This window comes from Mesorhizobium amorphae CCNWGS0123, assembly GCF_001686985.1.
Lineage (GTDB): Bacteria > Pseudomonadota > Alphaproteobacteria > Rhizobiales > Rhizobiaceae > Mesorhizobium > Mesorhizobium amorphae.
Map to the genome: position 1 here is coordinate 4175069 of NZ_CP015318.1, position 55417 is coordinate 4230485.

The following is a 55417-nucleotide window of genomic DNA, read 5'->3' on the forward strand; positions in this document are numbered from 1 at the left end:
CGGCAAGGGCGGCAACCGGGACATTGCGCGCGCCCGGCATATGGCCTGAACGGACGCCGGCACGAGGTTCAGGCTCCGTGCCGGCGAAACGGCCGGCGGAGCGCGCGTCGGCGATCTGGCTTTCCCGTTTGTCGACGATGTGGCGCATCTCGGCGAGGCTGACGACGCGGCTTGCATCGAAATCGGCGTGGAAGATGCATGGTGCCATTTTGGTCTGCTCCGCGGTCACCGGGCGACCCTCGGCCTTCCAGCGGTCGAAGCCGCCGCTCAGGATGTAGACCTGGAACACGCCCATGACACGGAATATCCACCAGCCGCGCGGCGCCGAAAAATAGCCGGGGCCGTCATAGACGACGATCGTATCATCGGCCGAAACGCCCATCCCGCCAACATACTGCGCGAAACTCTGCGGCGACGGCAGCGTATGCGGCAGGCCGGACTCCGGATCCGAGATCGCATCCTGGTCGAGGAACCGTGCACCCGGAATATGCCCCGCCTCATATTCGGCGCGCGCGTCGCGCCTCTGCGCCGGCAGGTACCAGGACGCATCGATGATCGTCAGACCCGGCTCCCCGAGGCGCTGCTGCAGCCAGTCCGCGTCGACGATGAAAGGACTGTCTTCGGCCATTCTTTTTCTCCTGCTCGCCTGTGGCGGCAACTGACCTTCAGATCGCCGGCATCGGCCCGAAGCGTATACGGAAGCGCCGGTTCTCGCGGCCTTTCTTTTCGATCTTGCCGATATGGATCTCGCCGACTTCGCCGGTGCTCTTCACATGGGTGCCGCCGCAAGGCTGGCTGTCGATCGAGGCATTCTCGCCGATGCAGACCAGGCGGATCTTGCCGGTGCCGGCGGGCGGCCGCACATTCTTGGATTTCACCAGACCGGGATTGGCCGCCAGTTCCTCGTCGGTGATCAGACGGGTAAAGATCGGATGGTCGGCACGCACCAGTTCCATCAGCCCCGCCGTCACGTCCTCCTTGGTGAAACCGGCATCCGGAATGTCGAAGTCGACGCGGCTGTCGTCCTCGGAAACAGCGGCACCCGTGATCGGGTACGGACAGACAACGGTGAGCAAATGGCAGGCGGCATGCATGCGCATCAGAAGGTGCCGCCGCTCCCAATCGATGGCGAGCTTCAGCCGCTCGCCGACACCAGGAACCACCTGCTCCGGCGACGGTACATGGATGATCTCGTCCTTGGTCTCGCCGGTGATGGTGGCGGCAATGACGATGCGGCTGCCATCGGCGCGCTCCAACGCACCGGTGTCGCCCGGCTGGCCACCCGACGTTGCATAGAAGATCGACCGGTCGAGGATGATGCCGCCGCGCTCGTTGACGGCGACCACTTGAGCCTCAGTCGTCCTCAGATAGGCGTCCTCGCGAAACAGCGCTTTGGTCTTGTGTGCCATCACGCGACCTTTTCGAACGGCACCGATATTTCCGCTTTCACTTCCATCCAGCCCGGCACCGGCAAATTCTTTTCGCGCAGGAACTCGGGGTTGAACAGTTTCGACTGGTAGCGCGTGCCGTAGTCGCAAAGGAGGGTGACGATGGTATGGCCGGGACCCAGTTCGCGCGCCAGCCTGATGGCGCCGGCAATGTTGATGCCGGTCGAGCCGCCGACGCACAGGCCTTCTTCCTGGATCAGGTCGAAGACGATCGGCAACGCTTCCTCATCCGGAATCTGGAACGAAAAATCCGGCGTGAAGCCTTCGAGATTGGCAGTGATGCGCCCCTGGCCGATGCCTTCGGTGATCGAGCTGCCCTCGGACTTCAATTCGCCGCTGGTGTAGAAACTGTAGAGTGCCGCGCCCAGCGGATCGGCGAGCGCGATCTTGACGTCGTTGCTTTTGGCCTTCAGCCCAAGCCCAACGCCGGCCAGCGTCCCGCCGGAACCGACGGCCGACACAAAGCCATCGACCTTGCCGCCGGTCTGCGCCCAGATTTCCTGCGCCGTGGTGCGGATATGGCCGTCACGGTTGGCGACGTTGTCGAACTGGTTGGCCCAGATCGCGCCATTCGGCTCCGAATGCGCCATCTGCTCGGCCAGGCGCCCCGACAGCCTCACGTAATTGTTGGGGTTCTTGTAAGGCACTGCCGGCACCTCGATCAGCTCGCCACCGAGCATTTTGATCGCGTCCTTCTTCTCCTGGCTCTGCGTGTCCGGGATGACGATCACCGTGCGATAGCCGAGCGCCTTGGCGACCAGCGTCAGGCCGATACCGGTGTTGCCGGCCGTTCCCTCGACGATGACGCCGCCCGGCTTCAAAAGCCCGCGCTGTTCGGCGTCGCGGATGATGAACAGGCCGGCCCGGTCCTTGACCGACTGACCCGGATTCATGAATTCGGCCTTGCCCAGGATCTCGCAACCGGTTGCTTCCGACGCCTTGTTGAGACGGATCAGGGGCGTGTTGCCAATCGCTTCGATCACAGAACGATGCATGGAGATTCCTTAATGTAGGTGCGGCGAGACCCTAGAAACCCGAAGCTTCGGTTTCAAGGCAAGAATTTGCCTGGACTAGCGGCATTTCGGACACCGCAATTGCCAGGATGCGTCTCAAAACGGATGTGTTGTCAAAATGTTCATTTCCACATCGCGCGAAAAGCGCTCTTTTCATTCGATTTATCCGCCGCTAGAGCACTAGCGACACATTCACAGGGCGCAGCATGACTCTCTATCGGGCCAACCCGAAGCACGGTGTCGCCTGGATCACCGGCGGCAGCAGCGGCATCGGCCGTGCATTGGCCAAGGACCTCGCGGCGCAAGGCTATGCCGTTGCCGTGACCGCACTGGACTCCGATCCGGTCGACACGCTGCTCGTCGAAACGGCGCAGATGCCAGGCCGCGTCACCTCCTTTCCTTGCGACGTCACCGACGAGCAGCGCATGGCAGCGACGGTCGCGGCAATCGAAAAGGATCTCGGCCCGATCGTGCTGGCCGTATTCAACGCGGGGAACTACATCGCCACCCCTGGCGAAGACCTGATCGTACGGGATTTCCGCCGGTCCTTCGAGGTCAACTATTTCGGCATCCTCAACGGCCTGGTGCCTGTCGTCGAGCACATGCGGGTGCGTTCGCGCGGCCATGTTGTGCTTGTCGGATCGGTGACGGCCTATTCCGGCTGGCCGACCACTGCCGCCTATGGCGGCACCAAGGCGGCCATCAACATCCTGGCCGAGTCGCTGAAGTACGATTTCGACAAGATGAACATTCGCGTCCAGGTGATAAACCCGGGCTTTGTCGACACGCCGCTGACGGAAAAGAACATGCTGCCAATGCCGGGCCTGATGCCTGTCCATCGCGCTTCGCGCCGCATGGCGCGCGGCATCAAGTCCGGCGGCTTCGAAGTCACCTTTCCCTACCACATAAGCTGGCCCCTGAAGCTGCTCGGCCTGCTGCCGCGGCCGGTCGGACGCTGGGTGATCGGCCTGACGACCGCCTGGATAGCCCGGCCGCTCAACTTCGACCGCAAGCCGCCCGGCGAGTAGCGATCGTCGGCGCGGCCGCGTCGTCCACTAGTGGCGACCGCGTCGTCCACAGGTCCCCGTTGCCTGTTTGCACTCGCGCCCATAGGTTGAGAATTATTGCGTGGAGTCTGTTAATGGGGCGGCGGATCGTGCTTGCGGTGTTGGGCCTCGCCGTCGTTCTTGTCATGGCCTTCGTGCTTGGCCCGCGCGTTCCCGTCGACACCACGATCCGCTTCGATCCCAAGGGGATCGGCGACGATCCGCAGGCCTATCTGGCGCGCGAAGAGGCCGCTGTTCCCAATATCCGCGAAGGTCTGGAGAAGGAGATCATCTGGGCCAACCCGATGGTTCGCGCCAGGACAAGGCTGGCGATCGTCTACATCCATGGGTTTTCGGCGTCGAAGGGCGAGGTTCGTCCGCTGCCCGATGACGTGGCAGACCAGCTCGACGCCAACCTCTTCTACACCCGCCTCACCGGCCATGGTCAGGACAGCGCCGCAATGGCGCAGGGCAGCGTCAATGCCTGGATCAACGACTATGAGGAAGCGCTCGCCATCGGCCGGGCGATCGGCGACAAGGTGATCGTCATCGCCACTTCGACCGGCGGCTCGCTGGCGGCCTGGGCGGCGACGCAGCCGGATGCCTCGGACGGCGCCGCCGCGATCGCATTCATCTCGCCCAATTTCGGCGTCAAGGCTTCCGGTGCCGAGATCCTGACCATGCCGTGGGGCAAGCAGATCGCCGAGCTCGTCGGCGGCAAGGAGCGCAGCTTCCCGACGCGCAATGCTCTGCACGAAAAATTCTGGACCTACAAATATCCGATGGCGGCGACACTGCCGATGGAGGCGCTGGTGGAGCTTGCCTATGGCGCGCCAGTCGAGAAGGCAACCATCCCCGCTCTGTTCATCTTTTCGGATTCGGACAAAGTGGTGCGGCCCGACCGCACGCGCGAGATCGCCGGGCGTTGGGGCGCCGCGCATGAACTGGTGCCGGTCGACGACACCGGCGACCAGGACAACCACGTCATTGCCGGCGACGCACTGTCGCCATCGACCACGGCCTTCCTGGCGCAGCGCATCGTCGTCTGGGTCAAGGCGCTCACGGAATAGACACGAAACGAAAAAGGCGACCGAAGCACTGCTCCGGTCGCCCTTGTTTCAGTCAGCGATCAGGCCAGGGGCTCGACCGCGCAGTCGGTTCAGGCAGCGCGGGTAGCCGGCCGCTTGCCGCCGAAACGGCGCTTGTTGTTGCCCTTGAACGGCTTGCGGCCCTCCGGACGCTCGCCTTGCGGCTTGGCCGCGAACGGACGATCGCCGGCCGGCTTGTCGCCGAACCGCTTCTTGCCGAAACCGTTGTTGCCGCCCGGCCGCCGGCCATCGCGACGGCCATTGTGGTCGGCGCGATCCTTGGCCGGCTCGAAGCGCTCGTTCTTTTCAGCAGGATTGCGCTGCGGATCGGGGCTGCCGAGATGGTCGGCAACGATCGGCAGCTTGCTGCGGATGATGCGCTCGACCTGGCGCAGCTTGCTGTTCTCGGACGGATCGCAAAGCGTGATGGCAATGCCGTCCATGCCGTTGCGGCCGGTGCGGCCGATGCGGTGGACATAGCTTTCCGCTTCATCAGGCAGGTCGAAGTTCACCACATGGCTGATGCCGGGCACGTCGATGCCGCGCGCCGCGATATCGGTCGCCACCAGAATGCGCACCGAGCCGTCGCGGAAATCGTTGAGCGCCTTCTGGCGGGCGTTCTGCGACTTGTTGCCATGGATGACGGCGGCCTTGAAGCCATCGCGCTCGAGATCCTTGGTCACCCGGTCGGCGCCATGTTTGGTGCGCGAAAAGATGATGACGGACCTCATCGCCTCGTCGGCGAGCATCTTGGACAGCACCTGCCGCTTCTGCTTGGTGCGGGCAAAGACGACGCCCTGCACGATCTCGGCCGCCGCGGTGCTCTGCGGCGAGACCTCGATGCGAACCGGGTTCTTCAACAGGCCCTTGGCCAGCTCGGCGATTTCATCCGGCATGGTGGCCGAAAACAGCGCCGTCTGGCGATCCGGCGCGGTCGCCTTGGCGATGCGCTTGACGTCGTTGATGAAACCCATGTCGAGCATGCGGTCGCCTTCGTCGAGCACCAGCCATTTGGTGTCGGACAAAATGAGGTCGCCCTCGCGCACCAGGTCGGTCAGACGGCCGGGCGTGGCGATCAGGATGTCGACGCCGGGAGCAACCTTCTTCACCTGGCTGAAGCGGGAGACGCCGCCGAGCACCAGCGCGGTCGAAACATGCGCACCCTTGGCGAGGATCTTGATGGTGTCCTCGATCTGCACGGCAAGTTCGCGGGTCGGCGCCAGAATCAGCGCGCGGGTCGTCTTGGCGCGCCGCTTGGTGCCGAGCGCGATGATCTTCGACAGGATCGGCAGCGCGAAGGCCGCCGTCTTGCCCGAGCCGGTCTGGGCGATGCCGAAAATGTCACGGCCTTCCAGCTGTGGCGGGATTGCCTGGACCTGGATCGGCTTCGGATCGGTGAAGCCCGCCGCATGGGTCGCCTTGAGCAGCGCGCCCGAAATTCCAAGTGCTGCGAAACCCGAGAGTTCCCCAGTGTTGCCGGCCGATGTAGTGTTACCGGCAAAAGTGTTTTCGTTGGTCAAAATAGTCTTCTTTCACGCGGCCTTAGCCGCAAACATCGATGCGGCAGGGCGCAACCTGCCGTCGAAAAAATTGATATGAAACGACAAGGCGGGCGGACGTTTTCGTCCACTCGGCTGCGCTGTCGTGCCCGCAGGCATCATGCCACGGGGCTTTTTCGCCGCTTTGTGATGTACCGGAAAGAGGGGCCGATATACCGGAAAGAGGGAAAACAGACGCAACCAGTCTCATTCGTCGAGAAGGCCGGACAGTGCCGGCCCAAGCGCCTATGCCGCTGCATATGGCTGAGTTCGCCCCGGAATGCAAGGGGTGTCATGTTGCAGCGCAGCAAATCGAGGGTGAAAGCGGCGCTTGCGCTCGCTTGCGGGCATCATTACCACAAATGCAGCTTTCCATTTGGGGACCGGCGATGAAGGACGTGCTGAAGGAACTCGAGCGCCGCCGCGAGATCGCCCGCATGGGCGGCGGCAAGGCGCGCATCGATGCCCAGCACAAGAAGGGCAAGCTCACCGCCCGCGAGCGCATTGATGTCTTCCTCGACGAGGGCTCGTTCGAAGAGTTCGACATGTATGTCGAGCATCGCTCGACCGATTTCGGCATGGAGAAGACCAAGATCGCCGGCGACGGCGTCGTCACCGGCTGGGGCACGGTCAACGGCCGCCCGGTCTATCTCTTCGCCAAGGACTTTACCGTCTTCGGCGGCTCGCTGTCGGAGGCCCACGCCGAGAAGGTGGTCAAGGTGCAGGAGATGGCGCTGCGCAACCGCGCGCCGATCATCGGCCTCTACGACGCCGGCGGCGCCCGCATCCAGGAAGGCGTGGCGGCACTTGGCGGCTATGCCGAGATTTTCCAGCGCAACGTGCTGGCCTCCGGCGTCATCCCGCAGATCTCGCTGATCATGGGTCCTTGCGCCGGCGGCGACGTCTATTCGCCGGCCATGACCGACTTCATCTTCATGGTGCGCGACACCTCCTACATGTTCGTCACCGGACCGGACGTGGTGAAGACCGTCACCAACGAGACGGTGACCGCCGAAAGCCTCGGCGGCGCCAGCGTCCACACGACCAAATCCTCGATCGCCGACGGCGCCTATGACAATGATGTCGAGGCGCTGCTGCAGATGCGCCGGCTGGTCGATCTGCTGCCCGCTTCCAACACGGCAGAGCTTCCCGAGATCGAATGCTACCAGTCGGTGACCGACCACGATCTGTCGCTCGACCGGCTGATCCCCGACAACGCCAACAAGCCTTACGACATCAAGGAACTGATCCTCAAAGTCGCCGACGAGGGCGACTTCTTCGAGATCCAGCAGAGCTTTGCCAAAAACATCGTCACCGGCTTCGGCCGCGTCGAGGGCCGCACGGTCGGCTTCGTCGCCAACCAGCCGATGGTGCTGGCGGGCGTGCTCGATTCCGACGCCAGCCGCAAGGCGGCGCGCTTCGTGCGTTTCTGCGACTGCTTTTCGATCCCGATCGTGACCTTCGTCGATGTTCCGGGCTTCCTGCCGGGTACGGCGCAGGAGTATGGCGGGCTGATCAAGCACGGCGCCAAGCTGTTGTTCGCCTATGCCGAAGCGACCGTGCCGAAGATCACCGTCATCACAAGAAAAGCCTATGGCGGCGCCTATGACGTGATGGCCTCGAAGCATCTGCGCGGCGACATGAACTATGCCTGGCCGACGGCGCAGATCGCTGTGATGGGCGCCAGGGGCGCCGTCGAAATCATCTACCGCAAGGATATCGGCGACTCCGAAAAGATCGCAGCCCATACAAAGGCTTACGAGGACCGCTTCCTGTCGCCCTTCGTCGCCGCCGAGCGCGGCTATGTCGACGAGGTGATCATGCCGCACTCGACCCGCCGCCGCATAGCCCGGGCGCTGCGCATGCTGCGCAACAAGGACATGCAGAACCCCTGGAAGAAGCACGACAACATTCCGCTGTGAGGCGCACCGTCGACGCAGCCTTCTTCCCACCGAACAGGTAATCACCCATTGAGTCCTATCCTTGTCTTCTGCTTGCCGGCGATCGGCGATTTCGTTCGCTGCCATTCGGCCATTCAGGTCATCGCCGAACGGTTTCCCGGCCATCCCATCGATGTCATCACCTCGCCGCTTGCAGCACCCCTCGCGCGACTGATGCCTCACGTCAGGAAGGCCTGGGTGCTGGACAAGCGGCACTTGCAGGCTGGCTTCGGCAAGCGCATGCAGTTGGCCCGCCAGCTTCGCGAGCAGAATTATCGCGCATGCTATCTTCTCTCCAGCAGCACCAAGGCGGCCCTGGTGCCCTGGATGGCGGGCATCCCCGAACGTATCGGCTATCCGCGCGAATTGCAGTTCGGCATCGTCAACCGGCTGCCGGTCGGCTGGCTGAAGAGTTTGGTGGCTTTCGGCCCGCGCAAGACAAGGCTGTTCGAGCAGGTCTGCGCCATCGCCATGCTGGGTGAGAAGCCGGCTGACGGAACGCGGTTGCCGCCGCCGCGAATGGCGGTTTCGCCCGAGGAGTTGTCGGCTTGGCGCGTCCGGCACGGGATCGACGCGGCAAGGCCGGCGCTGGCGCTCTACACGTCGGACTTCGCCAACTTCCGTTCATGGCCGCCGGAGCGTTTCGTCTCGGTCGCCAGGGATCACGCCAGGCGCGGCTGGTCGATATGGATTGTCGGCGGCCCGCGCGAACGCGAGGCCGCGGCCCAGATCCGGGCAGCGCTTCCGGAGGCGCTGGATTTCACATCGACCCCTGACATCACCGACGCCATGTGCCAGATCGCTGCCTCGACCGTCTTCCTCGGCGTCGATGGTGGTATCGCGCATGCGGCCGCTGCTTTGGGTGGGCCGTGCGTGCTCATCTTTGGGTCGAACCGCTCCTACGAAACCGGTCCTGTGAACGACCAGGTCCGGTATGTCGAGCCGCCGATTTCGACGCCAAGCTGGATCGAGCATACGCGAGACATCAGCGAGGAAAGAGTGCTTGAGGCCCTGGCGGACGCTGTGGCGCAAGCGCGCCGTCCGCAAGGCGCCTGACCTGGATATCCGGCGCCCTATTCCTCCTCCGCTGCCCCGAACCCGGCGCCCATTGTGGCGCGCGCCGCACTCGCCCATGGCGTTGCATGGTTGTCGATGCGCATCTGGAAGATGAAATAGGTCGGCGAGCAGAAGCCGATGCCTTTCACCTTGCCGACACCAGGCGTGTCTGACGGCAGCGACTGGCACATATAATCCTCGCGGCAAAAGTGATCGGTCGAGCAGGCCGGACGGTTACCGCGATTGACCGCGCCGCCGAGGCACTGGTCGAAATTGTTGGTCGCCACGCAGGTATCGAACTTTTTCCCGCCGACCAGCCCGCAGATCTCGCTGGGCATCGGCTTGCCCGCCTTGAAGGCGGCAAAGGCACGATCCTTGTCGTCGCAGCCGCGATAGGCGATGCCGGCCGGCACCCCGATCTTCGGCGGGCGGCACGTATAGGCGGTGCGTGAAATATCGGTCGCGAAAGCGGCGAACTGCCCGGTGATTTTGTAACGATCGTTGAAAGGCTGCCTCTCATCGCTGGCGATCGAGCCGGTCAGGCATGGATGGCCGGAAAACATGTCCTTGCTGTCCTTGGGCAGCAGGCATTGCGCCAGCTTGGTGCGCACGCCCGATGCCGTGGCCAGCGGCGTGCAGACGGTGCCGCCGCCGCACTGCCAGGTGGCGCCGAAGCGGGCGGCATCCTCCGGCACCAGGCACGGCATCGCCATCTCGGCCGGCGCGTAGTCGACATTGCCTGGATCCGTCCAAGCGGCCGGCGGCGCGAAGGACAGCGGCCGGAACCGGTTCGGCTCCTTCCCGTCGATCGTCGCGCGCAGCCAAGCCTCGCGACGCGGTATCTCGGCATGCAGGTGTGGCGAGATGCCGACCTCGATGCGGTTGAGCGGCGACGTCGTTCTGTCGTCGAGGCCGATGAAATGGAAGCCGGCGGTGGAGCCCGCCTGATGGCAGCCCTGGCAGGCGCCATTGTCCAGCCGCTCGACCAGCGCCTCCGGCGTGCGCACCAGCTTCAGCCCGGAATAATCGAGCCCTGCGAAATCCGTTGGCTGGAACAATGGCGTAAACGGGTGGTTGGCCTGCCTGGCGCTGCCGAAGGTCGACCACGAGATGACCTTCTTGGCCAGGAATTCATCCGGCATTTCGTAGACGCCGAGATCGACCGCCGCGACGTTGTCGCTGATATAGTCGGCCAACCTTTTCTTGAGCGCGGCGTCTTCCGTCAACCGCGCCGTATCCGGCGTGTTTTCCAGCGGCTTCTCGATGATGGCGGCGCCGTCAAAGTCGAATATCCGCATCAGATAGGCAGCCTGGCCGCCGAACTCGGTCTCCTGGCCGGAGGGAAAGCGCACGATCTGCGCGTTGAGCTCGAGCTGCTTGAAGCTGAGGCCAGCCTTTTCCAGCGGCCCTCCAGCAAACCAACCGGCATCGACGCTCTCGTCGAGTTGCGGCGTCCAGCGCCCTGCAACGCCAACGCAGCCGCCATCGGCATCCGGCGCGACACTGTAGACGGCGTTGAAATTAAATGGCAGGCGCGAGGCCAGCACCTTGCCGTTCTTCTTGAAGCTGTAGGCAAGCCGGTAGATGAACCGCACCTCGCCACAGTTGCTCTCGCCCTGCACATCAGCGAAGTCGCGCCGGTCCAACCGGTTGACGACACCGACCAGCCGGAAGCGCGCCGCGGCCGTCTTCAGCCAACGTATGTCCATGATGCGGCCGACATTGCCGTCGGTCACCTCATAGAGCGTCCGCCCGCCGGCCTTCATTTCCGCGCGCAAGGCGGCGACGTCGCCTGCCACCGTGTCGACGATCGCGTGATAGGCCGGCGCCTCGTCATAGAGGGCCTTCAAATCGTCCTCGCCATCGACGGCGAAAACTCCGGCAAAGCCAAAACCCCTGGCATCGAGGGCGGCGAGAATCGCCGGATCGTCGACCATGGTCACCGGACCCTCGGCGCGCGCCACCTGCGCCATCAAGAGCGCCACAAGAAATCCGGCAATCAGCGCGAAGCGGTGGGTCATCCAGCGATTCCCTTGCGGCTGCCGATCAACGCGCGCAGCACCGGCACCATGGCAAGCGGCAGATCCTCGGCGATCAGCCCGGGTCCGAAGCGGCTACCCGCTTCGGCATGGATCCACACCGCCGCACAGGCAGCCTCGAAAGGCTGCATGCCCTGCGCCAGCAGTCCGGCGATGATGCCCGCCAGCACATCGCCAGACCCAGCGGTGGCGAGCCAGGGCGCACCATTGCTGTTGATCGCCGCCCGGCCATTTGGTGCTGCGATGACCGTGTCGGCGCCCTTGTAGACGACGATCGCATTGGCACGTGCGGCAGCCGCGCGCGCCTTGGCCAGCTTGGACAGGCTGTTGTCCCCCGCGATGTCCGGGAACAACCGGCCGAACTCGCCCTCATGCGGCGTCATCACCAGCGCGGGGGCTTTCGCCTGATGCGCCGCTTCGAACAGCGTATCCGGCTCATCACGAAACGAGGTGATGCCGTCGGCATCGAGCACCAGCCCGTCGATCGAGCCGGCGGCACCTTGCCGTCCGGCCCCGGCGGCACTTTGCCGTCCGGCACCCAGCATCGCCAGGGCAAAATCCCGGGTCTTGTCACCAACTCCGAAACCGGGACCGAGGACGAAGGCCGATGGTCGTCGGTCGCCGATGAAATCGTGCACGTCCTCGACCGTATCGGCCTTGCGCAGCATGATCGAGGTGAGATGCGCGGCGTTGACCTGCATGGCGTTCGCCGGCGACAGCACCGTCACCGCCCCTGCCCCGCTTCTGGCAGCGGCAAGCGCCGACAGCCGCGCGGCACCCGTCGCCGACGGCCCGCCGGAAAAGACACCGGCATGGCCGCGTCTGTATTTGTGGGCATCGACCGCGGGCACGGGAAGCGTGTCCAGCCAAAGCGCCGGCACGTTCTCGAAGGCCTGCGTCTTGAGTTGTGCAATGATCTCGGCCCCGATGCCGATGTCGGCAAGCACGATCTCACCGCACCGCTCGCACCCCGGCAGCAGCAGATGGCCGGGCTTCTTGCGCGCGAAGGTAACGGTGGCGTCGGCATGGAACGCCTGCCCCAGTATGTTGCCGCTTTCGCCGGAAACGCCGGAGGGCAGGTCGACGGCGACAACAGGCAGGTTCAGCGCCGTGACGATTTCGATTGCCCGGGCTGCATCGCCCGACAGTGGCTTGGACAGCCCTGCCCCGTAGAGCGCGTCGACCACGACCGCGTTCTTCTCGGCGCCGAATGCCGACAGCGGCCGGGGCGCGACCGGGCATTCGGCGGCGGCTATGGCCGCATCGCTGCCCGCCCTGGGCGGACCGGACGCCCACAACCGGATATCGACGCCGCTGTCATGCAGCACGCCGGCAACGACATAGCCGTCGCCGCCATTGTTGCCGGGACCGCACAGCACGTGCACAGGTGCCGCGGCCGGATAGCGTGCCAGCACAACCGCGGCCACCGCTTCGCCGGCACGGCGCATAAGGCCGAAACCATCCAGCGGGCCGGCGGCGATCGCCAGCCGGTCGGCTTCGCCCATTTCGGCCGGAGACAGAAGTTCGTTGCTCATGGATTGCCGTCCGCATTTCAATCGAGCATTGTCCAGTTTTCAGTCTGACGCAAACGCCGCGAGGCGGATTGCGAGAGCGAAAGCATCGTTGGAGGAACGAAGCGCCGCGCAATCTGCCCGCAAAATATACGGATTGCCTAAATATTGGGCGGACAAGCGCAACCGTAGTGACTAGGCTTTGGGAGTCCATGCCGCATCCAATGCCGCGAATGACGCGGATGTGCATCCCGGTGCGGCATGGTGTTGAAATCGCGTGATACCGCTTCGTTTCAGCCGAAATTGGCACAGTTCGTGCTTGAAGGAGGCGCAAGCGGGGCTCACAACCCGTCTTTTTGGCAGTGGAGGCCATTTTTTACATGAAAAAGATCGAAGCGATCATCAAGCCGTTCAAGCTAGACGAAGTGAAGGAAGCGCTTCAGGAGGCCGGGCTGCAAGGCATCACCGTTACCGAGGCCAAGGGCTTCGGCCGGCAGAAGGGCCATACCGAACTTTACCGGGGCGCGGAATATGTCGTCGATTTCCTGCCCAAGGTGAAGATCGAGGTTGTGCTTGGCGACGACGCGGTCGAAGGCGCGATCGAAGCCATCCGCAAGGCGGCGCAGACGGGCCGTATCGGCGACGGCAAGATCTTCGTCTCCAACATCGAGGAAGTCGTTCGTATCCGCACCGGTGAAACGGGTATGGACGCCGTCTGAGCTTTCTGATTTCAGTTTCCTCGAACCGTCAGCACACAGGGATGAAATGACATGACGACAGCCAAAGACATCATGAAGCAGATCAAGGACAACGACGTGAAATTCGTCGACCTGCGCTTCACCGATCCGAAGGGCAAGCTGCAGCACGTGACGATGGATGTCGTCGAGGTCGAGGAAGACATGTTCGCCGATGGCGTCATGTTCGACGGATCCTCGATCGCCGGCTGGAAGGCGATCAACGAGTCCGACATGGTGCTGATGCCGGATCCCGACACGGTGCATATGGACCCGTTCTTCGCCCAGTCGACCATGGTCATCCTGTGCGACATCCTCGATCCGGTCTCCGGCGAATCCTACAACCGCGACCCGCGCGGCACCGCCAAGAAGGCCGAGGCCTACATGAAGTCGGAGGGCATCGGCGACACCATCTATGTCGGCCCGGAAGCCGAGTTCTTCGTCTTCGACGACGTCAAGTACAAGGCCGATCCGTACAATACCGGATTCCGGCTGGACTCCACCGAACTGCCGTCCAATGACGACACCGACTACGAGACCGGCAACCTCGGCCACCGCCCGCGCATCAAGGGTGGCTACTTCCCTGTGCCGCCGATCGATTCCGCGCAGGACATGCGCTCGGAAATGCTGACCGTGCTCGCCGAAATGGGCGTGCGCGTCGAAAAGCACCACCATGAGGTCGCCGCCGCCCAGCACGAGCTCGGCATCAAGTTCGACACGCTGGTCCGCAACGCCGACAAGATGCTGATCTACAAATATGTCGTGCACCAGGTCGCCAACGCCTATGGCAAGACGGCCACCTTCATGCCGAAGCCGATCTTCGGCGACAACGGCTCGGGCATGCACGTCCACCAGTCGATCTGGAAAGGCGGCAAGCCGACCTTCGCCGGCAACGAATACGCCGGCCTGTCGGAAAGCTGCCTGTTCTACATCGGCGGCATCATCAAGCACGCCAAGGCCATCAACGCCTTCACCAACCCGCTGACCAATTCCTACAAGCGTCTGGTGCCGGGCTATGAAGCGCCTGTGCTGCTCGCCTATTCGGCGCGCAATCGTTCGGCGTCCTGCCGCATTCCGTTCGGCTCGTCGCCGAAGGCCAAGCGCGTCGAGGTCCGCTTCCCCGATCCGGGCGCGAACCCCTACCTCGCCTTCGCCGCCATGCTGATGGCCGGCCTCGACGGTATCAAGAACAAGATCCATCCGGGACAGCCGATGGACAAGGATCTCTACGACCTGCCGCCGAAGGAACTGAAGAAGATCCCGACCGTCTGCGGCTCGCTGCGCGAAGCCCTGCAGAGCCTCGACAAGGACCGCGGCTTCCTGAAAGCCGGCGGCGTCTTCGACGACGACCAGATCGACAGCTACATCGAGCTGAAGATGGCCGAGGTGATGCGCTTCGAAATGACCCCGCATCCGGTCGAATACGACATGTACTATTCGGTCTGAGCGATCGTCTCAGAGGCAAAGAAAACCCCGGCGGAGACGCCGGGGTTTTTGTTTGGGGCACGCCGAAGTCGGAACGCGTCTGGCTTGTATTTCGTTCATGGGAACAGATCCTCGCCAATCTTGATGCACGATTGACCGCGTGAAGAGCGAGCGTTTCAGCAGAGACAAAGAAAAACCCCGGCGGTTTGAACGCCGGGGTTTTGTATGAGCCCGCGCAGACACTGAAGCCTACGTCGTGACGAATGCTCAAGCCGCAGCAGAAACCTCGCCGCTGGCCGGAACCGAGGCGATCGTCTTCAGGATCTGCGAAGCGATCTGGTAGGGGTCGCCCTGCGAGTTCGGACGGCGGTCTTCCAGATAGCCCTTGTAGCCGTTGTTGATGAACGAGTGCGGCACGCGGATCGAGGCGCCGCGGTCAGCGATGCCGTAGCTGAACTTGTTCCACGGCGCGGTCTCGTGCTTGCCGGTCAGACGCTTGTCGTTGTCCGGGCCGTAGACGGCGATGTGATCCATCAGGTTCTTGTCGAAAGCCGCCATCAGCGCTTCGAAATAGGCCTTGCCGCCGACTTCGCGCATATAGGCAGTCGAGAAGTTGGCGTGCATGCCCGAGCCGTTCCAGTCGGTGTCGCCGAGCGGCTTGCAGTGATACTCGATGTCGATGCCGTATTTCTCGGTCAGGCGCTGCATCAAATAGCGCGCCATCCACATCTGGTCGGCAGCCTTCTTGGAGCCTTTGCCGAAGATCTGGAATTCCCACTGGCCCTTGGCCACTTCGGCGTTGATGCCTTCATGGTTGATGCCGGCGGCGAGACACTGGTCGAGATGCTCCTCGACGATCTGGCGCGCGACCGAGCCGACATTCGAATAGCCGACGCCGGTGTAATAAGGGCCCTGCGGCGCCGGATAGCCGCTCTCCGGGAAGCCGAGCGGACGACCGTCCTTGTAGAAGAAATATTCCTGCTCGAAGCCGAACCAGGCGCCCTCGTCGTCGAGGATGGTGGCGCGCTTGTTGGAGCTGTGCGGCGTCACGCCATCGGGCATCATGACTTCGCACATCACCAGCACGCCATTGGTGCGGGCCGGATCCGGGAACACGGCGACCGGCTTCAGCACGCAGTCGGAGCTGTGGCCTTCGGCCTGCTGCGTCGAGGAACCATCGAAGCCCCACAGCGGCAGCTGCTCGAGCGTCGGGAACTCGGCATAGTCCTTGATCTGGGTCTTGCCGCGAAGATTGGGGACCGGGGTGTATCCATCGAGCCAGATATACTCGAGCTTGTATTTGGTCATTCTAGAGCCTCTCGTTGCTTGACCACCGCACACGGTGTCGATGCATGGCCGGATCGAGCCAGCCTGCCGGACCGTTAAAATGCAAATCGTGTGCCATTCGCGCTCCCGCGGGTGCGGCAAAATGGTCGGGGCATTGCGTTGAATTTACAGAGCCGCCTCAGCAATGCGCCCAGATCGGTCAAAAGCATATCATGCATAAATATTAGGCAAATACTGATCTTTTCGCAGGCATATTGCTTAAATGAATCGCAGAACCTATCTTGGCGAAAAGGTGAATCGGCAAGTTCCTAAAGGAAGAAGGGAGCCGGCAATGGAAATCGTCTCTGCACGCCCATCGGCCAAAATCCTGATGTTCCCAATGGCAGCGCGCATGCCTGCCTCAAATTTAGGCGCAAAGGCCAAGTTCGCGGCAGAGCTTGCCTCGCTGCGCAACACGCATGCCGATTTTGACGGCTGGTACCATGAGGCTGCGATCGAGGAAGAGAACCAGCAGCGCAAGAGCTGATCTTTTCCTGCAAACGCTTTCGCATGAAAAAGCCCGGCGTGATCGCTCACGCCGGGCTTTCTTACAGGCGACTGATCGGCCCTACTGCTTGTCGTGCAGGTTGGTGCCGAGCGTATCCCTGACGAAGATCATGCCGATGATCAGCGACATCGCCGCGATCACCACCGGATACCAGAGGCCGTAGTAGATATCGCCTCGGTAGGCGCTGAGCGCGAACACCGTTGCCGGCAGCAACCCGCCGAACCAGCCATTGCCGATGTGATAGGGCAGCGACATGCCGGTGTAGCGGATGCGGGTCGGGAACATCTCGACCAGGATCGCCGCGATCGGTCCGTAGACCATGGTGACGAAGATGACCAGGATGAACAGGATGCCGATCGTCATCGGCCAGTTCACCGCCGCCGGATCGGCGAACATGGCGAAGGCGCCGCCGCCCGGTATGGTGTAGACGGTGACTTCGGGCGCACCCGCTGCCTCGTCAGCGGTCAGGAGCTTGTCCTTGATCGCCTGGTCGGTCGGAACCGACGCCTTTTCGCCGGCGCGGATTGCGGCGGCATCGAGCTTCAGCTCAGGGTTGGCAGCGACAAAGGCATCGAGCTTCTGGTCCGTTACCTTGGCGGCAGCACGCTTCAGCGGATAGCCGCCGTCCTGCAGCGACATGTTGACGGCTTTGATGAAGGCGGTTTCCTTGGCCTTGGCCTGATCGCCGGCGGCGATCGCATCGTAGGACTCCACCGTCTCGTTGCCGATCTTGACCGACGCGGCGGTTCCCGGTGCTGCAGTTGACACCACGTCATAAGGCACCGAGTTCTTGGTCAGGAACGAGGTGGCGATGTCGCAGGACGTCGTGAATTTTGCCGTGCCGACCGGGTTGAACTGGAACCTGCAGTCGCCAGGGGCGGCAGTCACGGTTGCACGCGTGTTCTGCTGCGCGGTGGCGAGCGCCGGGTTGGCCGCCCAGGTCAGCGCCTTGAACAGCGGGAAGGTGCAGACGATGGCGAGTGCAAGACCCGCCATGATGATCGGCTTGCGGCCGATCTTGTCGGACAGCCATCCGAACACGACGAAGAAGATCGAGCCGACCGCCAGCGCGATCGCGATCATGATATTGACCGACTGCGCGTCGACCTTGAGCACGTTGGTCAAGAAGAACAGCGCGTAGAACTGGCCGTTGTACCAGACCACGGCCTGGCCGGCGGTGAGGCCGAGCAGCGCCAGCAGGGCGATCTTGGCATTCTTCCATTGGCCGAAGGCTTCCGTCAGCGGCGCCTTGGAGCCCTTGCCCTCAGCCTTCATGCGCTGGAAGGTCGGCGACTCAGACAATGAAAGCCGGATCCAGATCGAGATGCCGAGCAGCAGGAAGGATACGAGGAACGGAATACGCCAGCCCCAGGCAGCATAGTTTTCCTTGCTCAATGAACCCTGCACGATCAGAATCACGACCAGCGACAGGAACAGGCCCAGTGTCGCCGTCGTCTGTATCCACGACGTGTAGTAGCCGCGGCGGTTGTCCGGCGCGTGCTCGGCGACATAGGTGGCCGCACCGCCATACTCGCCGCCCAGCGCCAGGCCCTGCAGCATACGCAGGATGATCAGGATCACGGGAGCCGCGATGCCCAAAGTTGCATATCCAGGCAGCAAGCCGACCAGGAAGGTCGACAGACCCATGATCGTCATGGTGACAAGGAAAGTATATTTGCGGCCGACAAGGTCACCGATGCGGCCGAAGAGCAGCGCGCCGAACGGGCGCACCAGGAAACCGGCGGCGAAAGCAAGCAGCGCGAAGATGTTGCGCGTCGCTTCCGGAATGGTTGGACTGAAGAAAGTCGAACCAATGAACACTGCCAGCGAGCCGTAGAGATAAAAATCGTACCATTCGAAAACGGTGCCGAGCGAGGAAGCGAAGATGACCTTCTTTTCCTCTCGCGTCATGCCGCGGCTGGTTTCGCCGGCGGTCGATGCCATTGCCATTGATATGTCCTCCCGTGAGATCCCGTCTGTCTTCGACGCTGCGGGTGATTGGTCGGCGTTCTCCTCGAAAACGCGGACTCAGTGCAGCCATCGACGCAAAAAATGACAGAAAGCACCTCCCAGAGGCAGACCAACCTTGGGATTATGACTTTGGTCTAATGTGCAGTGCAAAAAGAAATCGGGAAACGATCGTCAGCCCTTGAGCGCATCGAGAAGACCGACCGCCGCCATCATGTCACGCTTGCGGGCCGACCGGCGCGCGACAGCTTCGGCATCCTGCCCCCAATGCTCGATCTGCCAGTCCTCGTCGACATGACCGGCAGCCCAGGCCGCCTCGCCGTCGAGCTCGCCGAAATCGACCGCCAGCGCCAGCAGCGCCGAACCCGTCAGCGACGTCATGACATGGATGGCCGCCAGTCGCAGCGGTTCTTTGCGCTGGGCAAGGTGGACGCCCAGCACCGCAATGGTCTCGCGCGGCTGCTCGACGTGGATGATGCCTTCGGCAAGGTTGAAGCGAGCGCCAAGCGCGGTGCGCGCCCAGTCGATGACCGGATCCCAGAGCGCGTTCTGGCGATCGACCAGCCCTTGCGGCGCGTCGGCGCGGTAGCAGAGCAGATCGGACGAGGCAAAGCGCAGAATATCCTCCAGCACCGCCTGCGGGTCGCTGGCGACGCCGTCGATGGCCGTGTTGACGAGACGCATCACCGGCATCGAAACCGGGTCGATGGTCTCGCCCTGTGCGTCGAACTCGCCGGCGACCAGCGCCGCCGCCTTCTCGGTCGGCAGCACCAGCTGCGCCTTGCCGGGCGTGCGCACCGGTTTGCCGTCGAGGTGCACGGCAAAGCCGTCCTCGACCGGCGCGACCGAGACCGCCTTGTAGAAACGCTTCGGCAGCGGCGTCTTCATCTGGATCTGGGCGCGGCGCACCGGGTCCGGATCGGACAGCTGCTTTCCCGCTTCGAGGTCGTTGAGGATATCGCGCATGCCAGAACTTTCTATCCGGGGATTTGCTTGCGCACCGGCCGGTTGACGATGATCAGTCCGGCCGCGATCAGGCCGAGTGCCAGAAAGATACGCACGGTCAGCGGCTCGCTCAAGATCACCGCGCCGCACAGCACGCCGAACACCGGCGACAGGAAGGTGAAGCTCGACAGGCCGGATGCCGGGTAGCGCCTGAGCAGCCAGAACCACAGCACATAGGTGAAGGCGACGACGTAGACAGCCTGGAACAGCAGCGCCAATGTCGGCAAGGCGGCAAAGTCGCGGATCGAGGGTCCGGCGAAAGGCAGGACCAGGACACCGACGACGACGGCACCGGCCAATTGATAGAGCAGCAACTTCTCGGCGCTGGTCTCGGCCAGTTTCGAGCGCTTGATGACGATGCTGGTCAGGGCCCAGAGGATGCCGGCGGCGAGGCTGAGCAGATCACCTGTCAATGTCGAGCCACCGGTTGCACTCATCTTGTCGGAGAACACGGCGGCCAGTCCGCCAAACGCCAGCACAAGGCCGACAAGCTTGCGCCCCGTGACGCGCTCGTCGAGCAGGAAGTGCCCGCCGATCAGCACCCAGAACGGCATGGTGTTGACCAGAAGCGTGTTGCGGGCAACGGTGGTGTGTTCGAGCCCGACATAGAGGCACAGGAACTCGACGCCAAACAGAGAGCCCACCAAGGCCCCCGAGACAAGGGTTTTGTCTGGCGTAAACAGCGCAATACCGCGCCAGCGGCACCAGCCGAATACGCAGAGGCCGCCGATGATCGAGCGTGCGATCGACAGGAAAACCGGATCGTAGCCGGCATAGGAGATCTTGGCGGCGACGTAGTTGAGCCCCCAGGAAAACGTCAGCCCGACCATGATGGCCGCCGCCGCCAGGTCGACCGCGTCGCGACGATCCAATGCGGGCGCAACGGCCAATCTCAGTCCTCCGCGCTGGCGTCGTCGAAGCCGATCAGGTTCCAGCTCTGGCGCATATGCGGCGGCATCGGCGCGGTCACATCGATGACGCCCTTGTCCGGGTGCGGGATGACGATGCGGCGCGCATGCAGATGCAGGCGGTTTTGAATGCCGCCCGGAAAGTCCCAATTGGTATCGGCCTCGAAATATTTGGGGTCGCCAATGATCGGACAGCCGATATGGGCGGCATGAACGCGAAGCTGGTGGGTACGGCCCGTATAAGGCTCCATTTCCAGCCAGGTCATGGTCTGTGCCGCCTGCTCGATGACGCGATAATAGGACACGGCGTGATCGGCGCCCTTTTCGCCATGCGCGGCCACGCGCACGCGGTCGCCGTCCGGCGTCGGCTCCTTGATCAGCCATGTCGAGATCTTGTCCTCGCGCTTCGGCGGGACGCCCTTGACCAGGGCCCAGTATGTCTTCTTGGTCTCGCGCGCCCGGAACGCCTCGGAGAGCTTCATCGCCGCGAGCCTGGTGCGGGCAACGACTAGCACGCCTGACGTGTCGCGGTCGAGCCGGTGCACCAGGCGCGGCTTCTCGCCCTTCTGGTTGCGCCAGGCCTCCAGCATGTCGTCGACATTGCGGGTGACACCCGAGCCACCCTGAACGGCCAGACCCGCCGGCTTGTTGAAGACGAAGACCTTTGGATCCTCGTGGATCAGCATCTTGGCGAGCACGTCGGCGTCGCCCTGGTTGCGGATCGAGTGGCCGGTGAGCGGGCTCTCGCCCTTCTTGTCGACTTCGAGCGGCGGCACGCGGACCATCTGGCCCGGCTCGACACGGGTGTCGGCCTTCACCCGGCCGCCATCGACGCGGACCTGGCCGGAGCGCAACAGCTTCTGCAGATGGCCGAAACCGAGACCCGGGAAATGGGTCTTGAACCAGCGATCGAGCCGCATGCCAGCCTCGCCGGCCTCCACTGTGATCTGCTCTACGCCTGCCATTTTCGCCTATCCGTGTTTCTCGCGCATGACCCCGAAAATCGATTCCGATTTTCGGAAAGGATCGTGCGCAAGATCAAGGTTTTTACAGTCCTTTGCGCGTCCAACAGGATGCGCGGCGCTGTAGGCCGCGGCAATAGCACTATGAAACGGTTCTTGCGAGCCAAAGACCCAGAAACAGGGCAAAGATCGCGCCAATGACGCTGACAAGCGCGTATCCGAAAGCCGGCAGCGCCTCGCCCCGCCCCCACAGCGTCGCGAAATCGAGCGAAAAAGCCGAAAACGTGGTGAAGCCGCCCAGGATGCCGGTGGCAATGAAGAGCCGAAGCTCGTTCGATCCGCCGCGCCGCGCCATGATGGCAATGAAAACGCCCATGCCAAATGAGCCGACGACGTTGATCGCCATCGTGCCCCAGGGAAAATTCGGGCCGGCAATGCGCAATGCGGCGAAATTCACCAAATGGCGGATACCGGACCCAATGGCGCCGCCCACGGCAACGAGGAGGAGATCAATCATCGCCGGTCTACCGTCCTTGATCGCTATTTCAGTTCGCGCCGACCTTCTTCGGCTTGCTGGAGCCGATCATCTTCCAGTTCTTGTAGAACATGGAATTGACCCGCTCGACACTGACCGAGACGATGGCAAGCAGCGCCGAAATCAGGCGCGGAAACGGCGACGGACGGATGATGTCCATGAACACGCAGTAGCGGCGCCCGTCATATTCGTTGACCGAACGGTGCAGCAACGTGTCGTCGAAAATGTACAGCGGATTGTCGTGCCAATAGTTCTTGACGTTGTTGCACTCGACGAAAACCTCGGCCTTCACCGGGAGAAGGTTGTAGAGGATGCGCAGGCTGAGGCGCAGCGGCCCGAAATGCCAGGAGGTCGATTCCTTGCCCCTGAAAACCGATACGGCGATCGTCTTGATGTATTTGAAATCCTTGTTGAATTCGGCAACGTTGTCGATCTTGTGCTTGCCGTACCACTGGTAGACATACATGCCCCGGCGGCCGGTGCCGAAATTGGCGTCGATATCGGCGATGATCTCATCCTTGCGCGCCTTGAAGACGTCGAGAACCTCGTTGACCTCGCGCTGATAGTCCGGCGGAAACTGCTCCAGCTTCCAGACGCCCGGGTTCCTGTAGCAAAGCAGGTCGACCAGCAGATTGAAGGGCGACAGCAGCCAGGTGAAGATTCCGTTGCCGAGGAAATAGCCGCGAAACAGCGACAGGTTCTTGTTGGCGTTGCGCAGCACGTCGATCAGGCCGCAGACGATCCAGATCGTGGTCAGGATCGGAATGAAGTAGAAACCGATTGCAAGCAGCGGCACCGCTATGACCAGCTGGCGGAGGGATTTGCGAAGGGATTTTGTCATTTCTTGCTCGCGCCAGGCGCGATTCCTGTTCCGAGTGACTGTCGCCAAGCATCTTGACAGCGACCACCCCCGAGGTCGTGCGCCTTGATAAGGTCTTTTGTTCCCCGGCACAATGCCATCGCATATTGTCCGTATGGCCGACGGCTGCTGCCAGCAAAAAATATTTGGAGTTTGCCGCACCACTTCAGATCAATGGACGGCAGCGCGCGCCAAGCCTACCTTTCCCGTTCGCCGCGCAGCTTCGCCCAATACTCCAGCCGCTTGCGGATATCGCGCTCGAAGCCGCGCTCGGGCGGGTCGTAGAAGGTTCGCCGGCCCATCTTTTCCGGAAAGTAATCCTGGCCTGAAAAGGCGTCGGGCTCGTCATGGTCGTAGCGATAGCCGGCGCCGTAATCCTCTTCCTTCATCAATTTGGTCGGCGCGTTGAGGATGTGTTTCGGCGGCAGCAGCGATCCGTATTCCTTCGCCGCCTGCGTCGCCGCCTTGAACGCGATGTAGACAGCATTCGATTTCGGTGCAGTGGCGAGATAGACCGTGGCCTCGGCGAAAGCGAGTTCGCCCTCGGGCGAGCCCAGATAGTCGTAGGCATCCTTGGCGGCGTTGGCGACGACCAGCGCCTGCGGGTCGGCCAGCCCGATATCCTCCATCGCCATGCGCACCAGCCGGCGCCCGAGATAGAGCGGATCCTCGCCGGCGTCGAACATGCGGGCGAGGTAGTAGAGCGCCGCATCCGGGTCGGACCCCCGCACCGATTTGTGCAGCGCCGAGATCAGATTGTAGTGGCCGTCCTGGCCCTTGTCGTAGATCGGCGCGCGGCGCTGGACGATGCGCTGCAGGCCCTCCGGAGTGAACACCTCGCCGGCCTTGGCTGCCCGCCAGACTTCCTCCGCCAGCGTCAGCGACGCACGACCGTCGCCGTCGCTCATGCGGATGAGCATCGCCCTCGCCTCGTCTTCGAGCGGCAGCGCCCTGCCCTCGGTCTCCTCGGCCCGCGCCAGGAGTTTCGCGATGCTCTCCTCGCCCAGCGAATGGAACACCAGCACGCGTGCACGGGAAAGCAGCGCCGCATTCAACTCGAAGGACGGGTTCTCGGTGGTGGCGCCGACCAGCACCACCGTGCCGTCTTCCATCACCGGAAGGAAACTGTCCTGCTGGGCGCGGTTGAAGCGGTGGATCTCGTCGACGAACAAGAGAGTTTGACGGCCATTGGAGCGGCGCAGCTTTGCTGCCTCGAACACCTTCTTCAGGTCGGCGACACCGGAAAACACCGCCGATATCTGCTCGAAGGCGAGACTGGTTTCGCCGGCGAGCAATCGCGCGACCGTGGTCTTGCCGGTGCCTGGCGGACCCCAGAAAATCATCGAGCCGAGCGAGCCGGAACCGATCAGCCTGGTCAGTGCGCCGTCCGGTCCGGTCAGATGCTCCTGGCCGACGACCTCGCCCAGGTTTCTCGGCCGCAGCCGGTCGGCCAGCGGCCGGCCTGGCGGCGCCCTTTCTGGTTCATCGACGCTGAACAGATCGGCCATGCTGGTCTTTTGGTTGGAGCCGTATCTCTTCGGAAAGACCGGCTCAGTAACGCAACACCTGGCGCAGTATCTGCCCGCCGCGCTCGACGGTAAAGCGCCACCAGCGCGTATCCTGCTGGGCTATCTGTGCCAGCGTCGCTGCCGTATCGATGGAAGTGCCATTCACTTCACGCACAATGTCGCCCGGCTGGAAGCCGAAATCGGCGGCGGGCGAATCGCGATTGATATCGACCACGGCGATGCCTTTGACGTCCGTGCGCAGGCCAAGCCGCTGGGCAAGCCGGGGCGACAGCTCAGCGACCTTGGCGCCGGAAAAAGGACTGCGGCCGTGCAGTATCACCTCGGAGGACTTGGCGCCCTCCGGCGCCCGCTCCAGCGCGATGTCCATCGTCGCCTGCTGGCCCTTGCTCAGCACGGCGAAGCTGGCCTTGGTGCCGATCGACAGCGTCGCCATCCGGTAGTCCAGCGCCTCGATGCTTTCGACAGTCGTGCCGTTGAGCGACAGCACGACATCGCCGGGCTTGAGGCCCGCCTTGCCGGCAGGTCCGGCTGCATCGACCGACGAGACCAGCGCGCCGGTCGGCTTCTCCATGGCGAGCGATTCAGCGATCTGCGGCGTCACCGCCTCGAACTCAGCGCCGATATAGGGCCGCTCGAAGAAGTCGAGCCCGGCCTTGGCTGCATCGGCAAAGGCGCGCACCATGTTAGATGGGATGGCAAAGCCGATGCCGATCGAGCCGCCGCTGCGGCTGTAGATCGCCGTGTTGATGCCGACCAGCTGGCCGCCCATGTTGATCAGCGCGCCGCCGGAATTGCCAGGGTTGATGGCGGCATCGGTCTGGATGAAGTAGCCCGAATCCGAAACGCCGATATGGCTGCGGGCAAGTGCCGAAACGATGCCGCTGGTGGTGGTCTGGCCGACGCCGAACGGATTGCCGATGGCCAGCAACAGGTCGCCCACCTCGAGCGCGTCGGAATCGCCGATGGCAATTACCGGAAACGGCTTGTCGGAAGAAATCTTGAGCACGGCGAGATCGAGCGTCTCGTCCTTGAGCATGACCTTGCTGGTGAACTCGCGTCCGTCCGCGGTGGCCACTTTGACTTCGTCGGCGCCCTTGATGACGTGGAAATTGGTGACGATGACACCACTCGGATCGACCAGCACACCGGAGCCCAGCGAGGACTGCGCGCGAGGCTGCGCCCGCCCGAAGAACTCCTCGAAGAACGGGTCGCCATCGAAAGGCGACGTCACCTTGGCCGTCTGCGAGGCATAGACATTGACCACGGCCGGCGCCGTCTGCTTGACCAGCGGCGCGAAGGAAAGCTGCACTTCCTCGCGGCCGAACGGCACACGCTTGTCTGGGCCGGAGGTCGCGTTCTCGCCCTCGACGCCATGCAGCAGATCGGTCAGCACGTCGGACAGGCCGGGGTCGGCGGTCTTGGGGGCGTCTTCGGCCAACGCCTGCCTGGCAGCCGGCACGAAGGCCAGCGCCATCAGCGCCGAGATAAGAACAAGGGACAGCCGTTTCACGCGCATTCCGAATCCTCCAATCGGGCGCCATTGTCCCGACGATTGTGCAAAATGAAAGGCTAATGCACTGAAATCTGATTATTGTCGCGCAAAAGCATGGGCCTGGCCGAGGAAATCGACTGAAACGCCGAGGCCGCTTTCAGGATGCAAAAAAGGGGCCTGCAGGCCCCTTTTGAAATCTCAGGATACCAAGCCTCAAGCGGCTGCGGCTTCCTCGTCGGTGCCTTCGGCTTCGATGCGAGCGCGGTCTCCGGCGCCCTTGGCCGAGGTGTCGCGATCGACGAACTCGATGACGGCCATTGCGGCATTGTCGCCGTGGCGGAAGCCCGCCTTCATGATGCGCAGATAGCCGCCGTTGCGGGTGGCGTAGCGCGGCGCGATCGTCTCGAACAGGCGCTTGACGACGCCCTCATTGCCGATCTGGGCGATCACCTGGCGGCGCGCATGCAGGTCGCCACGCTTGCCGAGCGTCACCAGCTTCTCGACGATCGGACGCAAATCCTTCGCCTTCGGCAGGGTGGTGACGATCTGCTCGTGCTCGAGCAGCGAGACGGCGAGGTTGGCGAACATCGACTTGCGGTGGCTTACGCTGCGGGCGAAGCGACGGCCTTTGAAACCGTGGCGCATGGCTCTTTTCCTTCTTCAGTTGTTCAAGAGGCCACGGCCTCTGATGGTTTTCCGCATGACCGTCGGATCGAGCGGCTCACGCCGCCGATCCTTGGAATTCATGCTCAATATTGGTCTTCGTAACGCTTGGCGAGGTCTTCGATGTTTTCCGGCGGCCAGTCCGGCACTTCCATGCCGAGGTGCAGGCCCATCGCCGCCAAGACTTCCTTGATCTCGTTCAGCGACTTGCGGCCGAAGTTCGGAGTGCGCAGCATCTCGGCTTCGGTCTTCTGGATCAGGTCGCCGATATAGACGATGTTGTCGTTCTTCAGGCAGTTGGCCGAACGCACCGAAAGCTCGAGCTCGTCGACCTTCTTGAGCAGCGCCGGGTTGAAGGCGAGCTCGGTGACGGCCTCGGCCGCGACTTCCTTCTGCGGCTCGTCGAAATTGACGAACAGGCCAAGCTGGTCCTGCAGGATGCGTGCGGCGAAAGCCACCGCGTCCTCGCCCGAGATCGAACCGTCGGTCTCGATCGTCATGGTCAGCTTGTCATAGTCGAGGACCTGGCCCTCGCGGGTGTTCTCGACCTTGTAGGACACCTTCTTGACCGGCGAATACAGGCTGTCGACCGGGATCAGGCCGATCGGCGCGTCCTCGGCACGATTGCGCTCGGCCGGCACATAGCCCTTGCCGGTGTCGACGGTGAATTCCATGCGGATTTCAGCGCCTTCGTCCAGCGTGCAGATGACGTGGTCGGGATTGAGGATCTCGACGTCGCCAACCGTCTGGATGTCGCCGGCCAGAACCGCGCCCGGGCCCTGCTTGCGCACGACCATGCGCTTGGGGCCGTCGCCTTCCATGCGGATGGCGATTTCCTTGATGTTCAAGACGATATCGGTCACGTCTTCACGCACGCCGGCGATGGACGAGAATTCATGCAGAACGCCGTCGATCTGCACGGCGGTCACAGCCGCACCGCGCAGCGAAGACAAAAGCACGCGGCGCAGGGCGTTGCCGAGCGTCAGGCCAAAGCCGCGCTCCAGCGGTTCGGCGACCAGCGTGGTCAGCGTCTTCTTCTTCGACGAGAACTCGATCTTGTTCGGCTTGATCAGTTCCTGCCAATTTTTCTGGATCATGATGCTTTCCTTCCGTTGCCCCGCCACCATCCAATCGTGGCGGGCGACCTGGAATGCCGCGGAGGAACGCTTCTGGCGTTCGCGCGGCGTTCGGTAATCTTAGACGCGGCGCTTCTTGCGCGGGCGGCAGCCATTGTGCGGGATCGGCGTCACATCACGGATCGAGGTGATGGTGAAGCCGGCCGCCTGCAGGGCGCGCAACGCCGATTCACGACCGGAGCCGGGTCCGCAGACCTCGACTTCGAGCATACGCATGCCGTGTTCCTGGGCCTTCTTGGCGACGTCCTCGGCAGCCATCTGGGCAGCGAACGGGGTCGACTTGCGCGAACCCTTGAAGCCCTGGGCACCGGCCGACGACCAGGCGATCGAATTGCCCTGCGCGTCGGTGATGGTGATCATCGTGTTGTTGAAGGTCGAATTGACGTGGGCGACGCCCGACGAGATGTTCTTGCGTTCGCGACGGCGAACACGAGCGGCTTCCTTGGCCATGATGGTCCTTTCAGTTGATCTCTACACCGCCGTAATGCCAGCGGCTCCACCTTTGAGAGCGAGTAGTGAGTAGGGAATAGCGAATAGGGATCCCTACTCGCTAATGGCTACTCGCTATTCGCTCACTTACTTCTTCTTGCCGGCGATCGACTTGGCCGGGCCCTTGCGGGTGCGCGCATTGGTATGCGTGCGCTGGCCGCGGACCGGCAGCGAGCGGCGGTGACGCAGGCCGCGGTAGCAGCCGAGGTCCATGAGCCGCTTGATGTTCATCGAGACTTCGCGGCGCAGGTCGCCCTCGACCTGGTAGTCGCGGTCGATCGTCTCGCGGATCTGCAACACTTCCGCGTCGGTCAGCTGGTTGACGCGGCGCTCGGCCGGGATGCCGACCTTGTCGACGATCTCCTGGGCGAACTTCTTGCCAATGCCGTGAATGTACTGAAGCGCGATGACGACGCGCTTGTTGGTCGGAATGTTGACGCCGGCTATACGAGCCATCTTCTTCTCTTCTCCATATGGGCCGGATGAACCGGCGCTTCAGTTGCCCCGCGTCCGGTGGAGGCCGGCCCATGCGGGAGTTTCCAGTTCAAAGCGGCTGCCTTGCCCTTGCGGACAAGCAAAGCCTATGCCTGATGGAAGACGGGCCGCCATACCCCAGCGAACCGCTCCAGTCAAGCGCAATCGTCTACTTTCTCTATGCCGCCGCCTGGGTGACCGACCGGAGCACCGCTTCGATCTCTCTCGTCACCGTATCGATGTCGGCCATGCCGTCGACGCTCTTCAGCCTGCCCTTGGCATAATAGTAGCCGATCAGCGGCGACGTCTTCTTGTAGTATTCCTTCAGGCGCTCCTCGAACACCGTCGGATTGTCGTCCTTGCGCACCGGCTGTCCGGCCGCCTGGGCCTCTTCGGCGCGTCTGACGATTCGGCCGACCAATGCCTTGTCGTCGACGACAAGTTCGACGACCGCGTCGAGATGGAGGCCGCGGTCCGCAAGCATCGATTCAACCGCATCCGCCTGCACCAAGGTGCGCGGGTAACCGTCGAGGATGAAGCCCTTCGCACAATCGGGTTGATCGATACGCTCGGCCACGATGGCATTGACGATAGCGTCGGAGACCAGCTCGCCGGCGTCCATCACCGCCTTGGCGCGTTTGCCGACTTCCGTGCCGGCCTGAACGGCAGCCCGCAGCATATCCCCCGTCGATAGCTGGGGTATGCCGTGCTTTTCCACCAGTCTCTGTGCTTGCGTCCCCTTGCCCGCTCCTGGCGGCCCAAGCAATATCAACCTCATCTGGCCTTCTTCCCCCCGCGCAGCTTCGACTTCTTGATCAGGCCTTCATATTGATGCGCGATCAGGTGGCCCTGAATCTGCGCCACCGTATCGAGCGTGACACTGACCACGATCAGAAGCGATGTGCCACCAAGGTAGAATGGTACGCCAGTCGCTGAAATCAGGAATTCGGGCAGCAGACACACCAGCACCAGGTAGATGGCGCCGACGACGGTGATGCGCGTGAGAACATAGTCAATGTAGTCGGCGGTGCGCTCGCCCGGACGGTAACCCGGGATGAAGCCCGAATGCTTCTTGAGCTGGTCGGCGGTGTCCTTCGGGTTGAAGACGATCGCCGTGTAGAAGAAGGCGAAGAACGCGATCATCGCCGCATAGAACGCCATATAGAGCGGCTGGCCATGGCCGAGCGCCGCCAGGATGGTGCTTGCCCAGGCAGGCATGTTGGTGGTCTGCGAGAAGCCAGCGATCGTTGCCGGCAGCAGCAGCAGCGAGGAGGCGAAGATCGGCGGGATGACGCCCGACGTGTTGAGCTTCAACGGCAGATGCGAAGTGTCGCCCTGGAACATGCGGTTGCCGACCTGACGCTTCGGATACTGGATCAGCAGGCGGCGCTGGGCGCGCTCGAAAAACACGATAAGCGCAATGACAACGATCGCCAGCACGATGATCGCCAGGATGAGGCCGGTCGACAGTGCGCCGGTGCGGCCAAGTTCGAGCGTGCCGGAAATGGCGTGCGGCAGGCCGGCGACGATGCCGGAGAAGATGATCAGCGAAATGCCGTTGCCGATGCCGCGCGCGGTGATCTGTTCGCCGAGCCACATCAGGAACATGGTGCCGCCGACCAGCGTGACGACGGTCGAGATGCGGAAGAACATGCCGGGATCGTTGACGATGCCATTGCCGCCTTCCAGGCCGACCGAAATGCCATAGGCCTGCACCAGCGCCAAGAGCACGGTGCCGTAGCGCGTATACTGGTTGATGATCTTGCGGCCCTGCTCGCCTTCCTTCTTCAACGCCTCCAGCGACGGAATGACCGAGGTCATCAGCTGCATGATGATGGAGGCGGAGATGTAGGGCATGATGCCCAGCGCAAAGATCGCCATGCGCTGCACGGCGCCGCCGGCGAACATGTTGAACATGCCGAGCACGCCCTTGCTCTGCGAGGTGAAGGCCTGGGCGAAAGCGTCGGGATTGATGCCGGGAAGCGGGATGTAGGTACCGAGACGGTAGACGAGCAGCGCGCCGATGGTGAACCAGATGCGTTTCTTCAGGTCCTCCGCCTTGGCGAAGGCCGAAAAATTCAGATTCGAGGCTAGTTGTTCAGCAGCCGAAGCCATGCCTGATTCTCCGCTTGGTCACGCTCGATGGCCTGCCGCTCAGGCGGTGCGTGTCACCGAAGCTCACGAGATAAGCTCCGGACCTTGAACATGCAAGCGGCCGCGTTGACGCGGCCGCCTTATTGATCGGATCAAAGCGCGTTTCGAGGCAAAACCGAAGTCCGGCTCTTGCCGCTCGCGCTTCAAATCGCCGTTACTCGGCAGCTGCCTTTTCCGGCACCTTCACCGAACCGCCGGCCTTCTCGATCTTCTCGATCGCGGCCTTGGAGGCACCGGCGACGTCAAAGGCGAGCTTCGCCTTCAGATCGCCGTCGGACAGCACGCGCACGCCGTCCTTGACGCGACGAATGACACCGGCGGCGACGAGGGCCTCGGCCGTCACGGTCGCCTTCGCATCGAGCTTCTTGGCGTCGATCGCGGCCTGGATGCGGGCCAGCGACACGACGGTGAAGCTCTTGGCGAAGATGTTGTTGAAGCCACGCTTCGGCAGGCGCCGATAGAGCGGCATCTGGCCACCCTCGAAGCCGTTGACGGCAACGCCGGAGCGCGCCTTCTGGCCCTTGACGCCGCGACCGGCGGTCTTGCCCGAGCCGGAACCGATGCCACGGCCGAGACGCTTCTTGGAATGCGTCGCGCCGTCCTTGTCACGCAGATCGTTGAGTTTCATCTTGCTTCTCCTGCGCTCTTGCTCAGCCCTCGTCCACGACGCGGACGAGATGCTGGACGGCAGCGATCATGCCGCGCACGGAGGGCGTATCTTCCAGCGTGCGCTGCTTGTGCATCTTGTTGAGGCCGAGGCCGACCAGCGTCGCGCGCTGCTCCTTCGGCCGGCGGATCGGCGAACCGATCTGCTCGACGGTGATGGTCTTGGTTGCTTTCTTGGCCATGGTCAAAATCCCTGGTCAGCGTCGACTATTCTTCGGTCGCGACGGCGGTGCCGCGGCGAGCCTGAAGGGTCGAATACTTGATGCCGCGCGCGGCAGCCACATCCTTCGGATGCATCTGGCTCTTCAGCGCGTCGAAGGTGGCGCGAACCATGTTGTACGGGTTCGACGAACCCATCGACTTGGCGACCACGTCATGCATGCCGAGCGTCTCGAAGACGGCGCGCATCGGGCCGCCGGCGATGATGCCGGTACCCTGCTTGGCAGCGCGCAGCAGCACGCGTCCAGCACCCCAGCGTCCCTCGACGTCGTGGTGCAGCGTACGGCCCGAGCGCAGCGGCACGAAGATCATGTCGCGCTTGGCCGATTCGGTCGCCTTGCGGATCGCCTCCGGCACTTCGCGCGCCTTGCCGTGGCCGAAGCCGACGCGGCCCTTCTGGTCGCCGACGACGACGAGTGCTGCAAAACCGAAGCGACGGCCGCCCTTGACGACCTTGGCGACGCGGTTGATGTGGACGAGCTTGTCCACCATGCCATCGTCGCGCTCTTCGCGATCACGGCCGCGGCCGCCATCCCTACGTTCCTGTGCCATATCCTGTTCCTTGTTTTTTTCCGGAAGCACGGTTGATGATGATATCCGGTGCCGCTTTGGTCACCGGGGGTGAAAAACTAGAAGCTGAGCCCACCTTCGCGGGCAGCCTCGGCCAGCGCCTTGACGCGGCCGTGATAGATGTACGGGCCACGGTCGAAGACGACTTCCTTGACGCCGGCCTTCGAAGCACGCTCGGCAATCAACTTGCCGATCGCGGCGGCGGCCGCGGTGTCGGCGCCGGTCTTGAGCGAACCCTTGAGGTCCTTCTCGAGCGTCGATGCCGCGGCGATGGTGTGGCCCTTGGCGTCGTCGATCACCTGGACATAGATGTTCTTCGACGTGCGGTGGACCGAGAGCCGGGGGCGCTCGCCGGCGACCTTCTTGATCTGGCGGCGGACGCGCTGCGCACGGCGCTGCGTGGATTCCTTGGTACCCATGGTGGTTCTTCCTTGCCTTCAAAAAACGGGGGCCGCCATGTGCGGTAGGCGAAAGCGCCTCCCGCGACCGCTCCCCGCGGCGTTACACTTACTTCTTCTTGCCTTCCTTGCGGACGATCTTCTCGCCAGCGTAGCGCACGCCCTTGCCCTTGTAGGGCTCGGGACCGCGATACTCGCGGATCTCCGCGGCAACCTGGCCGACCATCTGCTTGTCGATGCCGGTCACGGTGATTTCCGTCGGCTTCGGCACGGTGATCGTGATGCCCTGCGGCGTCTCGTAGACGACGTCATGGCTGAAGCCAAGTGCCAGCTGCAGGTTCTTGCCCTGCATGGCGGCGCGGTAGCCGACGCCGGTGATCTCGAGCTTCTTCTCGAAACCGTCCTTGACGCCCTGCAGGATGTTGACGATCTGCGTGCGCGACATGCCCCACTTGGCGCGGGCGGTCTTGGTCTGGTCGCGCGGCTGGACGGCGATCTCGGTGCCTTCCATCTTGACCAGCACTTCGTCGTTCACCACGAACTTCAGCTCGCCCTTGGGGCCCTTCGCCGTCACGGTCTGGCCGTTGACGGACGCGGTCACGCCCTGCGGCAGCGAAACGGGTTTCTTTCCAATACGAGACATTTTGTTGTCCTCGTCACTTCTCTTGGTTCAGGTTCCAGTTTCCGAGCGTTCCCGAAAACCGGATACCGCTTTCGATATCTCGTGCCAGATCAGAAGATCTGGCAGAGGATTTCGCCGCCGACATTCTGCTCGCGCGCTTCGTGGTCGGCCATCACGCCCTTCGGAGTCGAAAGGATGGCGATGCCGAGGCCGTTGGCGACGTGCGGAATCGACTTGGCCGAAACGTAGACGCGGCGGCCAGGCTTCGAGACGCGGGCGATTTCGCGCACAACCGGCGCGCCGTCGAAATACTTCAGCTCGATCTCGATTTCGGACTTGCCGTTGTCGAAGTCGGTCTGGCTGTAGTCGCGGATATAGCCTTCCGCCTTCAGCACGTCGAGGACGCGGGTACGCAGGCGCGAGGCCGGCGTCGAAACGCTCGACTTCTTGCGGCCATAGGCGTTGCGGATGCGGGTCAGCATATCGCCGAGAGGATCGCTCAATGACATGTTATGTCCTCCTTACCAGCTCGACTTGACCAGGCCCGGGATCTGGCCGTTATTGCCGAGATCACGAAGCGCGATGCGCGATACTTTGAGCTTGCGATAATAGGCGCGCGGACGGCCGGTGACTTCGCAGCGGTTGCGGATGCGGATCTTGGCCGAGTTGCGCGGCAGCGCCGCAAGCTTCAGCTGGGCGCGGAAGCGCTCCTCCATCGGCTTGGACTGATCCATGATGATGTCCTTCAGGACCTTGCGCTTGGCGGCATACTGGTCCGCAAGCTTCCGGCGCCTGTTGTTCTTCTCGACTGAGCTGGTCTTTGCCATTTCAGATTTTTCCTTTTTCGCTGCCGTTACTGGCGGAAGGGGAAGTTGAAAGCCTTGAGCAATGCCCTGGCTTCGTCGTCCGTCTTCGCCGTCGTACAAACGATGACGTCCATGCCCCAGACCTGATCAACCTTGTCGTAGTTGATCTCCGGGAACACGATGTGTTCCTTGATGCCCATGGCGTAGTTGCCACGACCATCGAAGCTCTTCGGATTGAGTCCGCGGAAGTCGCGGACGCGCGGCAGCGCGATATTCACGAGACGGTCGAGGAACTCGTACATGCGTTCCTTGCGCAGCGTGACCTTGGCGCCGATCGGCATCTTCTCGCGGACCTTGAAGCCGGCGATCGAATTGCGGGCGCGGGTGACGACGGCCTTCTGGCCGGCGATCATCGCCAAGTCTTCGGCCGCGATCGAAGGCTTCTTCGAATCGCCGGTCGCTTCGCCGACGCCCATGTTCAGCACGATCTTGTCGATACGCGGAACCTGCATCTCGTTCTCGTAGCCGAACTGCTCCTGCAGCGCCTTGCGGATGGTCTCGTTGTAGACCTGCTTGAGGCGCGGCGTGTTGGCGGCAGCCGCCTGCTTGGATTGAGCCTTAGCCATTGATGACTTCTCCCGAGCGCTTGGCGACGCGCACCTTCTTGCCGTCCTTCTGGAAGATGAAACCGACGCGGGTCGGTTTGCCATCCTTGGGGTCGGCCAGCGCGATGTTCGACAGCTGGATCGGCGCTTCCTTGGTGATGATCCCGCCCTCTTGGGACTGGGACTGCTTCTGGTGACGACGGATCATGTTGACGCCGCGCACCAGCGCGGTGTCGTCCTTCGGCTGCACCGAGAGGACTTCGCCCGAACGGCCCTTGTCCTTGCCGGCCAGCACGACGACCTTGTCGCCTTTTCTAATCTTTTGCATTGGTCCGGCTCCTTACAGCACTTCAGGCGCGAGCGAGATGATCTTCATGTGGTTCTTGGCGCGGAGTTCGCGCGGAACCGGTCCGAAGATACGCGTGCCGATCGGCTCTTTCTTGTTGTCGACGAGAACGGCCGCGTTCTTGTCGAAACGGATCACGCTGCCGTCCGGGCGGCGGATGTCCTTGGCCGTGCGAACCACGACCGCCTTCATCACATCGCCCTTCTTCACGCGGCCGCGCGGAATGGCTTCCTTGATCGACACCACGATGATGTCGCCCACGGAAGCGTATTTCCGCTTCGAGCCGCCCAGCACCTTGATGCACATGACACGACGAGCGCCGGAATTATCCGCGACGTCGAGGTTTGTTTGCATCTGAATCATGACTGGCCGCCTTCTTCTCTTCTTAACGGGACGGGTTCTTCACCCCTCCCCGGTCTGTCCAAAATTCGTTTGTTACGCCTGGTCCGAGGCCACGACGATCCAGCGCTTGTCCTTGGAAATCGGCTTCGATTCCTGGATGAACACCTGATCGCCGACCTTGTGGGCGTTGTTCTCGTCGTGCGCCTTGTACTTCTTGGTCATGCGCACGGTCTTCTTCATCACGGGATGCGTGAAGCGCCGTTCGACCTTGACGACAACCGTCTTCTCGTTCTTGTCGCTGACGACGGTGCCCTGCAGAATGCGCTTTGGCATGGTTTTCGTCCTTAAGCCTTCTTGGCCGCGGATTTTTCCGCAGCGATGGTCTTGATGCGCGCAATGTCCTTGCGGACCTGCCTCACGCGCGCGGTCTTCTCGAGCTGGCCGGTGGCCTTCTGGAAGCGCAGGTTGAACTGCTCCTTCTTCAGGCTGGCCAAATCGTCGGTCAGCTGGTCCTGGGTCTTGGTCCGGATGTCTTCGGCTTTCATGATCAGCCCGTCCTTATTCTGCGATGCGCTGTACGAAGCGCGTCCTGACCGAGAGCTTGGCCGCGCCGAGACGCAGCGCCTCACGGGCGGTTTCTTCGTTGACGCCGTCGATCTCGAACATGATGCGGCCCGGCTTGACGCGCGCCGCCCAGTAATCGACCGCGCCCTTGCCCTTGCCCATGCGGACTTCGGTCGGCTTCGAAGTGACCGGCACGTCCGGGAAAATACGGATCCAGACGCGGCCGGCGCGCTTCATCTCGCGGGTGATCGCGCGGCGGGCCGCCTCGATCTCGCGCGCGGTGACGCGGTTCGGCTCAAGCGCCTTCAGCCCGAAACCGCCGAAATCCAGGTTGGTGCCGCCCTTGGCGGTACCATGGATGCGGCCCTTGAACTGCTTGCGGAACTTTGTGCGCTTTGGCTGCAGCATCGTTCTAACTCCAAATTCCTAAATGTCTCAGGCGTTTTCGCGACGGCGACCGCGTTCGCGCTCGCCACCACCACCGCCATGCGAATGATCGCCCTCGGTGGCGCGGCGCTCCGAAGCCATCGGGTCGTGCTCGAGGATCTCGCCCTTGAACACCCAGACCTTGACGCCGCAGATGCCATAGGCGGTGTTCGCCTCGGCCGTACCGTAGTCGACGTCGGCGCGCAGCGTATGCAGCGGCACGCGGCCTTCGCGGTACCATTCCATGCGCGCGATTTCAGCGCCGCCCAGACGTCCCGAGCAGTTGATGCGGATGCCTTCGGCACCGAGGCGCATCGCCGACTGCACCGCGCGCTTCATGGCGCGGCGGAACGCGATACGGCGCTCGAGCTGCTGGGCGATCGACTGGGCGACCAGCGTCGCGTCGATCTCGGGCTTGCGCACCTCGACGATGTTGAGGTGCGTCTCGGACTTCGTCATCTCCATCAGCTTCTTGCGAAGCTTCTCGATGTCGGCGCCCTTCTTGCCGATGATCAGGCCCGGACGCGCCGCATGGATGGTGACGCGGCACTTCTTGTGCGGACGCTCGATCACGACCTTCGAGATCGCGGCCTGCTTGAGTTCCTTCTCAAGATACTTGCGGATCTTGATGTCCTCATGCAGCAGCTGGCCGTATTCGCCGGTGTTCGCGAACCAGCGCGAATCCCAGGTACGGTTGATGCCGAGACGCAGCCCGATCGGATTGACTTTCTGGCCCATTATGCGGCCTCCCCTTTTTCCTCGACTTCACGAACGACGATCGTGAGGTGCGAGAACGGCTTCTCGATACGGCTGGCGCGACCACGGCCACGGGCATGGAACCGCTTCATGACGATCGACTTGCCGACATAGGCTTCCGCCACGATCAGCGCATCGACGTCGAGGTCGTGGTTGTTTTCCGCGTTGGCGATTGCCGATTCCAGCGTCTTCTTGACCGTGCCGGAAATCCGCTTGGCCGAGAATTCGAGGTCGGAAAGCGCTGTCGCGACCTTCTTGCCGCGGATCAGCGCGGCAACCAGGTTCAGCTTCTGCGGGCTGATACGGATCGTGCGCAGAACGGCGCGCGCTTCGTTGTCAGCAAGCCTGCGCGGAGCTTTGGCCTTGCCCATGATTATTTCCTCTTCGCCTTCTTATCCGCGCCGTGACCGTAATAGGTCCGGGTCGGAGCGAATTCACCGAACTTGTGACCGACCATGTCCTCGTTCACGGAGACGGGAACATGCTTCTGGCCGTTGTAGACACCGAAGGTGAAGCCGACGAACTGCGGCAGGATGGTGGAGCGGCGGCTCCACATCTTGATCACCTCATTGCGACCACCTTCACGAACCTTGTCCACCTTCTTGAGAAGGTAGCCGTCGATGAAGGGGCCTTTCCAAATAGAACGAGTCACTTGGCGTTACCTCTTCTTAGCTCTTGCGCTGATGGCGCGAGCGCAGGATGAACTTGTCGGTCGCCTTGTTGGACCGCGTCTTCTTGCCCTTGGTCGGCTTGCCCCAGGGCGAAACCGGATGGCGGCCACCCGAGGTGCGGCCTTCGCCGCCGCCATGCGGATGGTCGACCGGGTTCATGGTCACGCCGCGATTGTGCGGGCGCTTGCCGCGCCACACGGTGCGGCCTGCCTTGCCGTCATTGATGTTGCCGTGGTCGGGGTTCGACACCGCGCCGACGGTCGCCATGCAGGAGCCGTGCACGACGCGCTGCTCACCCGAGTTGAGGCGCAGGATCGCCATGCCCTGGTCGCGGCCGACAAGCTGGGCGTAGCCGCCCGCCGAACGGGCAACCTGGGCGCCCTTGCCCGGCTTCAGCTCGATGTTGTGGACGATCGTGCCAACCGGCATCGAGGCCAGCGGCATCGCATTGCCCGGCTTCACGTCGACCGCTTCGCCGGCCACGATCTTGTCGCCGGCGGCAAGGCGCTGCGGGGCGATGATGTAGGACAGCTCGCCATCGTCGTACTTGATCAGAGCGATGAAGGCGCTGCGGTTCGGATCGTATTCAATGCGCTCGACCGTGCCGACGACGTCGAACTTGCGACGCTTGAAGTCGATAATGCGGTACGTACGCTTGTGACCGCCGCCGATGAAGCGAGCCGTGATGCGGCCGTGATTGTTGCGGCCGCCCGACTTGGTCAGGCCTTCGGTCAGGCCCTTGACGGGCTTGCCCTTGTAGAGGCCCGAGCGGTCGACGATGACCAGCTGGCGGGTGCTCGGCGTTACCGGGTTGAATTTCTTAAGTGCCATTGTCCTGTCCTCGCGGCCTAGCTCAGAGACCCGTCGCGACGTCGATCGACTGGCCGTCGGCCAGCGTCACAACCGCCTTCTTGACGTCGCTCTGGCGGCCGATCGTGCCGCGGAAGCGCTTGATCTTGCCCTTGCGGACAAGCGTGTTCACGGCCATCACCTTGACGCCAAACAGCGCTTCGACAGCGGCCTTGATTTCCGGCTTCGACGCCTTCTTGGCGACGTTGAAGACGACCTGGTTCTGCTCGGAAGCCATGGTCGACTTTTCGGTGATCGCCGGCGAGACGATCACGTCGTAGTGACGAAGGTCGGTCATTTGAAGCGCTCCTCGAGAGCCTCGACGGCGGCCTTCGAAAGGACCAGCGTGCCGCGGCGCAGAATGTCGTAGACGTTGATGCCCTGGATGGGCAGCACGTCGATGTTCGGGATGTTGGTCGCCGCCAGCTTGAAGTTCTGGTCAAGCTCGGCGCCGCCGATCACCAAGGCGTTGGTCAGGCCGAGCGTCGCGAAATTCGCGATCAGCGCCTTCGTCTTGGCCTCGGTCAGCTTCAGCTCGTCGATGACGATGATCGAAGCGCTCTTGGCCTTGGCCGAGAGAGCATGCTTGAGGCCGAGCGCGCGAACCTTTTTCGGCAGGTCATGCTCGTGGCTGCGAACGACCGGCCCGTGGGCCTTGCCGCCGCCGCGGAACTGCGGAGCGCGTGCCGAATGGTGCCGGGCGCGGCCCGTACCCTTCTGCTTGTACATCTTGGCGCCGGTGCGCGCGATCTCGGCGCGGCCCTTGGCCTTGTGCGTGCCCTGCTGCTTCTTGGCCAGCTGCCAGCGCACGACGCGCTGCAGGATGTCCTCGCGCGGATCAAGGCCGAAAATCTCCTCGGAGAGTTTCACCTTGCCGGCGTCCTTGCCGCCCAGCGTTGTGATCTTGAGGTCCATTATTCCGCTCCCTCTGTGGCCGGGGCATCGTTCTTGGCGCCACTTTCGGCAGCAACGGCACGGATCGCGGCAGGCTTCGGCGCATTGGCCGGCAGCGCAACCTTGGCCGCGTCGCGGACCAGGATCCATGCACCCTTCGAACCGGGAACCGCACCGCGGATCAGGATCAGGCCGCGGTCGGCGTCGGTCGAAACGATCTCGACATTCTGCGTGGTGACGCGGGTGTCGCCCATGTGGCCAGCCATATGCTTGCCCTTGAACACCTTGCCCGGGTCCTGGCGCTGGCCGGTCGAGCCGTGCGTACGGTGCGAGACCGAGTTACCGTGCGTCGCGCGGCCGCCACCCATGTGGTGACGCTTGATGACGCCCTGGAAACCCTTGCCGATCGTCGTGCCGGTCACATCGACCTTCTGGCCGACGACGAAGTGCTCGACCGTAATCTCGGCACCGACATCGATCATGTTGTCGGCGGAGACGCGGAACTCGGCGACCTTCGCCTTCGGCTCGACGGAAGCGGTCGCGAAATGGCCGCGCATCGCCTTCGACGTGTTCTTCACCTTGGCAAGGCCAACGCCGAGCTGGACGGCGGTATAGCCGTTCTTCTCCTGCGTGCGCTGCGCCACGACCTGGCAGTTCTCCATCTGGAGAACGGTGACGGGAACATGCTCCCCGGCATCATTATAGATGCGGGTCATTCCCACCTTCTTTGCAATCACACCTGAACGCATCGGTTCAATTCCTTTAGAGTTCCGGGCCAGGGGCACCGCCCCTTACCGCGCTCTCATTCCCTTAGAGCTTGATCTCGACGTCCACACCGGCGGCCAGATCGAGCTTCATCAAAGCATCGACCGTCTGCGGGGTCGGATCGACGATGTCGAGCAGACGCTTGTGCGTGCGCATCTCGAACTGCTCGCGGCTCTTCTTGTCGACGTGAGGCGACCGGTTGACCGTAAACTTTTCGATCCGCGTCGGCAGCGGAATGGGGCCGCGGACGTTGGCGCCGGTGCGCTTGGCCGTCGACACGATTTCCCGTGTCGAGGCGTCGAGCACCCGGTGATCAAACGCCTTCAGGCGGATGCGGATATTCTGTCCGTTCATGCGTCACTTCCTTGTTCTGGCGCGGCGCGGGCAACTTCCGCGCCCGCGACAGATCGGTTTAAGTCCAAATTACTCTTTGATGGTGACGACGATGCCGGCACCGACGGTGCGGCCGCCTTCACGGATGGCGAAGCGCAGCTTCTCTTCCATGGCGATCGGCACGATCAGCTCGACATCGACCGTGATGTTGTCGCCGGGCATCACCATCTCGGTGCCTTCCGGCAGCGACACGATGCCGGTCACGTCCGTGGTGCGGAAGTAGAACTGCGGACGGTAGTTGGTGAAGAACGGCGTGTGACGGCCACCTTCGTCCTTGGTCAGGATGTAGGCTTCGGCCACGAACTTCTTGTGCGGCTTCACCGTACCGGGCTTGGCCAGGACCTGGCCGCGCTCGACGCCTTCACGATCAACGCCGCGCAGCAGCGCGCCGATGTTGTCGCCCGCCTGGCCCTGGTCGAGCAGCTTGCGGAACATCTCGACGCCCGTGCAGGTCGTCTTGGTGGTCGGACGGATGCCGACGATTTCCAGCTCCTCGCCGACCTTGACCACGCCGCGCTCGACGCGGCCGGTCACCACCGTGCCGCGGCCCGAGATCGAGAACACGTCTTCGATCGGCATCAGGAACGGCTTGTCCAGCGGACGAACCGGCGTCGGGATGTAGGCGTCGACCTGAGCCATCAGCTCGCGGATCGCGTCCTCGCCGATCGTCTTGTCGCTATCTTCAAGCGCGGCAAGCGCCGAACCCTTGACGATCGGAATGTCGTCGCCGGGGAATTCGTTCTTGGTCAACAGTTCGCGAACCTCGAGCTCGACCAGTTCGAGCAGCTCGGCGTCGTCGACCTGGTCGACCTTGTTCAAAAACACAACGATCGACGGCACGCCGACCTGGCGGGCCAAGAGGATGTGCTCGCGGGTCTGCGGCATCGGGCCGTCGGCGGCCGACACGACCAGGATCGCGCCGTCCATCTGCGCGGCACCGGTGATCATGTTCTTCACATAGTCGGCGTGGCCGGGGCAATCGACGTGGGCATAGTGGCGGTTGGCCGTCTCGTATTCGACATGCGCCGTCGAGATGGTGATGCCGCGGGCCTTCTCTTCCGGCGCCGCATCGATCTGGTCATAGCGCTTGTATTCGCCAAAATACTTCGTGATCGCCGCCGTCAGCGACGTCTTGCCATGATCGACGTGGCCGATCGTGCCGATGTTCACATGAGGCTTAGTGCGCTCGAATTTACCTTTTGCCACTGTGGTTCTCCGTCTTACTTTACCCGCTCGGGGAAATTGATATTCGCTCTATCCGTCCCGGAAACGCGCAAGAACTGCGGTTCCGGTGGCACAGGCATTCTTACGCGTACTTTTTCTGGACTTCCTGGGCCACCGCCGTAGGGACCGGCTCGTAGTGATCGAACTGCATCGTGTAGGCTGCGCGGCCCTGGCTCATCGAGCGCAAATTGTCGACGTACTTGAACATGTTGGCGAGCGGCACCATTGCGTTGATGACCACCGCCACGCCACGCGCTTCCTGGCCCTGGATCTGGCCGCGACGGCCGTTCAGATCGCCAATGACGCTGCCAACGTAGTCTTCAGGCGTCACCACCTCGACCTTCATGATCGGCTCGAGCAACTGCACGCCAAGCTTGGGCGCTGCTTCACGGAAGCAGGCACGGCCGGCGATTTCGAAGGCGAGCACCGAAGAGTCGACATCGTGGTAAGCGCCATCGATGAGCGTCGCCTTGACGCCGATCATCGGGAAGCCGGCGAACGGGCCGGACGTCATGACGCTGTTGATGCCCTTTTCGACACCGGGGATGTATTCCTTCGGAACGGCACCGCCGACGATCTTCGATTCGAACTCGAATTCGCTGCTTTCCGGATTCGGTTCGAACAGGAGCTTGACGCGGGCGAACTGGCCGGTACCGCCGGTCTGCTTCTTGTGCGTGTAATCCTGCTCGTGCTTGCGGGTGATCGTCTCGCGATAGGCCACCTGCGGCGCGCCGACATTGGCCTCGACCTTGAACTCGCGACGCATGCGGTCGACGATGATGTCGAGGTGGAGTTCGCCCATGCCGGAGATGATGGTCTGGCCGCTTTCCTCGTCGGTCTTGACGCGGAAGGACGGATCCTCGGCGGCCAGGCGGTGAAGAGCGAGGCCCATCTTTTCCTGGTCGTTCTTGGTCTTCGGCTCGATGGCGATCTGGATGACCGGATCGGGGAATTCCATGCGCTCGAGGATGACCGGATGCAGCGGATCACTGAGCGTGTCGCCGGTGGTCGTGTCCTTGAGGCCGGCCAGGGCGACGATGTCGCCGGCAAAAGCCTCTTCGACGTCGGCGCGCGAATTCGCATGCATCTGCAGCATGCGGCCGATGCGCTCTTTCTTGCCCTTGACGGTGTTGTCGAGCGAGACGCCCTTGGTCAGCTTGCCCGAATAGATGCGGGCAAAAGTCAGCGAGCCGACAAACGGGTCGTTCATGATCTTGAAGGCGAGCATCGACAGCGGCTCGTTGTCGTCGGCGTGACGCTCGATCTCGGCGTCGGTCTTGGCGTCGACACCCTTGATGGCGGGAACATCGGCCGGCGACGGCAGGTATTCAACGACGGCGTCGAGCAACGGCTGCACGCCCTTGTTCTTGAAGGCCGAGCCACAGAACATCGGGTAGAACTTGACCGCGATCGTGCCCTTGCGGATCAGCGAGCGGATCTCGTCATTCGACGGCATCTTGCCTTCGAGGTAATTCTCGAGTGCCGTCTCGTCCATTTCGACGGCGGCTTCGATCATCTTCTCGCGATATTCCTCGGCACGAGCCTTGAGGTCGGCCGGGATCTCGACGACATCCCAGGCAGCGCCCAGCGTCTCGTCGCGCCAGACCAGCGCGTTCATTTCGACGAGGTCGACAACGCCTTTGAATTCGGTCTCGGCGCCGATCGGCAGCTGCATGACGACAGCCTGCGCACCGAGGCGCGAGCCGATCATCTCGACCGAGCGGTAGAAGTCGGCGCCGATCTTGTCCATCTTGTTGCAGAAGATCATGCGCGGCACGCGGTACTTGTCGGCCTGGCGCCAGACGGTCTCCGTCTGCGGCTCCACGCCGGCATTGGCGTCGAGCAGCGCAATGGCGCCGTCGAGCACGCGCAGCGAACGCTCGACCTCGATGGTGAAGTCGACGTGGCCGGGGGTGTCGATGATGTTGAAGCGATGCATCTTGCCGTCACGACCCTTCCAGAAGGTCGTGGTCGCGGCGGACGTGATCGTGATGCCGCGTTCCTGCTCCTGCTCCATCCAGTCCATGGTGGCAGCGCCGTCATGGACTTCGCCGATCTTGTGCGACTTGCCCGTGTAATAGAGGACGCGCTCGGTGGTCGTCGTCTTGCCGGCGTCGATATGCGCCATGATACCGAAATTGCGGTAGTCTTCGATTTTGTATTCGCGGGCCATGGGAGGTGCCTCTCAGTCTCGTTCGCGCTTTACCAGCGATAATGCGCGAAAGCGCGGTTGGCTTCTGCCATCTTGTGGGTGTCTTCACGCTTCTTGACGGCGGTGCCGCGGTTGTTGGCCGCGTCCATCAGCTCGCCCGAGAGGCGGTCGATCATGGTGGTCTCGTTGCGGTTGCGGGCAGCCGCGATCAGCCAGCGGATGGCCAGCGCCTGACGGCGCTCGGGGCGCACATCGACCGGAACCTGGTAGGTGGCGCCGCCGACGCGACGCGAACGCACTTCCACATGCGGCGCGACATTGTCGAGCGCCTGATGGAAGACCGTGACCGGCTCCTGCTTGGTCTTCGACTGGACCTGGTCGAGCGCGCCATAGACGATGGTCTCGGCAACCGACTTCTTGCCGTCATACATGACGGCGTTCATGAACTTGGTGACGATCAGATCGCCGAACTTCGGGTCCGGATTGATCTCACGCTTTTCTGCACTGTGACGACGGGACATGGCTGTTGTCTCTCAATCTCAAGGCACGGCGCAGTCAAAAAAAGCGCCGAAGCCGGAAAACCTTACTTCGGACGCTTGGCACCGTATTTCGAACGGCGCTGCTTGCGGTTCTTCACACCCTGCGTGTCGAGCACGCCGCGAATGATATGATAGCGGACGCCCGGAAGGTCCTTCACGCGGCCGCCGCGGATCATGACCACGGAGTGCTCCTGAAGGTTGTGGCCTTCGCCGGGGATGTAGCCGATCACTTCGAAACCATTGGTCAGACGGATCTTGGCCACCTTGCGCAGAGCCGAGTTCGGCTTCTTCGGCGTCGTGGTGTAGACGCGCGTGCAGACGCCCCGCTTCTGCGGGTTCTGCTGCATGGCCGGGACCTTGTTGCGCTTCACCGGCGCCAGGCGCGGCTTGCGGATCAGCTGGTTGACGGTAGGCATTAAACCCTCTTGTCTCTCAATTCCGTGTCTTGCCCGGTCAGGGCCGCTCAAAGCGTCGTTTCCATACGCAAATTCGGGCCACAAACCGCGCCTCGCGGTCCTGCCCGAACAAATTGCAGAGGAAGCGGAAACCGCTTCATGCGCGCCGGAAATGTCTTTTCGCTCGTAAAACGAACCCTGTTTGAGGCAAACTCCAAAGCGTGTCGCTTCGGAAGGGAGAGCCTCACATCGGTTCTGACTGGGCGGCTTCTACTCGCAAGCCCGATGGCCGTCAACCCCGCGACACCAAATATTGCGCCGCAACCGGGGCTTGGCAGCCATGCGAAAAGCGCATGTAATTTTCTTTCGCAATTTTGCAAGGGCGAGGAAGAAAGTGACCGGCTTCTGGCTGTTGTCAGCCCGGCCTTCATGCCAAAAGGCGGCACGGGCAGTGCAAATCCGCTCGGCCGCCCAGTCTCTAGAGGAATCAGCCTGTGAACGACAATGAGGAGCGCCCGGTCACCATCATCACCGGCCGCGTCTGGAAGAGGAAAGGCGGCAAGCCGGAAGGCGTCCATGTGATGCTGGTCGCGCCCGATGACGATTCGGCTGTGCGCCGCGCGCTCGAATCGCTCGCCGCCGAGGGCTATGCCGAAGCCGAGCTCGACCAGATCGGCGACATGGACGGCATTCCCGACGACGAGCCGCATCTGTCGGCCTATCAGGGCGCGCTCGAAGGCGAAGTATCGATCGTCACCTTCGACGTGGCAATCTGACCGAGAGAATCGGCGGCTTGTCGCCCTCGTCGCCGCGCCCACCTCGCCCGGCTTGCCCGACACCGGTTCTCTGCTAAGAACCAGGCGAAATTCCAATCTGCGGAGTCCCCATGCCTTCGAACAATGGTCCCATCAAGCTCGGCATCGTCGGCGTCGGGAAAATCGTCCGCGACCAGCACCTTCCGGCCCTGGCCAAGGACGGGGATTATCGCCTCGTCGCCGCCGCCAGCCGGCACGGCAAGGTCGACGGCATTCCGAATTTCCATGACATCGAAGCGATGCTCGATGCGGTGCCGGAGCTCGAGGCCGTCTCGCTCTGCATGCCGCCGCAATTCCGCTATGATGCCGCGCGCACGGCGCTGATGGCGAAGAAGCATGTCTTCCTGGAGAAGCCGCCTGGCGCCACGGTCAGCGAGGTTGAAGACCTGAAGACGCTGGCGGCGGCAAACGGCGTCTCGCTGTTCGCCAGCTGGCATTCGCGCTATGCGCCGGCGGTGGAAGCCGCGCGCGCTTTCCTCGCATCAGCCAGCATCAAGTCGGCCGCCATCAACTGGAAGGAAGACGTGCGCCGCTGGCACCCAAACCAGGAATGGATCTGGGCGCCGGGTGGCTTCGGCGTCTTCGATCCCGGCATCAACGCGCTGTCGATCGTGACCCACATCCTGCCGGCAATGTTCATCACCTCTGCCGTCCTCGATTTTCCGGAAAACCGCGCCGCTCCTGTCGCTGCACACGTCACCTTCCGCACCTCGAACGGATTGCCGGTGACGATGGAGCTCGACTGGCTCCAGACCGGCCCGCAAAGCTGGGACATCCTGGCCGAGACCGACCGGGGCAATATGGTGCTTTCCGGCGGCGGCTCGAAGCTCGCCATCGACGGCAAGATCGTTCATGAAGAACCGGAAGGCGAATACCCGATGCTGTACAGGCGCTTCGCCGAGATCGTCCGCGCCGGCGTCTCCGACGTCGATCTCGCCCCGCTGCAGCACGTCGCCGACGCCTTCATGCTCGGCAAGCGCAATGTGGTGGAAGCGTTCTTCGATTGAGAGCGTCGTCTGCCGTTTTGCGTATCTGGCTCGCTTAGCCGTCAGTCAACGATCGCAATGGCAAAGCCGTCGTAGCCCTTGGCGCCGACCGTCTGGATAGCGGTGCCGTCCAGGCGCTTGTCGCCACCGATGAACGAGAACGCCGCGCGAGCACCTTCGACATTGGCGTCGCGGCCGTCCTCATCGAGCACGTCGCCGTCGCGGATGACGTTGTCGCAGACGATGACTGTCCCCGGCCTCGAAAGACGCATGGCCCAGGACAGATAGTTCGGGTTGTTCGGCTTGTCGGCATCGATGAAGATGAGATCGAACGGTCCGGCATTCTCGGCACCCAGCGCCGCAAGCGATTGCAGCGCCGGCCCGACCCGCAGCTCCACCCGGTCCGACACCCCTGCCCGGTCAAAGTTCGACCGCGCGACACTGGCGTGGTGCGGATCGAGTTCGAGCGTTACGATCCTCCCGTCCGAAGGCAGCCCGCGCGCCATCCAGATCGTCGAATAGCCGCCGAGCGTACCGATCTCGAGAATCTTCTTCGCCCCCTGCATGCGCGCCAGCAGCGAAAGCAGCTTGCCTTGCGCCGGCGAGACATCGATCGCCGGCAGGCCCTGATCATGGTTGGCCGCCAGAACGGAATCAAGGACTGGGTCCGGTTCAAACAGGGAGGCGACGATGTAGTCGTCGACGGCCGTCCAGCTCTTCTTGTTGCTCATCGTTTTCTCCTCCGATCGGATGCGGGAACCAAACGCGAAAAAGGGGCCGCTTGGGCCCCTTTTCCTTCTTCTCTTCTTTCCGCGCTTACTGCGCGGCGGTGACCATGTCGGTCAGCATCGGCTCGGCGACCTCGACACCCGAGGCCTTGCGGCGCTCGTCGATGATCAGCTCGTCGCGCGAGGTGGCGATGCGCCGGATCTGGCTCATCGTGCCGCCGGTGCCGGCCGGGATCAGACGGCCGACGATGACGTTTTCCTTTAGGCCCTGCAGCATGTCGGTCTTGCCGGCAACCGCCGCTTCGGTGAGAACCCTCGTCGTCTCCTGGAAGGAGGCGGCCGAGATGAAGGACGGCGTCTGCAGCGAGGCCTTGGTGATGCCGAGCAGCACTGGCTGGCCTTCGGCCGGCTTCTTGCCGTCCTCGATCAGCCGCTCGTTGACCTCTTCCAGCTCGATCACGTCGACGTGGTCGCCCGGAATGTAGGTCGAGTCGCCCTGCGTGGTGATCTCGACCTTCTGCAGCATCTGGCGAACGATCACCTCGATGTGCTTGTCGTTGATCGACACGCCCTGCAGGCGATAGACCTCCTGGATTTCGTTGACGAGGTAGGACGCAAGCGCCTCCACGCCCTTGATGGCCAGGATGTCATGCGGCGCCGGATTGCCGTCGAGGATGTAGTCGCCCTTCTCGATGACGTCGCCGTCCTGGAGATGGAACGGCTTGCCCTTCGGAATCAGGTATTCGACCGGCTCAAGCGTCGAGTCATGCGGCTCGATGATGATGCGGCGCTTGTTCTTGTAGTCGCGGCCGAAGCGGACCGTGCCGTCGATCTCGGCGATGATGGCGTGGTCCTTCGGACGGCGTGCCTCGAACAGTTCGGCAACACGCGGCAGACCGCCGGTGATGTCCTTGGTCTTGGCGCTTTCCATCGGGATACGTGCCAGCACGTCGCCGGGCCGGACATGCGCGCCCGGCTCGACCGAAAGGATCGCCTCGACCGAGAGCAGGAAGCGGGCATCGCCGCCCTTCGACAGCTTGCCGACCTTGCCCTTGGTGTCATGCACGACGATCGCCGGCTTGAGGTCGTTGCCGCGTGGCGTCGAACGCCAGTCGATAACCTCGCGCTTGGTGATGCCGGTCGATTCGTCAGCCGTTTCCTGGACGGAAATGCCGTCGACCAGATCCTCGAACTGCACCTTGCCCTCGATTTCGGTGAGGATCGGGCGGGTATAAGGATCCCACTCGGCGATACGCTGGCCACGCTTCACCTTGTCGCCATCGTCCACGAAGATGCGCGAACCGTAGGTGACCCGGTGCGTGGCGCGTTCCTTGCCGGCTTCGTCGAGGATCAGCACCGCCATGTTGCGGCCCATGACCATCTGCTGGCCGTCGGAGTTGCGCACCACGTTGCGGTTGCGGATCTCGACCTTGCCCTCATACGAGGCTTCAAGGAACGAGCTATCCACCACCTGCGCGGTACCGCCCATGTGGAAGGTACGCATGGTGAGCTGGGTGCCCGGCTCGCCGATCGACTGCGCCGCAATGACGCCGACGGCTTCGCCCTGGTTGACCGGGGTGCCGCGGGCAAGATCGCGTCCGTAGCAGACCGCGCAGACGCCGACCCTGACCTCGCAGGTCAGTGCCGAACGGATGCGGACCGACTGCACGCCGGCCTTTTCGATCTGTTCCACGTCACGCTCGTCCATCAGCGTTCCGGCCTTGACCAGAACCTCGCCCGACACCGGATGGTTGATGTCGTCGAGCGCCGTACGGCCCAGCACGCGCTGGCCGACGGAAGCGACGACCTGGCCGGCATCGACGATCGGCTGCATGGTGAGGCCCTTGTCGGTGCCGCAGTCGACCGAATTGACGATGCAGTCCTGCGCCACGTCGACCAGACGACGGGTGAGATAGCCCGAGTTCGCCGTCTTCAGGGCGGTGTCGGCCAGACCCTTGCGGGCGCCGTGGGTCGAGTTGAAATACTCGAGCACGGTCAGGCCTTCCTTGAAGTTCGAGATGATCGGCGTCTCGATGATTTCACCCGACGGCTTGGCCATCAGGCCGCGCATGCCGGCGAGCTGGCGCATCTGGGTGGGCGAGCCACGCGCACCGGAGTGCGACATCATGTAGATCGAGTTCATCGGCTTCTGACGGCCATTGTCCTCAAACTCGACCGCCTTGATGCGGGCCATCATCTCGTCGGCGACCTTTTCCGAGCACTTGGCCCAGGCGTCGACGACCTTGTTGTACTTCTCGCCCTGCGTGATCAGGCCGTCATTGTACTGCTGCTCGTATTCCTTGGCCAAAGCCTCGGTGTCGGACACCAGCTTGATCTTGGCGTCCGGGATCAGCATGTCGTCCTTGCCGAACGAAATGCCGGCGCGGCAGGCGTGGCTGAAGCCGAGGGCCATGATGCGGTCGCAGAAAATGACCGTCTCCTTCTGACCGCAATGGCGGTAGACGGTGTCGATCATCTTGGAGATGTTCTTCTTGGTCATCTCCTGGTTGGCGGTCTCGTAAGGCACGTTGACGTTCTTCGGCAGCAGCTCGCCGATGATCATGCGGCCAGGCGTGGTGTCGTGGATCTTCGACACGACCTTGCCTTCGGCGTCGACCGTGCGGAAGCGACCCTTGATCTTGGCGTGCAGCGTCACCGCCTTGGTCTCGAGCGCATGCTGGAGTTCGCCCATATCGGCAAACACCATGCCCTCGCCCGGCTCGTTCTGGTTGACGATCGAGAGATAGTAGAGACCGAGAACCATGTCCTGCGACGGCACGATGATCGGCGCGCCGGAGGCCGGGTGCAGGATGTTGTTGGTCGACATCATCAGCACGCGGGCTTCAAGCTGCGCTTCCAGCGACAGCGGCACGTGAACGGCCATCTGGTCGCCGTCGAAGTCGGCGTTGAAGGCCGTGCAGACCAGCGGATGCAGCTGGATCGCCTTGCCTTCAATCAGGATCGGCTCGAACGCCTGGATGCCGAGGCGGTGCAGCGTCGGCGCGCGGTTCAACAGCACCGGATGCTCGCGGATGACCTCGTCGAGGATATCCCAGACTTCCGGACGCTCCTTCTCGACCAGCTTCTTGGCCTGCTTGACGGTCGAGGAGAAACCCTTGGCGTCGAGGCGGGCGTAGATGAAGGGCTTGAAGAGTTCGAGCGCCATCTTCTTCGGCAGGCCGCACTGGTGCAGCTTGAGCTCCGGACCGGTCACGATGACCGAGCGGCCCGAATAGTCGACGCGCTTGCCGAGCAGGTTCTGGCGGAACCGGCCCTGCTTGCCCTTCAGCATGTCGGACAGCGACTTCAGCGGACGCTTGTTGGCGCCGGTGATGACGCGGCCGCGGCGGCCGTTGTCGAACAGCGCGTCGACGGCTTCCTGCAGCATGCGCTTTTCATTGCGCACGATGATGCCGGGCGCGCGCAGCTCGATCAGCCGCTTCAGGCGGTTGTTGCGGTTGATGACGCGGCGATAGAGGTCGTTCAAATCGGACGTGGCGAAACGGCCGCCGTCCAGCGGGACGAGCGGGCGCAGGTCCGGCGGGATCACCGGAACCACCTTCATGATCATCCATTCCGGACGGTTGCCGGACTCCATGAAGTTCTCGACGACCTTGAGCCGCTTCAGATACTTCTTCTGCTTCAGCTCGGAAGTGGTCGAGGCCAGCTCCGAACGCAGGTCGCCGGCGATCTTCTCCAGGTCCATGCCGGCGAGCAGGTCATGAATGGCCTCGGCGCCGATCATGGCGGTGAATGAATCCTCGCCATACTCGTCGACGGCGATCATGTACTCTTCCTCGCTGAGCAGTTGGTGCTCCTTCAGCGCGGTGAGGCCTGGCTCGGTGACGATGTAGTTCTCGAAGTAGAGGACGCGCTCGATGTCCTTCAGGGTCATGTCGAGCAGCGTGCCGATGCGCGACGGCAGCGACTTCAGGAACCAGATATGAGCGACCGGAGCGGCGAGCTCGATATGGCCCATGCGCTCGCGGCGAACGCGCGACAGCGTGACTTCGACGCCGCACTTTTCGCAGATGACGCCCTTGTACTTCATGCGCTTGTACTTGCCGCACAGGCACTCATAGTCCTTGATCGGGCCGAAGATGCGCGCGCAGAACAGGCCGTCGCGCTCCGGCTTGAAGGTGCGGTAGTTGATGGTCTCCGGCTTCTTGATCTCGCCGAACGACCAGGACAGAATCTTCTCAGGGCTGGCGAGCGAAATCCGGATGGAATCGAACACCTGCGCCGGCGCCTGGGGATTGAAGAGATTCATGACCTCTTGGTTCATGCCGTTCTCCTTTTCGGGGTCCTCGAAAACCCCTTGCATCTAGCGCGGGCCGAATGCCCGCTGACTGGTCGGCCCACCGGCCGAAGAATACTTTTTGGTTGAGCATGATCTTGGCCGAAAACCGGTAGCCACTTTTCGGGATCATGCTCGAAGGCGCGTCGCGGCTTTCCGCGGCGCGCCATTGCCTTACTCGGCTGCGCCCCTATTCGGCAGCATCTGGCAGCCGGACAGGGTTGTCGTCGAGCTTGGTGTTCTCCAGCTCGACATTGAGGCCGAGAGACCGCATTTCCTTGACGAGAACGTTGAAGCTCTCTGGAATGCCGGCCTCGAACGTGTCGTCGCCTCTGACGATCGCCTCGTAGACCTTGGTGCGGCCGGCGACGTCGTCCGACTTCACCGTCAGCATCTCCTGCAGCGTGTAGGCGGCGCCGTACGCTTCGAGCGCCCAGACCTCCATTTCGCCGAAGCGCTGGCCGCCGAACTGCGCCTTGCCGCCCAGCGGCTGCTGGGTGACGAGCGAGTACGGTCCGATCGAACGCGCGTGGATCTTGTCGTCCACCAGGTGGTGAAGCTTGAGCATGTAGATATAGCCCATCGTCACCTTGCGATCGAACGGCTCGCCGGTGCGTCCGTCATAGAGCTGCGACTGACCGCTGGTGTGCAGGCCCGCCTGCTCCAGCATGACGTTGATGTCGGCCTCATGCGCGCCGTCGAACACCGGCGTCGCGATGGAGACGCCGCGGCGCATCTGTTCGCTGAGGCGAACGACGCTCTCGTCGTCATACTCGCGAACCGGCTCGTTGCGGTCGTTGGCCGGCATGAAGCTTTCGAGCGTCTTGCGCAGCGGCTTGATGTCGCCACCCGCCTTGTACGCATCAATCAGCTCGCCGATCTTCCTGCCCATGCCCGCGCATGCCCAGCCCAGATGCGTTTCCAGGATCTGGCCGACATTCATGCGGCTCGGCACACCCAGCGGGTTGAGCACGATATCGGCATGCGTGCCGTCCTCGAGGAAAGGCATGTCCTCGACCGGAACGATGCGCGACACGACACCCTTGTTGCCGTGCCGGCCGGCCATCTTGTCGCCGGGCTGCATCTTGCGCTTCACGGCCACGAAGACCTTGACCATCTTCATGACGCCCGGAGGCATTTCGTCGCCGCGCTGCACCTTCTCGACCTTGTCCATGAAGCGCTGCTCGAGCGCCTTCTTGGAATCGTCGTACTGGCCGCGCAGCGCTTCCAGTTCGCTCTGGAGCTTTTCGTTCTCCACCGCGAACTGCCACCACTGCGAACGCGGATACTCGTCGAGCGTATCCTTCGACAGCTTCGAGCCCTTCTTGAAGCCCTTCGGCCCGGCAATCGCATCCTTGCCGACGAGCGTGTCGGACAGGCGCGAATAGACGTTGCGGTCGAGGATCGCCTGCTCGTCGTCGCGGTCTTTGGCCAGGCGCTCGATCTCCTCGCGCTCGATTGCCATGGCGCGTTCGTCCTTCTCGACGCCGTGGCGGTTGAAGACGCGAACTTCGACGACGGTGCCGAACGTGCCCGGAGGCATGCGCATGGAGGTGTCGCGAACGTCCGAGGCCTTTTCGCCGAAGATGGCGCGCAGGAGCTTTTCTTCCGGCGTCATCGGGCTTTCGCCCTTCGGCGTGATCTTGCCGACCAGGATGTCGCCCGGCTGCACTTCCGCGCCGATATAGACGATGCCGGCCTCATCGAGGTTCTTCAACGCTTCTTCCGAGACGTTCGGAATGTCGCGCGTGATTTCCTCCGGTCCGAGCTTGGTGTCGCGCGCCATGACCTCGAACTCCTCGATGTGGATCGAGGTGAAGACGTCGTCGGCCACGATACGCTCGGAGAGCAGGATCGAGTCCTCGTAGTTGTAGCCGTTCCACGGCATGAACGCGACCAGCACGTTGCGGCCGAGCGCCAGATCGCCGAGCTCGGTCGACGGACCGTCGGCGATGATGTCGCCCTTGTTGACGCGGTCGCCCATGCGCACCAGCGGACGCTGGTTGATGCAGGTGTTCTGGTTCGAACGCTGGAACTTCATCAGCCGGTAGATGTCGACGCCCGACTTGCCGGGATCGAGATCTTCCGTGGCGCGGATGACGATACGCGTCGCGTCCACCTGGTCGACGATGCCGCCGCGGCGGGCGCCGATGGCGGCGCCCGAGTCACGGGCAACGATCGGCTCCATGCCGGTGCCGACGAACGGCGCCTCGGCGCGCACCAGCGGCACGGCCTGACGCTGCATGTTCGAGCCCATCAGCGCGCGGTTGGCGTCGTCGTTCTCGAGGAACGGGATCAGCGCCGCGGCGACCGAAACCATCTGCTTCGGCGACACGTCCATCAGGTCGACGTTCTCGCGCGGCGCCATCATCACTTCGCCGGCGTTACGGCAAATGACGAATTCGTCGACGAAACCGCCATTCTTGTCGAGCTCGGCATTGGCCTGCGCGACATGGTGCTTGGCTTCTTCCATCGCCGACAGATAGACGACCTCATTGGTCAGCTTGCCGCTGACGATCTTGCGGTACGGGCTCTCGATGAAGCCGTACTTGTTGACGCGTGCGAAGGTCGCCAGCGAGTTGATCAGACCGATATTCGGGCCTTCCGGCGTCTCGATCGGGCAGATGCGGCCGTAATGCGTCGGGTGCACGTCGCGCACCTCGAAGCCGGCGCGCTCGCGGGTCAGACCGCCCGGTCCAAGCGCCGAGAGACGGCGCTTGTGGGTGATCTCCGACAGCGGGTTGGTCTGGTCCATGAACTGCGACAGCTGCGAGGAACCGAAGAACTCGCGCACGGCGGCAGCCGCTGGCTTGGCGTTGATCAGGTCCTGCGGCATCACCGTGTCGATCTCGATCGAGGACATGCGTTCCTTGATCGCGCGCTCCATGCGCAGCAGGCCGACGCGGTACTGGTTCTCCATCAGCTCGCCGACCGAGCGCACGCGGCGGTTGCCGAGATTGTCGATGTCGTCGATCTCGCCCTTGCCGTCGCGCAGTTCGACCAGCGTCTTGACCACGGCCAGGATGTCGTCCTTGCGCAGCACGCGCACGGTGTCCTCGGCCTTGAGCTCGAGGCGCATGTTCATCTTGACGCGGCCGACGGCCGACAGGTCGTAGCGCTCGCTGTCGAAGAACAGCGAGTTGAACATGGCTTCGGCGGTCTCGAGCGTCGGCGGCTCGCCGGGGCGCATGACACGATAGATGTCGAACAGCGCGTCCTGGCGGCTTTCGTTCTTGTCGACGTTGAGCGTGTTGCGGATATAGGCGCCGACATTGACGTGGTCGATGTCGAGCACCTGGATCTCATGCTCACCGGTGCCGAGCAGCACCTTCAGCGTCTTCTCGTCGATCTCGTCGCCGGCCTCGAGGAAGATCTCGCCGGTGCCGTAGTTGACGATGTCCTCGGCCAGATAGTTGCCGAGCAGGTCCTCGTCGGTCGCCTTGATCGCCTTCAGGCCCTTTTCGCCAAGCGCCCTCGCCTGGCGGGCGGTGATCTTCTTGCCTTGCTCGACGACGATCTCGCCGGTGTCGGCATCGACGAGGT

At 62.9% G+C, this 55417-nt stretch carries 59 protein-coding genes (2 of these 59 cut by a window edge); 10 read left to right on the top strand and 49 right to left on the bottom strand.

What is annotated here, in order from left to right; genetic code table 11:
• The 3 genes in view from sseA to A6B35_RS19640 are tightly spaced (at most 37 nt apart) and all read right to left on the bottom strand, a layout consistent with a single transcriptional unit that may run on beyond the window.
• Positions 1–628 carry the 5' portion of a 3-mercaptopyruvate sulfurtransferase gene (gene sseA / locus A6B35_RS19630; RefSeq protein WP_006205420.1) on the bottom strand. 224 nt of this gene lie to the left of the window's left edge, so 628 of the gene's 852 nt are visible here — the first part of the coding sequence; the start codon lies at positions 626–628; its stop codon lies beyond the left edge, outside the window.
• Between the two features lie 37 nt (positions 629–665).
• Positions 666–1409: an alanyl-tRNA editing protein gene (locus A6B35_RS19635; protein WP_006205421.1), complete on the bottom strand. Its 744-nt coding sequence runs from the start codon at positions 1407–1409 to the stop codon at positions 666–668.
• Positions 1409–2443 (bottom strand): cysteine synthase A, encoded by a 1035-nt coding sequence (locus A6B35_RS19640; protein ID WP_006205422.1) that lies wholly within the window; start codon positions 2441–2443, stop codon positions 1409–1411. The genes A6B35_RS19635 and A6B35_RS19640 overlap by 1 nt, the downstream gene beginning before the upstream one ends.
• A 224-nt stretch (positions 2444–2667) precedes the next feature.
• On the opposite strand from A6B35_RS19640, the gene A6B35_RS19645 reads away from it, so the two are divergent.
• Together A6B35_RS19645 and A6B35_RS19650 are read left to right on the top strand one after the other, a co-directional pair.
• The gene (locus tag A6B35_RS19645; protein ID WP_006205423.1) at positions 2668–3489 is read left to right on the top strand and encodes an SDR family oxidoreductase; all 822 of its coding nucleotides are present in this window, start codon (positions 2668–2670) and stop codon (positions 3487–3489) included.
• 113 nt (positions 3490–3602) lie between these two features.
• A complete protein-coding gene (locus tag A6B35_RS19650) occupies positions 3603–4577 on the top strand; it encodes an alpha/beta hydrolase (protein WP_006205424.1) in 975 nt (324 codons plus the stop codon).
• Positions 4578–4666: 89 nt separating this feature from the next.
• Here A6B35_RS19650 and A6B35_RS19655 read toward each other — a convergent pair whose 3' ends face one another.
• Complete coding sequence (locus tag A6B35_RS19655) at positions 4667–6115, bottom strand: DEAD/DEAH box helicase (protein ID WP_006205425.1); 1449 nt, start codon at positions 6113–6115, stop codon at positions 4667–4669.
• A gap of 407 nt (positions 6116–6522) precedes the next feature.
• Between A6B35_RS19655 and A6B35_RS19660 the strand changes: the two genes are divergently transcribed.
• Both A6B35_RS19660 and waaF read left to right on the top strand, forming a co-directional pair.
• The gene (locus A6B35_RS19660; protein ID WP_006205426.1) at positions 6523–8055 is read left to right on the top strand and encodes an acyl-CoA carboxylase subunit beta; all 1533 of its coding nucleotides are present in this window, start codon (positions 6523–6525) and stop codon (positions 8053–8055) included.
• A gap of 48 nt (positions 8056–8103) precedes the next feature.
• Entirely contained in the window at positions 8104–9129 is a 1026-nt protein-coding gene (gene waaF / locus A6B35_RS19665) for a lipopolysaccharide heptosyltransferase II (RefSeq protein ID WP_006205427.1), read from the top strand.
• 17 nt (positions 9130–9146) lie between these two features.
• Here waaF and A6B35_RS19670 read toward each other — a convergent pair whose 3' ends face one another.
• Together A6B35_RS19670 and A6B35_RS19675 are read right to left on the bottom strand one after the other, a co-directional pair.
• Positions 9147–11150: a hypothetical protein gene (locus tag A6B35_RS19670; protein WP_006205428.1), complete on the bottom strand. Its 2004-nt coding sequence runs from the start codon at positions 11148–11150 to the stop codon at positions 9147–9149.
• Positions 11147–12703: a bifunctional ADP-dependent NAD(P)H-hydrate dehydratase/NAD(P)H-hydrate epimerase gene (locus A6B35_RS19675; protein ID WP_006205429.1), complete on the bottom strand. Its 1557-nt coding sequence runs from the start codon at positions 12701–12703 to the stop codon at positions 11147–11149. Before A6B35_RS19675 ends, A6B35_RS19670 begins: the two co-directional genes overlap by 4 nt.
• Positions 12704–13059: 356 nt before the next feature.
• Between A6B35_RS19675 and A6B35_RS19680 the strand changes: the two genes are divergently transcribed.
• Both A6B35_RS19680 and glnA read left to right on the top strand, forming a co-directional pair.
• Positions 13060–13398 carry a P-II family nitrogen regulator gene (locus A6B35_RS19680; protein WP_006205430.1) on the top strand — a complete coding sequence of 113 codons (339 nt, stop codon included), beginning with the start codon at positions 13060–13062 and terminating at the stop codon, positions 13396–13398.
• A gap of 51 nt (positions 13399–13449) precedes the next feature.
• Positions 13450–14859, top strand: a complete 1410-nt coding sequence (gene glnA / locus A6B35_RS19685) for a type I glutamate--ammonia ligase (RefSeq protein WP_006205431.1) — start codon at positions 13450–13452, stop codon at positions 14857–14859.
• Positions 14860–15105: 246 nt separating this feature from the next.
• On the opposite strand, the gene A6B35_RS19690 is transcribed toward glnA, so the two are convergent.
• Positions 15106–16146, bottom strand: coding sequence for a glutamine synthetase beta-grasp domain-containing protein (locus A6B35_RS19690; RefSeq protein WP_006205432.1), 1041 nt, complete (start codon positions 16144–16146; stop codon positions 15106–15108).
• 310 nt (positions 16147–16456) lie between these two features.
• On the opposite strand from A6B35_RS19690, the gene A6B35_RS19695 reads away from it, so the two are divergent.
• Positions 16457–16651 (top strand): DUF2735 domain-containing protein, encoded by a 195-nt coding sequence (locus A6B35_RS19695; protein ID WP_006205433.1) that lies wholly within the window; start codon positions 16457–16459, stop codon positions 16649–16651.
• Between the two features lie 81 nt (positions 16652–16732).
• Here A6B35_RS19695 and A6B35_RS19700 read toward each other — a convergent pair whose 3' ends face one another.
• The 39 genes from A6B35_RS19700 to rpsL all read right to left on the bottom strand — a co-directional run bounded on the left by A6B35_RS19700 (position 16733) and on the right by rpsL (position 45069).
• Positions 16733–18622: an MFS transporter gene (locus A6B35_RS19700; protein ID WP_006205434.1), complete on the bottom strand. Its 1890-nt coding sequence runs from the start codon at positions 18620–18622 to the stop codon at positions 16733–16735.
• 192 nt (positions 18623–18814) lie between these two features.
• Positions 18815–19606, bottom strand: coding sequence for an ATP12 family chaperone protein (locus A6B35_RS19705; RefSeq protein ID WP_006205435.1), 792 nt, complete (start codon positions 19604–19606; stop codon positions 18815–18817).
• Positions 19607–19617: 11 nt separating this feature from the next.
• Entirely contained in the window at positions 19618–20475 is an 858-nt protein-coding gene (locus A6B35_RS19710; RefSeq protein WP_244426057.1) for a DMT family transporter, read from the bottom strand.
• A 62-nt stretch (positions 20476–20537) separates the two neighbouring features.
• The gene (locus A6B35_RS19715; protein ID WP_006205437.1) at positions 20538–21518 is read right to left on the bottom strand and encodes an RluA family pseudouridine synthase; all 981 of its coding nucleotides are present in this window, start codon (positions 21516–21518) and stop codon (positions 20538–20540) included.
• Positions 21519–21657: 139 nt separating this feature from the next.
• The gene (gene crcB / locus A6B35_RS19720; protein ID WP_006205438.1) at positions 21658–22032 is read right to left on the bottom strand and encodes a fluoride efflux transporter CrcB; all 375 of its coding nucleotides are present in this window, start codon (positions 22030–22032) and stop codon (positions 21658–21660) included.
• Between the two features lie 28 nt (positions 22033–22060).
• Positions 22061–22891, bottom strand: a complete 831-nt coding sequence (locus A6B35_RS19725; protein ID WP_006205439.1) for an aspartyl/asparaginyl beta-hydroxylase domain-containing protein — start codon at positions 22889–22891, stop codon at positions 22061–22063.
• Between the two features lie 215 nt (positions 22892–23106).
• Positions 23107–24417: a replication-associated recombination protein A gene (locus tag A6B35_RS19730; RefSeq protein ID WP_006205440.1), complete on the bottom strand. Its 1311-nt coding sequence runs from the start codon at positions 24415–24417 to the stop codon at positions 23107–23109.
• Between the two features lie 43 nt (positions 24418–24460).
• A complete protein-coding gene (locus tag A6B35_RS19735; RefSeq protein WP_006205441.1) occupies positions 24461–25954 on the bottom strand; it encodes a DegQ family serine endoprotease in 1494 nt (497 codons plus the stop codon).
• A gap of 189 nt (positions 25955–26143) precedes the next feature.
• Positions 26144–26575 (bottom strand): 50S ribosomal protein L17, encoded by a 432-nt coding sequence (gene rplQ, locus A6B35_RS19740; protein ID WP_006205442.1) that lies wholly within the window; start codon positions 26573–26575, stop codon positions 26144–26146.
• A 104-nt stretch (positions 26576–26679) separates the two neighbouring features.
• Positions 26680–27690, bottom strand: coding sequence for a DNA-directed RNA polymerase subunit alpha (locus A6B35_RS19745; RefSeq protein ID WP_006205443.1), 1011 nt, complete (start codon positions 27688–27690; stop codon positions 26680–26682).
• Between the two features lie 99 nt (positions 27691–27789).
• Positions 27790–28179, bottom strand: coding sequence for a 30S ribosomal protein S11 (gene rpsK / locus A6B35_RS19750; protein ID WP_006205444.1), 390 nt, complete (start codon positions 28177–28179; stop codon positions 27790–27792).
• 126 nt (positions 28180–28305) lie between these two features.
• Positions 28306–28674, bottom strand: a complete 369-nt coding sequence (gene rpsM, locus A6B35_RS19755) for a 30S ribosomal protein S13 (protein WP_006205445.1) — start codon at positions 28672–28674, stop codon at positions 28306–28308.
• Positions 28675–28870: 196 nt separating this feature from the next.
• The gene (locus tag A6B35_RS19760; protein ID WP_040583771.1) at positions 28871–29470 is read right to left on the bottom strand and encodes an adenylate kinase; all 600 of its coding nucleotides are present in this window, start codon (positions 29468–29470) and stop codon (positions 28871–28873) included.
• On the bottom strand, positions 29467–30807 hold the full coding sequence (gene secY / locus A6B35_RS19765) for a preprotein translocase subunit SecY (RefSeq protein ID WP_006205447.1): 1341 nt from the start codon (positions 30805–30807) through the stop codon (positions 29467–29469). Before secY ends, A6B35_RS19760 begins: the two co-directional genes overlap by 4 nt.
• Positions 30808–31000: 193 nt before the next feature.
• The gene (gene rplO, locus A6B35_RS19770) at positions 31001–31474 is read right to left on the bottom strand and encodes a 50S ribosomal protein L15 (RefSeq protein ID WP_006205448.1); all 474 of its coding nucleotides are present in this window, start codon (positions 31472–31474) and stop codon (positions 31001–31003) included.
• A gap of 22 nt (positions 31475–31496) precedes the next feature.
• On the bottom strand, positions 31497–31694 hold the full coding sequence (rpmD, locus tag A6B35_RS19775) for a 50S ribosomal protein L30 (protein WP_006205449.1): 198 nt from the start codon (positions 31692–31694) through the stop codon (positions 31497–31499).
• Between the two features lie 25 nt (positions 31695–31719).
• Positions 31720–32283 (bottom strand): 30S ribosomal protein S5, encoded by a 564-nt coding sequence (gene rpsE / locus A6B35_RS19780; RefSeq protein ID WP_006205450.1) that lies wholly within the window; start codon positions 32281–32283, stop codon positions 31720–31722.
• Positions 32284–32360: 77 nt separating this feature from the next.
• Positions 32361–32720: a 50S ribosomal protein L18 gene (gene rplR / locus A6B35_RS19785; protein ID WP_006205451.1), complete on the bottom strand. Its 360-nt coding sequence runs from the start codon at positions 32718–32720 to the stop codon at positions 32361–32363.
• 88 nt (positions 32721–32808) lie between these two features.
• Positions 32809–33342: a 50S ribosomal protein L6 gene (gene rplF / locus A6B35_RS19790; protein ID WP_006205452.1), complete on the bottom strand. Its 534-nt coding sequence runs from the start codon at positions 33340–33342 to the stop codon at positions 32809–32811.
• 89 nt (positions 33343–33431) lie between these two features.
• Complete coding sequence (gene rpsH / locus A6B35_RS19795) at positions 33432–33830, bottom strand: 30S ribosomal protein S8 (RefSeq protein ID WP_006205453.1); 399 nt, start codon at positions 33828–33830, stop codon at positions 33432–33434.
• Between the two features lie 12 nt (positions 33831–33842).
• Positions 33843–34148 carry a 30S ribosomal protein S14 gene (gene rpsN / locus A6B35_RS19800; RefSeq protein ID WP_006205454.1) on the bottom strand — a complete coding sequence of 102 codons (306 nt, stop codon included), beginning with the start codon at positions 34146–34148 and terminating at the stop codon, positions 33843–33845.
• 26 nt (positions 34149–34174) lie between these two features.
• A complete protein-coding gene (gene rplE / locus A6B35_RS19805; protein WP_006205455.1) occupies positions 34175–34753 on the bottom strand; it encodes a 50S ribosomal protein L5 in 579 nt (192 codons plus the stop codon).
• Complete coding sequence (gene rplX / locus A6B35_RS19810) at positions 34746–35060, bottom strand: 50S ribosomal protein L24 (RefSeq protein ID WP_006205456.1); 315 nt, start codon at positions 35058–35060, stop codon at positions 34746–34748. Before rplX ends, rplE begins: the two co-directional genes overlap by 8 nt.
• A 12-nt stretch (positions 35061–35072) precedes the next feature.
• Positions 35073–35441 carry a 50S ribosomal protein L14 gene (gene rplN / locus A6B35_RS19815; RefSeq protein ID WP_006205457.1) on the bottom strand — a complete coding sequence of 123 codons (369 nt, stop codon included), beginning with the start codon at positions 35439–35441 and terminating at the stop codon, positions 35073–35075.
• A 72-nt stretch (positions 35442–35513) separates the two neighbouring features.
• Positions 35514–35753 carry a 30S ribosomal protein S17 gene (gene rpsQ, locus A6B35_RS19820; protein WP_006205458.1) on the bottom strand — a complete coding sequence of 80 codons (240 nt, stop codon included), beginning with the start codon at positions 35751–35753 and terminating at the stop codon, positions 35514–35516.
• 11 nt (positions 35754–35764) lie between these two features.
• On the bottom strand, positions 35765–35965 hold the full coding sequence (rpmC, locus tag A6B35_RS19825) for a 50S ribosomal protein L29 (RefSeq protein WP_006205459.1): 201 nt from the start codon (positions 35963–35965) through the stop codon (positions 35765–35767).
• Between the two features lie 13 nt (positions 35966–35978).
• Positions 35979–36392 (bottom strand): 50S ribosomal protein L16, encoded by a 414-nt coding sequence (gene rplP / locus A6B35_RS19830; protein ID WP_006205460.1) that lies wholly within the window; start codon positions 36390–36392, stop codon positions 35979–35981.
• Between the two features lie 27 nt (positions 36393–36419).
• Complete coding sequence (gene rpsC, locus A6B35_RS19835; protein WP_006205461.1) at positions 36420–37148, bottom strand: 30S ribosomal protein S3; 729 nt, start codon at positions 37146–37148, stop codon at positions 36420–36422.
• On the bottom strand, positions 37148–37537 hold the full coding sequence (gene rplV / locus A6B35_RS19840) for a 50S ribosomal protein L22 (RefSeq protein WP_006205462.1): 390 nt from the start codon (positions 37535–37537) through the stop codon (positions 37148–37150). The genes rpsC and rplV overlap by 1 nt, the downstream gene beginning before the upstream one ends.
• Before the next feature lie 2 nt (positions 37538–37539).
• The gene (gene rpsS, locus A6B35_RS19845) at positions 37540–37818 is read right to left on the bottom strand and encodes a 30S ribosomal protein S19 (RefSeq protein WP_006205463.1); all 279 of its coding nucleotides are present in this window, start codon (positions 37816–37818) and stop codon (positions 37540–37542) included.
• Between the two features lie 16 nt (positions 37819–37834).
• Complete coding sequence (rplB, locus tag A6B35_RS19850; RefSeq protein WP_006205464.1) at positions 37835–38668, bottom strand: 50S ribosomal protein L2; 834 nt, start codon at positions 38666–38668, stop codon at positions 37835–37837.
• A 22-nt stretch (positions 38669–38690) separates the two neighbouring features.
• Positions 38691–38984 carry a 50S ribosomal protein L23 gene (locus tag A6B35_RS19855; protein ID WP_006205465.1) on the bottom strand — a complete coding sequence of 98 codons (294 nt, stop codon included), beginning with the start codon at positions 38982–38984 and terminating at the stop codon, positions 38691–38693.
• Positions 38981–39601: a 50S ribosomal protein L4 gene (rplD, locus tag A6B35_RS19860; protein ID WP_006205466.1), complete on the bottom strand. Its 621-nt coding sequence runs from the start codon at positions 39599–39601 to the stop codon at positions 38981–38983. The genes A6B35_RS19855 and rplD overlap by 4 nt, the downstream gene beginning before the upstream one ends.
• A complete protein-coding gene (rplC, locus tag A6B35_RS19865) occupies positions 39601–40329 on the bottom strand; it encodes a 50S ribosomal protein L3 (protein WP_040583773.1) in 729 nt (242 codons plus the stop codon). The genes rplD and rplC overlap by 1 nt, the downstream gene beginning before the upstream one ends.
• A gap of 61 nt (positions 40330–40390) precedes the next feature.
• A complete protein-coding gene (rpsJ, locus tag A6B35_RS19870) occupies positions 40391–40699 on the bottom strand; it encodes a 30S ribosomal protein S10 (protein WP_006205468.1) in 309 nt (102 codons plus the stop codon).
• A gap of 69 nt (positions 40700–40768) precedes the next feature.
• Complete coding sequence (gene tuf / locus A6B35_RS19875) at positions 40769–41944, bottom strand: elongation factor Tu (protein ID WP_006202147.1); 1176 nt, start codon at positions 41942–41944, stop codon at positions 40769–40771.
• 100 nt (positions 41945–42044) lie between these two features.
• Positions 42045–44135: an elongation factor G gene (fusA, locus tag A6B35_RS19880; protein ID WP_065518238.1), complete on the bottom strand. Its 2091-nt coding sequence runs from the start codon at positions 44133–44135 to the stop codon at positions 42045–42047.
• 29 nt (positions 44136–44164) lie between these two features.
• Positions 44165–44635 carry a 30S ribosomal protein S7 gene (rpsG, locus tag A6B35_RS19885; RefSeq protein WP_006202127.1) on the bottom strand — a complete coding sequence of 157 codons (471 nt, stop codon included), beginning with the start codon at positions 44633–44635 and terminating at the stop codon, positions 44165–44167.
• Positions 44636–44697: 62 nt separating this feature from the next.
• Positions 44698–45069, bottom strand: coding sequence for a 30S ribosomal protein S12 (gene rpsL / locus A6B35_RS19890; RefSeq protein WP_006202128.1), 372 nt, complete (start codon positions 45067–45069; stop codon positions 44698–44700).
• Between the two features lie 138 nt (positions 45070–45207).
• Between rpsL and A6B35_RS35650 the strand changes: the two genes are divergently transcribed.
• The 3 genes from A6B35_RS35650 to A6B35_RS19900 all read left to right on the top strand — a co-directional run bounded on the left by A6B35_RS35650 (position 45208) and on the right by A6B35_RS19900 (position 46870).
• Positions 45208–45546 carry a hypothetical protein gene (locus tag A6B35_RS35650; protein ID WP_139032206.1) on the top strand — a complete coding sequence of 113 codons (339 nt, stop codon included), beginning with the start codon at positions 45208–45210 and terminating at the stop codon, positions 45544–45546.
• The gene (locus tag A6B35_RS19895; RefSeq protein WP_006202129.1) at positions 45543–45824 is read left to right on the top strand and encodes a hypothetical protein; all 282 of its coding nucleotides are present in this window, start codon (positions 45543–45545) and stop codon (positions 45822–45824) included. The genes A6B35_RS35650 and A6B35_RS19895 overlap by 4 nt, the downstream gene beginning before the upstream one ends.
• A 110-nt stretch (positions 45825–45934) precedes the next feature.
• Entirely contained in the window at positions 45935–46870 is a 936-nt protein-coding gene (locus tag A6B35_RS19900) for a Gfo/Idh/MocA family protein (protein WP_006202130.1), read from the top strand.
• Between the two features lie 41 nt (positions 46871–46911).
• On the opposite strand, the gene A6B35_RS19905 is transcribed toward A6B35_RS19900, so the two are convergent.
• From A6B35_RS19905 to rpoB, 3 genes are all read right to left on the bottom strand, one after another.
• Positions 46912–47580 (bottom strand): O-methyltransferase, encoded by a 669-nt coding sequence (locus A6B35_RS19905; RefSeq protein ID WP_006202131.1) that lies wholly within the window; start codon positions 47578–47580, stop codon positions 46912–46914.
• A gap of 85 nt (positions 47581–47665) precedes the next feature.
• The gene (gene rpoC, locus A6B35_RS19910) at positions 47666–51862 is read right to left on the bottom strand and encodes a DNA-directed RNA polymerase subunit beta' (RefSeq protein WP_006202132.1); all 4197 of its coding nucleotides are present in this window, start codon (positions 51860–51862) and stop codon (positions 47666–47668) included.
• Positions 51863–52064: 202 nt separating this feature from the next.
• Positions 52065–55417 carry the 3' portion of a DNA-directed RNA polymerase subunit beta gene (rpoB, locus tag A6B35_RS19915; RefSeq protein ID WP_006202133.1) on the bottom strand. It continues 784 nt past the right edge of the window, so only the last 3353 of its 4137 coding nucleotides appear in the window; the start codon falls outside the window, past its right edge — the gene reads right to left on this strand; the stop codon is at positions 52065–52067.

Excerpts from the sequence above, each read along its gene's own strand:
- A6B35_RS19670 (WP_006205428.1), bottom strand. The coding sequence starts at position 11,150 with ATGACCCACCGCTTCGCGCTGATTGCCGGATTTCTTGTGGCGCTCTTG.
- fusA (WP_065518238.1), bottom strand. The coding sequence starts at position 44,135 with ATGGCCCGCGAATACAAAATCGAAGACTACCGCAATTTCGGTATCATG.
- A6B35_RS19700 (WP_006205434.1), bottom strand. The coding sequence starts at position 18,622 with ATGGCAATGGCATCGACCGCCGGCGAAACCAGCCGCGGCATGACGCGA.
- A6B35_RS19650 (WP_006205424.1), top strand. The coding sequence starts at position 3,603 with ATGGGGCGGCGGATCGTGCTTGCGGTGTTGGGCCTCGCCGTCGTTCTT.
- A6B35_RS19730 (WP_006205440.1), bottom strand. The coding sequence starts at position 24,417 with ATGGCCGATCTGTTCAGCGTCGATGAACCAGAAAGGGCGCCGCCAGGC.
- rpsE (WP_006205450.1), bottom strand. The coding sequence starts at position 32,283 with ATGGCACAGGAACGTAGGGATGGCGGCCGCGGCCGTGATCGCGAAGAG.
- A6B35_RS19640 (WP_006205422.1), bottom strand. The coding sequence starts at position 2,443 with ATGCATCGTTCTGTGATCGAAGCGATTGGCAACACGCCCCTGATCCGT.
- rpmC (WP_006205459.1), bottom strand. The coding sequence starts at position 35,965 with ATGAAAGCCGAAGACATCCGGACCAAGACCCAGGACCAGCTGACCGAC.
- rplR (WP_006205451.1), bottom strand. The coding sequence starts at position 32,720 with ATGGGTACCAAGGAATCCACGCAGCGCCGTGCGCAGCGCGTCCGCCGC.
- A6B35_RS19760 (WP_040583771.1), bottom strand. The coding sequence starts at position 29,470 with ATGAGGTTGATATTGCTTGGGCCGCCAGGAGCGGGCAAGGGGACGCAA.
- A6B35_RS19690 (WP_006205432.1), bottom strand. The coding sequence starts at position 16,146 with ATGACCAAATACAAGCTCGAGTATATCTGGCTCGATGGATACACCCCG.
- rpsG (WP_006202127.1), bottom strand. The coding sequence starts at position 44,635 with ATGTCCCGTCGTCACAGTGCAGAAAAGCGTGAGATCAATCCGGACCCG.
- A6B35_RS19645 (WP_006205423.1), top strand. The coding sequence starts at position 2,668 with ATGACTCTCTATCGGGCCAACCCGAAGCACGGTGTCGCCTGGATCACC.
- glnA (WP_006205431.1), top strand. The coding sequence starts at position 13,450 with ATGACGACAGCCAAAGACATCATGAAGCAGATCAAGGACAACGACGTG.
- rplP (WP_006205460.1), bottom strand. The coding sequence starts at position 36,392 with ATGCTGCAGCCAAAGCGCACAAAGTTCCGCAAGCAGTTCAAGGGCCGC.
- A6B35_RS19695 (WP_006205433.1), top strand. The coding sequence starts at position 16,457 with ATGGAAATCGTCTCTGCACGCCCATCGGCCAAAATCCTGATGTTCCCA.
- rpsH (WP_006205453.1), bottom strand. The coding sequence starts at position 33,830 with ATGTCATTGAGCGATCCTCTCGGCGATATGCTGACCCGCATCCGCAAC.
- A6B35_RS19725 (WP_006205439.1), bottom strand. The coding sequence starts at position 22,891 with ATGACAAAATCCCTTCGCAAATCCCTCCGCCAGCTGGTCATAGCGGTG.
- rplQ (WP_006205442.1), bottom strand. The coding sequence starts at position 26,575 with ATGCGCCACGGTTTCAAAGGCCGTCGCTTCGCCCGCAGCGTAAGCCAC.
- rpmD (WP_006205449.1), bottom strand. The coding sequence starts at position 31,694 with ATGGCCAAGAAAGCAACCAAGACCATCACCGTCGAGCAGATCGGTTCG.
- A6B35_RS19715 (WP_006205437.1), bottom strand. The coding sequence starts at position 21,518 with ATGGCAGGCGTAGAGCAGATCACAGTGGAGGCCGGCGAGGCTGGCATG.
- A6B35_RS19680 (WP_006205430.1), top strand. The coding sequence starts at position 13,060 with ATGAAAAAGATCGAAGCGATCATCAAGCCGTTCAAGCTAGACGAAGTG.
- rplN (WP_006205457.1), bottom strand. The coding sequence starts at position 35,441 with ATGATTCAGATGCAAACAAACCTCGACGTCGCGGATAATTCCGGCGCT.
- rplO (WP_006205448.1), bottom strand. The coding sequence starts at position 31,474 with ATGAAACTCAACGATCTGCGTGACAAGGACGGCGCGACGCATTCCAAG.
- rplE (WP_006205455.1), bottom strand. The coding sequence starts at position 34,753 with ATGGCTAAGGCTCAATCCAAGCAGGCGGCTGCCGCCAACACGCCGCGC.
- secY (WP_006205447.1), bottom strand. The coding sequence starts at position 30,807 with ATGGCTTCGGCTGCTGAACAACTAGCCTCGAATCTGAATTTTTCGGCC.
- A6B35_RS19745 (WP_006205443.1), bottom strand. The coding sequence starts at position 27,690 with ATGATCCAGAAAAATTGGCAGGAACTGATCAAGCCGAACAAGATCGAG.
- A6B35_RS19735 (WP_006205441.1), bottom strand. The coding sequence starts at position 25,954 with ATGCGCGTGAAACGGCTGTCCCTTGTTCTTATCTCGGCGCTGATGGCG.
- rplD (WP_006205466.1), bottom strand. The coding sequence starts at position 39,601 with ATGGACCTCAAGATCACAACGCTGGGCGGCAAGGACGCCGGCAAGGTG.
- rpsC (WP_006205461.1), bottom strand. The coding sequence starts at position 37,148 with ATGGGCCAGAAAGTCAATCCGATCGGGCTGCGTCTCGGCATCAACCGT.
- A6B35_RS19635 (WP_006205421.1), bottom strand. The coding sequence starts at position 1,409 with ATGGCACACAAGACCAAAGCGCTGTTTCGCGAGGACGCCTATCTGAGG.
- A6B35_RS19855 (WP_006205465.1), bottom strand. The coding sequence starts at position 38,984 with ATGACCGACCTTCGTCACTACGACGTGATCGTCTCGCCGGCGATCACC.
- rplC (WP_040583773.1), bottom strand. The coding sequence starts at position 40,329 with ATGCGTTCAGGTGTGATTGCAAAGAAGGTGGGAATGACCCGCATCTAT.
- A6B35_RS19900 (WP_006202130.1), top strand. The coding sequence starts at position 45,935 with ATGCCTTCGAACAATGGTCCCATCAAGCTCGGCATCGTCGGCGTCGGG.
- crcB (WP_006205438.1), bottom strand. The coding sequence starts at position 22,032 with ATGATTGATCTCCTCCTCGTTGCCGTGGGCGGCGCCATTGGGTCCGGT.
- rpoC (WP_006202132.1), bottom strand. The coding sequence starts at position 51,862 with ATGAACCAAGAGGTCATGAATCTCTTCAATCCCCAGGCGCCGGCGCAG.
- A6B35_RS35650 (WP_139032206.1), top strand. The coding sequence starts at position 45,208 with ATGCGCGCCGGAAATGTCTTTTCGCTCGTAAAACGAACCCTGTTTGAG.
- rpsL (WP_006202128.1), bottom strand. The coding sequence starts at position 45,069 with ATGCCTACCGTCAACCAGCTGATCCGCAAGCCGCGCCTGGCGCCGGTG.
- A6B35_RS19705 (WP_006205435.1), bottom strand. The coding sequence starts at position 19,606 with ATGCGCGATATCCTCAACGACCTCGAAGCGGGAAAGCAGCTGTCCGAT.
- rplB (WP_006205464.1), bottom strand. The coding sequence starts at position 38,668 with ATGGCACTTAAGAAATTCAACCCGGTAACGCCGAGCACCCGCCAGCTG.
- rpsM (WP_006205445.1), bottom strand. The coding sequence starts at position 28,674 with ATGGCTCGTATAGCCGGCGTCAACATTCCGACCAACAAGCGCGTCGTC.
- rplV (WP_006205462.1), bottom strand. The coding sequence starts at position 37,537 with ATGGGCAAGGCCAAAGCTCCGCGCAGGCTTGCTGACAACGAAGCGCGC.
- A6B35_RS19660 (WP_006205426.1), top strand. The coding sequence starts at position 6,523 with ATGAAGGACGTGCTGAAGGAACTCGAGCGCCGCCGCGAGATCGCCCGC.
- rplX (WP_006205456.1), bottom strand. The coding sequence starts at position 35,060 with ATGCAAAAGATTAGAAAAGGCGACAAGGTCGTCGTGCTGGCCGGCAAG.
- rpsK (WP_006205444.1), bottom strand. The coding sequence starts at position 28,179 with ATGGCCAAGGAAGCCGCTCGTGTTCGCCGTCGCGAACGCAAGAACATC.
- A6B35_RS19710 (WP_244426057.1), bottom strand. The coding sequence starts at position 20,475 with ATGGTCGGGCTGACGTTTTCCTGGGGGCTCAACTACGTCGCCGCCAAG.
- rpsQ (WP_006205458.1), bottom strand. The coding sequence starts at position 35,753 with ATGCCAAAGCGCATTCTGCAGGGCACCGTCGTCAGCGACAAGAACGAG.
- rplF (WP_006205452.1), bottom strand. The coding sequence starts at position 33,342 with ATGTCTCGTATTGGAAAGAAACCCGTTTCGCTGCCGCAGGGCGTGACC.
- rpsN (WP_006205454.1), bottom strand. The coding sequence starts at position 34,148 with ATGGCAAAGACCAGCTCAGTCGAGAAGAACAACAGGCGCCGGAAGCTT.
- rpsJ (WP_006205468.1), bottom strand. The coding sequence starts at position 40,699 with ATGAACGGACAGAATATCCGCATCCGCCTGAAGGCGTTTGATCACCGG.
- A6B35_RS19905 (WP_006202131.1), bottom strand. The coding sequence starts at position 47,580 with ATGAGCAACAAGAAGAGCTGGACGGCCGTCGACGACTACATCGTCGCC.
- A6B35_RS19675 (WP_006205429.1), bottom strand. The coding sequence starts at position 12,703 with ATGAGCAACGAACTTCTGTCTCCGGCCGAAATGGGCGAAGCCGACCGG.